The organism is Pectobacterium versatile, assembly GCF_020166435.1.
Classification (GTDB): Bacteria; Pseudomonadota; Gammaproteobacteria; order Enterobacterales; family Enterobacteriaceae; genus Pectobacterium; species Pectobacterium versatile.
Map to the genome: position 1 here is coordinate 57,672 of NZ_JAINZP010000012.1, position 57,671 is coordinate 115,342.

Below are 57,671 nucleotides of genomic sequence, written 5' to 3' on the forward strand. Positions count from 1 at the left end.
TGCGTTCGCCGTTGGCGCTGAGGATGTAAATCGGTACGCGCTGCATTAGCGCTTTCAGGCGTTCGGCCAGAGAGGATTTCCCGCCGCCGACCGGCCCCAACAGATACAGAATCTGTTTCTTCTCTTCTAATCCCTGCGCGGCATGTTTCAGGTAAGAGACAATCTGTTCGATGGCCTCTTCCATACCGTAAAATTCTTCAAAAGCAGGGTAGCGAGCAATCACCCGGTTTGAGAATAGGCGCGACATTCGTGATTCTTGGGCGGTATCCACCATTACAGGCTCACCGATAGCCGTTAACAATCGTTCAGCCGCGTTCGCATAAGCGTTGCGATCCTGCTGACAGATAGTAAGGAATTCCTGCAGAGTGAACTCTTCATCCTTGGCAGCGTCGTAGCGCTGGCGGTAGTGATCAAATATGTTCATAGCGATGCCCGTCCTTCGTCGATTAGCACAGATTAAGAGAGCGTGTGGAATATATGCCTATTAATGTATTGCCCTCCGAAAGAAGAAATCTCCTGAGTCCAGCAACCCTTATGCCAACTTGTAGCGTCAGGGCGTCGTGATTTTATTCATTCCTGCTGGTCAAGGAAGACGTCACCTTCTGTATTAAAGCGTAGTTTGCATCCGTAAAATTTCCTCTAGTCTACAGACGTATTTTTAAGATATTTCAAGGACTCACTTTCAGGAAAATCCGTGTAACATTATACAGAATGGGCGTTCCGCCTTAAGGACACCGCCTATTACCGACGTTAGCGCACGTAAAACCTATCGAATATATAGGTTATTCGTTAATGTTATTTTTATATAACCTGAACGCGAACGTGTGTAATTGGCTTATCATGTTTCATGATATTTATCTGTAATAGGAAATAGAAAACTGTGAAAAAACCTCAACTATGTATGCTGGCCGCACTGGTTTCTGGTGCTGTGCTCCTGCCTTCAGCCTATGCCGCAGAGGTTTCTCTGGGTCTTGGCGCTGCGGGTTCAACGTCTGTGTACCGTGGTGTTGATAATGATGTTAATCCGCTTCCTGTACTGAATTATGAAAGTGAAAATTTTTATTTCCGCGGGCTGGGTGGTGGATACTACCTGTGGAATGACGGCGCAAATCGTTTCTCTTTAACAGCGTATTACCTGCCTTTAGGGTTTAAGCCGGGAGATAGCGACGATCTGCGTATGAAGCAGTTGGACAAACGCCGCGGTACGCTGATGGCGGGTGCGGCTTATCGTCATACTGCCGACTGGGGTGAGATTCGTACTGTGCTGGCAGGGGATACGCTGGATTACAGCAACGGTTTCGCGTGGGATACCGCTTACCTTTACCGCTTCTCAATGGGCGATCTGAGCATCACCCCGGGTATCGGCGCCACCTGGTTCAGTGAAAACATGAACCAGTATTACTACGGCGTTAGCGCACAAGAATCTGCTCGTTCCGGCTTTACCCAATATAGCCCTGGCGATGGCTGGGCTCCGTATCTTGAACTGAGTGCGGGCTATCAGATTAACCAAAGCTGGAGCGCCTGGGCCGTGGGCCGTTACACGCGTCTGTCTGACGAAATGAAAGACAGTCCGATTGTTGATAGTAACCACAGCATCTTAATGAGCGCGGGCGTCAGCTATCGCTTCTGATGTTTTTCATGAGCGCTTTTAATGCTCTTCGTAAGCATGGTGCATCTGCCGTACAATAATGGGGTGATATCACCCCATTTGCACATTTATGGTACGCCGAATGCCATGTTAGGTTTGACGGCAAACCAGTTACGTTGACAGCAAACAGGGAGGAACGCATGACAAAAGCGATTCGTTTTCCAGATGACACCCGCGTACCGGCAATCGGTCAGGGAACGTGGTACATGGGCGAAGATGCCCGCACGAGAGCTCAGGAAGTGACGGCGTTGCAAGCAGGTATCGACCTTGGGTTAACGCTGATTGATACCGCCGAAATGTATGCGGAAGGCAGGGCGGAGGACGTAGTCGGAGACGCAATACGCGGCCGTCGTGATAGCGTTTATCTGGTATCGAAAGTGTACCCGCACAATGCGGGAGGCGAAAAAGCGATACAGGCGTGTGAACGCAGCCTGAAGCGGCTAAAAACCGAGCGTATTGATCTGTATCTGCTGCACTGGCGTGGTGGCATTCCGTTAGTGGATACGATCGCCGCAATGGAGCGATTGCAGCAGGCGGGAAAAATCGGCCAGTGGGGCGTGTCCAATCTCGATCTTGAGGATATGCAGGAGCTGTGGTCGCTAAATGGCGGACAGCACTGCATGACTAATCAGGTGCTTTACCATTTGGCCTCGCGCGGTATTGAATTTGATTTGTTGCCGTGGTGTCAGCAACAGCAGCTTCCCGTGATGGCGTATTGCCCGCTGGCGCAGGCAGGGCGCTTGCGTGAGGGATTATTCTCGCATCCGGTGGTGAACCGCATTGCGCGTGAACATAACATCACGCCTGCTCAACTTTTACTGGCGTGGGTGATTCGCCAGCCGGGCGTGATCGCGATTCCAAAAGCCAGTTCTGTAAAGCATGTGCAGGAAAATGCGAAAGCGCTGGACGTGGTGTTGTCTGAGGACGATCTCGGGCAGTTGGATCAGGCGTTTCCACCGCCGACGCGCAAACAGCATTTGGATGTGGTGTAGCGGAAGATAAAACATTTGCAGAAGAGGTGTATGGCGGTATACCCGTCATACTTCAAGCCGCATGTGCGTTGGCTTCTCTTACTCACCCCAGTCACTTACTTGTGTAAGCTCCTGGGGATTCGTGCGGTTGCCGCCTTCACGCAACTCGAATTATTTAGGGTATATGCAGCGGTGGTTATTTCTTGATGCGGATAACCGTCGCCAAGCGAGCCGGAGCCTTGGCAGATGCGACAAACGGTTGATTAATTCGCGCGGTTTCCACACACACGAACGTTTTATATCCCTCATCTGGCATATCGCTAATCGTACGAGACAGCTCTGCACCGGGGTTCCATGACACCACATCGCTATGGTGCGTATGGTGTACTTCGATAGCGCGTTTCAGTACCGCATCATGTACCACGCTGGTGTCCTGCGGTTGGGTATAAATACGGTCTGTACGGTCGGTAAAGACTAAATCGCCTTGCTGCGTTGCCAGCTTGCCCTGATCCACTTTATCGATGAATGATTCACCCAGACCGGCAATGCGAATATCGCTGATGTCGCCGATGTTGAAATAGGTGTGCAGCGCGCTGGTGATGCTGTAATCGCCATGCGCTTCCAGCTCAATGCCGCACTCTTTACCCAGTTTAAAGCAAGCGATGAGTGTGAATTCATGCGGCCAGCTCTTACGCGTTTCTTCATTGTCTCGCAGCGTGAATGTGAGCTGCACACCGTGCTCATCTTCGCTGTGAGCGGTAAATTCCCACGGCAGCAGACGGGCAAAACCGTGGTTAGGATCGGCGAAAGGGCCAAACCAAGGGAAACAAATCGGTACACCGCCGCGAATCGCAACGTGATGAGTAAAAGGCGTATTGTCGCTCAACCAGAGCACGGGCTCTTCGTTTGTCGGCTGCCAACTGAGCAGATGCGCCCCTTGTAATGCGACCGCTGCGCGCACTTCGGGATGATCAACGACGATGATAGGTAGTTGATCCAGCTGACGCTGGCTGAGGGTTGCGCTAATTTGCTTAGTGACGGGGAGTGAGAAAATTGTGTTATGCATGATAGTGCCTTTTTTTGATTGTTTTTCGTGGTAAAAAGAAATCTGCAATTAACAATAAAAAAGGGCGACATTACGTCGCCCTTTTTTCACAGAATCATCGCTGACGCTTATTTAGAGATGTGAGCGATCAGATCCAGAACTTTGTTTGAGTAACCTGTTTCGTTGTCGTACCAGGAAACCAATTTCACAAAGTTATCGCTCAGTGCGATACCGGCTTTAGCATCGAATACGGAAGTCAGTTTTTCACCGTTGAAATCGGTAGAAACCACTTCGTCTTCGGTGTAGCCCAGAACGCCTTTCAGCTCGCCTTCAGAAGCGGCTTTGATTGCTGCACAAATTTCTTTATAAGACGCTGGTTTTTCCAGACGTGCAGTCAGGTCAACAACAGAAACGTTCGGGGTAGGAACGCGGAACGCCATACCAGTCAGTTTGCCGTTCAGCTCAGGAATCACTTTACCTACGGCTTTAGCAGCACCGGTAGAAGATGGGATGATGTTCTGTGCTGCGCCACGGCCGCCGCGCCAGTCTTTGTGAGACGGGCCATCAACAGTTTTCTGCGTTGCAGTGGTTGCGTGAACAGTGGTCATCAGTGCTTCAACGATACCGAAGTTGTCGTTGATAACTTTTGCCAGCGGTGCCAGGCAGTTAGTGGTACAAGATGCGTTAGAAACGATTTCCTGACCTGCGTAAGTTTTGTGGTTTACGCCCATAACGAACATCGGGGTGTCATCTTTAGATGGACCAGTCAGAACGACTTTCTTTGCACCAGCAGCGATGTGTTTACGTGCAGTCTCGTCAGTCAGGAACAGGCCAGTTGCTTCAGCAACAACGTCCACGTTGACTTCGTTCCACTTCAGGTTTGCAGGATCGCGCTCTGCAGTAACACGAATGGTTTTGCCGTTAACAACCAGGTGGCCATCTTTAACTTCAACGGTGCCGTCGAAACGACCATGAGTTGAGTCGTACTTCAGCATATACGCCATGTACTCAGCATCTAACAGGTCGTTGATTGCAACGATCTCGATGTCAGAACGCTCTTGCGCAGCGCGAAAAACAATACGGCCGATACGGCCAAAACCGTTGATACCTACTTTGATAGTCATATATTCCACCAGCTATTGGTTTGTGAATAAAAGGTTGGTTGTAAAATTACAAAAACCTTGCTGAGCGTCAAGCGGAATCGTGTCAATAGTTGCTGTAAGTCAAACCTATGACCAAACTTTGTGCGAAAACCGCTCGACCCTGTAACTAAGTAACATCTAAGACTGATATGAGGGCGGAATGCATCATATAAAGCCTGTGTTATCTCAATATGTGATGTGCATCACAATTAAATATTCATGCTAATAACATTCCTAATATTAGGCCAGAACGGCCTGTCAGGTTGTTAATTTTTTGTTATAATCAACGATTAATTGAATTGATAACACCCGCTGTGAGACTTCCATGACTAACGACTCTGCTTCGCATACCCCGTCCGACAACACTGAATTGACAGAGATGCAGCGCTATGTCACCCAGCAACGCGGTACGGAGCCTGCGTTTTCAGGCAAATTGTTGCATAACAAGCGCACTGGCGCTTATCACTGCCTCTGCTGCCAGGCTCCGCTGTTTTATTCCGACAGCAAATATGACTCCGGCTGTGGCTGGCCGAGCTTCGATCAGCCCGTTTCCTCAGAGGCGATTCGCTATCTGGAAGATGACTCACACAATATGCGCCGCATCGAGATCCGCTGCGGGCAGTGTGATGCGCATCTGGGGCACGTTTTCCCTGATGGCCCGAAAACCACGGGAGAGCGCTACTGCGTGAATTCCGCCTCGCTGAGTTTTATCGACGACGTTGATGGCGAACGCGTTGACGGGTAATCTGTCCTCGATAGGTGTGGCAGTGACAGGCTGATAATGTTTTAGCTTTAAACGATTCAGCTACGATGAAACGCTACACAAACTGGAATCCAGTAATAATAAATCTGACCTTTCTCGGAGCAGAAACCGGATATGGAACTCAATGATCTGATCGATGCCATGACGCCAGAAATTTACCAACGGTTAGTCACGGCGGTGGAGTTAGGCAAATGGCCAGATGGTGTCGCGTTGACGGCTGAGCAGAAAGAAAATTGCCTGCAAATGGTGATGATGTGGCAGGCTCGTCATAACGAAGAGGCTGAGCACATGACGATTGGCACTGATGGCGAAATCGTGATGAAGAGCAAGCAGGAGTTGAAGCGCGAGTTTAACATCGCTGACGCCATTATTACGTTGAAACCCAACGCGTAACGTGTGAGCAGGCAGCCTCATTGGCTGCCGCTATTTTCAGTTGTCAGTCGCGCTAACGGGCAGAAGACAACGTAGTAAGAAACTGCGTCATATCCGTCAGTATCGCGCCACGTTGCGCCATTTCCCGTAACGCAGATTCGCTGTCATCAGGCGAAAGATTCACGCCACGACAACCATCCACCAGGACTTCGGTGTGATAGCCCAGCGCAATCGCATCCAATACGCTGAACTTGACGCAATAATCTGTTGCCAGCCCCAGAATCGTCAAATGGGTGATGTGATTAGCGTGTAACCACGCATCCAATTCGGTTTTAACCCGGTGCCCATTATCGAAAAAAGCGCTATAGCTATCGATCTCCGGCTGCGTCCCTTTTTGTACGATCCACTGAATGGCCGACTGATTCAGCGCTGGATGAAAATCAGCCCCAGCGGTTCCCTGCACACAGTGAACCGGCCACCAAATCTGCGGCCATCCGTTTAATTCACCGAGTTCTCCGACCTTGGTATTCGCATTAACCGCAAAGCTGCCGTGATTAGCCGGATGCCAATCCTGACTGGCAATCACCGTGACGCCAGCGTCCAGACAAGCCTCAATAGCACGATTGGCAACGTCAATGACGCGGTCGCCTTCGTTAACGGCCAATGCGCCGCCGGGGCAAAAATCATTTTGCAAATCAACTAATAGCAATGCTTTTTTCATTATCTACTCCGTGATTAACTCAATCTTTATCGCTCAATTCCCCATGCAGATTCTGCTGCATCAACTGGCGGATTTCATCGGCGCTTAAGTCTTGCTGGCTCAATAAGTAATGCAGCTTGGTCAAGGCGGCTTCGACGGTCATATCAAAGCCACTGATGACGCCCGCATGCGCCAGCGCATTGCCCGTCGCATAGCCGCCCATGTTCACGCGGCCGGAAATGCACTGCGTCAGGTTGACGACCACAATGCCGCGTGCGGAGGCTTCACGTAACTCGTGCAGCAGACCAGGGCTTTGCGGCGCGTTGCCAACGCCGTAGGAGCGCAGGATGAGCGCTTTTACTGGCTGACGGAGGAAATTGCTGATGACATCGGCAGAAATACCAGGATAAATCGTAATCACCCCGATAGGCTGTGGCGTAATGTGATGCACTTTGAGCGGCGGACAGTTGCTACATTCCACGGTCGGTGCCAGCCGACGAATATGGATACCGGCTTCGAGCAGCGGCGGATAGTTGGGGGAAGCGAAGGCATCAAAGCCGTCCGCGTGAGCTTTGGTGGTGCGGTTGCCGCGCAGCAGTTTATTATTGAAGAAGAGGGCAACTTCATTGATCGGATGATTAGCGGCAACGTACAGCGCGTTCAACAGGTTAGTCTGGCCGTCCGAACGCAATTCTGCTAACGGAATTTGTGACCCTGTCACGATAACTGGCTTGGCAAGGTTTTCCAGCATAAACGAGAGCGCGGATGCGGTAAACGCCATCGTGTCAGTACCATGCAGAATCACGAAACCGTCGTAATCATCGTAGTGGTCTTGAATATCGTCCGCGATGGATTGCCAATCCGCTGGCGTCATGTCAGACGAATCGATTAGCGGGTCATATTCATGAATCGTGAACGATGGCATCTCTTCACGGTGGAATTCTGGCATTTTTGCCAATTGCTGTTGTAAATGACCGGATACTGGTACATAGCCGTTAGCAGAGCGCTGCATACCGATGGTGCCGCCCGTATAGGCGACATAAATGGATTTCTTTCGCATGGTGGTGTGAGTCAGGATTAAAAATCAAGTATAGAGGGAAAAATAGCCCGGTAATATCATCATAAGTAATGACTATTACCGGGCCAGGCCCGTCATACTTCAAGTTGTTTGTGCGTTGGCTTCCTTCACACAACTCGAATTATTTAGGGTACATATAGCGACCAAACGCTACCGGACTTCTCCGCAGGTGAGGCAAAATGCGTACCGGTTCTGCGGGTCGTTCAGGTTATTCATGATGGACGGCTGTGACCGCACCACTTCCGCCAACTGTGCGACCGGTGCTGGCAGCATAGACTGGACGGCAACGGGCAGTAGGGCATAAACGGAAGCGTTCACTTGATTCAGCATTGTGTCGAGCAAACCTGGCTGTTCGGCATACCAGTTCAACTGATATTGCCCCAGTTTTGCCAACTCAGCCGCTTTCTTCACGGCATCATCAAAATCGCCGATCTGATCAACCAAACCATTTTCTTTCGCGTCGCTACCGACCCAGACGTGACCTTGCGCGATTTGATCGATCTGCTCCGGCGTTTTCTTACGTGCCTGCGCCACGATATCGATGAAGTTCTTATAACCGCGTTCGATACTCAGTTGCATCATCTGCGAGAATTCAGGCGGCAGGGATTTCGTGATTGACAGATCGGCGAGCGGAGAAGTGGCAACGCCATCCGTGTGGACGCCAAGGCTTTCCAGCGAATCTTCGAACGTGGTAATCACGCCAAAAATACCGATAGAACCTGTCAGCGTACTGGCGCTGGAGATGATCGCGTTCGCAGGCGTTGAGATCCAGTAGCCGCCCGATGCTGCCATACCGCCCATGGATACCACGATCGGTTTACCCGCCAAACGGAGCGCCATCAATTCTGAGCGAATCAGCTCCGACGCGGTAACGCTACCGCCGGGGCTATTGACGCGTAATACCAGCGCTTTGACTTTAGGATCGAGGCGCGCGGCGCGGATTTGTGCCGCCGTGGTATCACCGCCGACCATTCCCGGCGTTTCCGGACCGTCAATGATTGCGCCATTGGCAAACACAACCGCGATCTGGTTGTTGTTTTGTACCGGTGGTTTGATGGTGTAGTCGTAAATGCTGATGAAATTAAAGTTGTTCTTCAGGTTATTCCAGCCGAATGCCTTAACCAGAGATTGTTCGATCATAGAACGTGATGCCACTTCATCAACCAGCTTGTTGTCCAGTGCATAGCGTGCAGCGTCGCCCTGAACGGCCTGCAAACCCGCAAGAATACCCGCAGCGCCGGGGAAAAGTTGCTGAGGTGTGATCTGGCGATTAGCGGAAACGGTATTTAAATACTGCTGCCACAGGGCGTTGATCCAACGGCCATCGGCATCACGCGCAGCAGGTGACATATCGTCACGCAGATACGGCTCAACGGCTGATTTATAGGTTCCCACTCGGAAGATATTGGTGGTCACTTTCAGCTTGTCCAACATGGACTTGAAATAGAGATTGTTGGTGGCGAAACCGTGCAGATCAACACTGCCTTGTGGCGTCAATGACACCGTATTGGCAAAACTGGCCAAATAGTATTGAGACTGGTTGTAGCTGTCGCCGACCGCATAAATAGGCTTGCCGCTATCGCAAAATTCGCGCAACGCTTTACCGATGTATTGCAGAGACGGCTGGTCGGCACCGGTAAAGTCGCTGAGATCCAGCACCATTCCCGTGATGTTGTCGTCACTCTTTGCCTGACGAATACTGTCGACGATATCGAACAGTGAGTTCTCCTGACGACGATTGTTCGATGCGCCGAAGAATTCGCGTCCTAATTGACGCAGTTTGTTGTTAACGGTGGGTTGATCAACGACCACGCCCGTCAGATCGACCAACAGCGCACCCTTCGTGGCCGCTTCCGGCGTCGTTTTTACCTGTGAGTAGATCCCAACACCCACTAAAATCAGAGCAATAAGGAAAATATTGAGAATAAATTCTCTGATAAAATTAAGCAGACGCCATGTCCACTTAAAAAATCCGCTAAAAATTCGCCACAATGTGCGCATGATATCTCCATGAACGGGTAAACAGCGTGTGCCCTACGTCCTTCAACTCGCCCTCTGGCAAGTGATGAAGCACAAGGAGTGATAGTATCCTAATGAGCGGACAGTAAAAAGTCAGCATTAAATCGCCGCAGAAGCACGCCCTGTCAGGGGTTATCTTGTAACAAAACTTCTACTTGTGCTAACGTGGCGCGCAACGTTGCCGTACAGTCATTTCTACTGTAGAAGTGGCTTGCCGTAGAACTGAATTGTACCGCAGAAATTATATTGCCAGACAGGAGATGTGCGATGGATGCTCTTGAATTGCTATTGAATCGTCGTTCGGCCTCGCGCCTGACCGCGCCAGCACCGACGGGTGACGTATTGAATAACATTATCCACGCCGGTATGCGTGCGCCGGATCATGGTGCGATGCAGCCGTGGCGCTTTTTTATGATCGAAAATGACGGTCTGGATCGTTTTAGTACGCTACTGACCCGTGCCGCGCAGCAGGAAGGGCTGGACGAAGCCGGTATCGATAAAGCGCGTCAGGCACCTTATCGCGCGCCGCTGATTATTACGATTGTCGCCCATTGTGAAGAGAACCCGAAAGTCCCGCTTTGGGAACAGATTGTCTCCGCAGGCTGTGCGGTTCAGGCCATGCAGATGGCGGCATTGGCGCAGGGCTTTAATGGTATCTGGCGTAGCGGCGCCTGGACGCATAATACGCTGGTGCGCGAAGCGTTCAACTGCCGTGAGCAGGATGAAATTGTCGGTTTCCTCTATCTGGGAACACCCGTGCTCAAAGCATCGACAACGGTCACGCCGCTTGATACCGACGCGTTTGTTCACTACTTCTGATCGTCATCTCTTGAATAATATCGATTTCCACCCCGTTTTACAGCGTGCTTTCCCGCGAGTTGCGCGGGAAATGCCCAGTCTGCTTGATGGTGAATAATGCGACTTTTTATTGCCGAAAAGCCCAGCCTTGCGCGGGCGATTGCAGACGTGTTACCCAAACCGCATCGACGCGGCGATGGCTTTATTGCCTGCGGCCAGAATGATGTCGTGACGTGGTGCGTGGGGCACCTGCTGGAGCAGGCTCAGCCAGATGTTTATGATGCGCGCTATGCTCGCTGGTCGCTCACCGATCTACCTATCATTCCCCAGAAATGGCTGTTGCAGCCGCGACCTTCGGTCAGTAAGCAGCTCAACACCATAAAAAAACTCCTGAATGATGCCACCGAAGTGATTCATGCGGGAGACCCCGATCGTGAAGGACAGCTGCTGGTGGATGAGGTGCTGGAATACCTTTCCCTGCCGGAAGAAAAACGCCAGCAGGTACGCCGTTGTCTGGTTAACGATCTTAACCCACAGGCGGTAGAACGTGCCGTTTCTCGTTTACGTGAAAACAGAGAATTTATCCCCCTGTGTGTGTCGGCGCTGGCGCGTTCCCGAGCGGACTGGCTCTACGGTATTAACATGACCCGCGCCTATACGATATTAGGGCGCAATGCGGGCTATGACGGCGTGCTGTCGGTTGGCCGCGTGCAAACGCCAGTGCTGGGGCTGGTGGTGCGACGAGATGAAGAGATAGAAAACTTCATTTCCAAAGATTACTTTGAAGTGAAAGCCCATATCGTAACGCCTGCCGATGAGCGTTTTGTCGCGCTATGGCAGCCCAGCGAATCCTGTGAACCTTATCAGGATGAAGAAGGGCGATTGCTGCATCGATCGTTGGCGGATCATGTCGTCAAGCGTATCGAAGGCCAGCCCGCGTTCGTCACCAGCTATAATGATAAACGAGAATCAGAAACCGCACCGCTGCCTTATTCGCTGTCGACGTTACAGATCGAAGCCGCGAAGCGTTTCGGGCTTAGCGCACAGCAAGTTCTGGACGTGTGCCAGAAGCTCTATGAAACCCATAAGCTGATTACGTACCCGCGTTCTGACTGTCGCTATTTGCCAGAGGAGCATTTTGCCGGGCGTCATGCCGTCTTGAATGCCATATCCGTACATCAGCCAGACCTGTTGCCACAGCCGGTTATGGATGTGGATCTGCGTAACCGCTGCTGGAACGATGGTAAGGTCGATGCTCACCACGCGATTATTCCTACCGCTCGCAGTGCAAGTGCCTCGCTGACGGAGAATGAGCGCAAGGTGTATGGTTTAGTCGCGCGGCAGTACATTATGCAGTTCTGCTCGGACGCCGTGTTTCGCAAGTGTGTCATTGAACTGGATATTGCGGGCGGTAAATTTATTGCCAAAGCGCGATTCCTGGCTGAAGCTGGTTGGCGCACGTTGTTAGGTGGCAAAGAGCGGGACGAAGAAAACGAAGGGACGCCGTTGCCCGTGGTGGCAAAAGGTGATGAGCTATTGTGTGAACGCGGTGAGGTGGTTGAGCGCCAAACACAGCCGCCGCGGCCGTTTACTGATGCCACGCTGTTATCGGCGATGACGGGCATCGCGCGTTTTGTGCAGGATAAAGAACTGAAGAAAATCCTGCGAGCGACCGATGGGTTAGGAACCGAGGCGACGCGCGCGGGTATTATCGAGTTATTGTTTAAACGGACATTTCTGTTTAAGAAAGCCCGCTATATTCACGCGAGTGAAGCGGGGCGGGCGTTGATTCACTCACTGCCTGCGAGTGCGGCGCATCCTGACATGACCGCTCATTGGGAAGCCACGTTGACGCAAATTAGCGAGAAAAAATGTCGCTATCAGGATTTTATGCAACCGCTGACGAACTCCTTGCAGGAGTTGATTCAGCAAGCGAAACAAAACGGTGCGGTGAGGGCGTTCAAAGGGCTTTCTGCACCGCCGTTGAGTGCCTCAAAACGGCGTAAGCCTCAGACTAAAAAAGCGAAGGAGCAGGAGCAATGAAATCGTTAGTGTCTTTGTGTGTCGCCAGTGTGATGCTAGTGCTGCCCGCGCTGGCGCAGGCTAATCGTGGCGGAACAGATATTGTTGTTCCCGTTCCACCGGAAGTGTGGGGGGCCGGGACGGCGGTGCGTGAGCAAAATAACAACTGCCTGCGTTGCTGCGTGTATGAAAACCGGAATTATTCTGAAGGCGCGGTGGTAAAGGTCGAAGGCGTGATTCTGCAATGCGTACGGGACAAGCAAACGTTGGGAACGAATAACCTGATATGGCAGTTGGTTAAGTAATAACGGCGAGTTAAAGAGTATTACGCTTAATACTTTCGCCTATTTTAATCACCGCTGTGGCTTGGATGCACAGCGGTGATGTTATTTTCACCGCGAATTATCTCTGCAACGAAAGTTTCTACAATGAAAACGCCTACAACGAAAACTGCGCCCAGATCGGGGCATGGTCGGACGGTTTTTCCATTCCTCGAATATCGTAATCAATACCGGTAGCGACGCAGCGTTCGGCCAGGAACGTACTGGCAAGAATCAGGTCAATACGCAGGCCACGGTTGTCATCGAACCCGGCGGAACGGTAGTCAAACCACGAAAAACGATCATTGCTCTCTGGGTTAGCGGCACGGAAGGTGTCGATAAGTCCCCAGCCTTGCAAACGCGCCATCCAGTCACGCTCTTCCGGCAGGAAAGAACATTTACCGGTGCGTAGCCAGCGCTTACGGTTCTCTTCGCCGATCCCGATATCCAGATCGGTGGGGCTGATATTAACATCACCCATCACAATCAGCGGTTGTGTCGCGCTATGGTGCTGTTCCAGATAGGTTTGCAAATCCTGATAAAAGCGCGTCTTGGCGGGGAATTTTACCGGATGGTCACGGCTTTCTCCCTGCGGAAAATAGCCGTTAACGACAGTGAGTGTGCCGTGCTCGGTGGCAAAATCTGCCATGATGATCCGGCGCTGTGCATCGTCTTCATCCGTAGGGAAACCGCGACGAACCGCAATGGGCTGCTCTTTACACAGCAGTGCGACGCCGTAGTGACCTTTTTGTCCATGATAATAAACGTGGTAGCCGTACTGGCTGACATCCTCTAACGGAAACATGTCATCGTGGACTTTCGTTTCCTGCAACCCGATCACATCCGGCTGGTGTTGTTCGATAATGGCGGCCAACTGATGAGGGCGCGCCCGCAGGCCATTGATATTAAAAGATACAACTTTCATGTTCGCTGCCATTCGCTAAAAAATGTGCCCAGATGGTAGCAGAAAATGGGGCATGGCGTCACGGCGAGGCTACGCTTTCGAATAGGGTTACGGGGCTTATTGCTGTGGCTTCAGAGACGGCTGGCGCAGATGAGAATCGTTAAAAATAAGATTCACTTATATTCAGTTGAACATGAGGCTTGTCGACCGCTATACTCCGCTCCTCGCAGGAGAGAGGGCGCATACCCGTCATTATTTAGGGTATATATGACGCTCCGCCGAAGGCGCAAACTCCCATAATCGCTCAGGCTACCCTAACTGCGAATTCCATTGAAGCCAACTGGAGAGAGGTTGCCAATGCAACCCACCGAAGGGGCAAGCAGCACTGCTGCGTAAACTCTCAGGTAAAGCGGACAGAGGGAGTGGCACATTTCACAGGATAACTTGTGTGCTGACTTACATCTATCTGATCGCGATTACGGCAGAGGGGATGTCCGGGGCGCTAGCTGCCGGACGTCGTAATATGGATATTTTTGGCGTAGGCATGATTGCCTTCATCACCGCGCTTGGCGGTGGCACCGTTCGCGATATTCTCCTCGGTAATTATCCCATCGGCTGGACGCAGCATCCCGGCTATATCTACCTCACTATTGGTGCGGGTCTTTTCACGATTATCATTGCGCGTTTCATGCACCATTTGCACCGACTCTTTCTGGTGCTGGATGCGATGGGACTGATTGCCTTTACGGTCATTGGTTGCAACGTCGCACTGCAACTGAATTATTCAACGACGGTGGTGGTTATGGCGGGTATCGTAACTGGGATTTTCGGTGGAATATTGCGTGATATTTTCTGTAACCGTACGCCAATGGTGCTGAAAAAAGAGCTGTACGCCAGCGTCTCGCTTTTGGTTGCACTTCTCTATCTTGGGTTAAAATCGCTTAACGTTAATCACGATATTAACCTGCTGGCGTCATTCAGTATCGGTTTGGCCGTGCGTCTGGCTGCCATTCGCTGGTCGTGGCAGCTCCCCGTGTTTTCTTATGTTCCTGGTCGCTGGAAAGGGAAGGCGTAAGACTATTTTTCCCCATTCCATACTATTGCGCTGATTATTGGTGCGAATGGCAGTGGGGAAATAACGCTATGCGTTGCTCAAAACCGTGCCGGTTTTGTCGAACCTTGGTCGAAGGCTCTCACCTTCCCCTAATGGGAATCTGATACTTTGGCGTTGGGATTTAATTCAGAAGTGTTGCTTTGAAATGGTGGTGGGGGAAGGATAATTCGGTGCTGCGCACCTCACCCTGCGGGTCAACGCGGCGCGTTGCTCAAAACCGTGCCGGTTTTGTCGAACCTTAGTCGAAGGTTCTTACCTTCCCCTAATGGGAATCTGATACTTTGGCGTTGGGATTTAATTCAGAAGTGCTGCTTTGAAATGGTGGTGGGGGAAGGATTCGAACCTTCGAAGTCTGTGACGGCAGATTTACAGTCTGCTCCCTTTGGCCGCTCGGGAACCCCACCACTGGCCTTGCTGCAAGAGGCTTTCGCTTCAAGCGGGGCGCATCATATCAAATGACGCGCCCCTGTAAAGCGGTATATATCAAAAATAAATGCGGTTGCCTTTTTTTTATTCCGTTCGACGCATTCTTATACAAAAAAATGTCCGATCAACCAATTACAGAATAATGGTGCGGTTACCGTAGACAAAAACACGCTGTCCCAGCACGCGGTACAGCGCACGACTCAGGACATTTTTCTCAACATCTCGGCCTGCACGCATCATGTCGTCGCCCGAATAAGTATGGTCGACATGAATAACGTCCTGCATGATGATCGGACCTTCATCCAGATTATCGTTGACGTAGTGTGCTGTCGCGCCAATGATTTTTACACCGCGCTCATAAGCCTGATGGTACGGGCGAGCACCGATAAAAGCGGGTAAGAACGAATGGTGAATGTTGATCACCTGATTCGGGTAGTGCTGAACAAAAGCCGGTGTCAGCACTCGCATATATTTCGCTAGCACGACGTAATCGGGTTTGTATTGGTCGATCTGCGCGATCATCTTTTGATCGTGCTCTTCGCGAGTCAGTCCTTCATGACTGACCAGATGGAAAGGAATATCAAACCGCTCAACCAGTGTCTGCAAGGTATCGTGGTTGCCGATGACGGCAGAGATTTCGACATCCAAACCACCGTAGGCGCTTTTCATCAACAGATCGCCCAAACAGTGGGCTTCTTTCGTCACCAGAACGACGATGCGACGACGGCCGGCTGCGGTTAATTCGCGAGAAGATCCTTCGGGAAGCGCGCTATCCAGATCGGCTAATAGCGTGGTGTCGTTGAAAATCCCTTCCAACTCGGTCCGCATGAAAAAACGGCCAGTGCGATGATCGACAAACTCATTGTTTTGCACGATGTTCAGTTCGTGCTTATAACAAATATTCGTAATTTTCGCGATGAGCCCTTTTGCGTCGGGGCAAATGGTTCGTAATACTTTTCTTTGTATATTTTGGGATTGCATGAGCGTGTGGATCCTGTCCAAAAAACTAAAATAACGATCTTATGGTAACGCAGCAATAACGCCGCGTGGGAGACTGGACTGCCTGTGTTCTATTGTCCGCAACACTTTTTGTATTTTTTGCCGGAACCACACGGGCAAGGTTCATTTCTGCCTGTCTGCAAATGAACGCCGTCTATATAGTACCAGCGATCCTGCTGGCGAAGGAAGCGTGAGCGCTCTCGCATCACTTCTGTTCGCTGGTTGTCGCTTTCCGATATATAACGTGCGGCGAATTCCACATAGCCTTCATCGGGCGTTTTTCCGAGAGACGTTGCCAGTATAGTAAGGCCGAGCCACTGTGAATTCTGGCAGCTTTCCGCGAGGGACTCTCGCCATTTCTCGGGCTGAAGATCGGGATGCCAGGTGGCGATAAGGTAATCGACATCGTGTTTGACATAGGCGGTATAGCGCGATCGCATTAAGATAGCGGGCCCAGCCGCTGTTACGGCATGCGTGAGGTAGGGCTGGCAGCATGCGTTATACTGCAATCCACTGCAACAGGGGCAAGATTCTGACACAATGTCTCCTGAAGAAAATTTAAGATAAAAACTGATAGATAATAAACAGATCCCTATGCAGGATGCCGATATGTTACCTAAGAAACTCTGCGTGTAGCAATGTGCGCTAAAATGAAGACAGGTGGATCAATCATGCAACGGAAAAAAATTGGCATAGCCTTGGGATCTGGTGCCGCGAAAGGATGGGCGCATATTGGTGTGTTGAATGCGTTAACAGAACTGGGGATCGAGATTGACGTCGTGGCGGGCTGTTCTATCGGTGCACTGGTTGGCGCAGCGTATGCCACAAACAACTTATCTTCAATGGATCGCTGGGTGAGAGGCTTTGGCTACTGGGACGTCATTCGACTTATGGATCTCTCCTGGCAGCGCGGCAGTTTATTGCGTGGCGATCGCGTCTTTAACAGTGTGAAGCTCTTGTTACATACAACACAGATTGAAGACTGTGATATCAAATATGGCGTGGTGACGACGAACCTTAGCACAGGGCGTGAGCTCTGGTTGACAGAAGGCGATTTACATCAGGCTATGCGGGCATCTTGCAGTATGCCAGGTCTACTATCCCCCGTTAGATTTAATGACTACTGGCTGGTGGATGGTGCCGTAGTTAACCCTGTTCCCGTTTCTCTGGCGCGGGCTATGGGGGCCGACATCGTGATTGCTGTCGATCTCCAACATGACGCCAGCCTTAATCATCAGGATTTGCTGTCGATTAAACCAACGCCGTCAGATATTGATGCGGTGAATGTTCCACAAGATTGGCGTAGCAGGATTCGGGAGCGATTACTGCGCGGACGACGTCAGCCAACAGAAAGTTCGCCGACGGCGATGGAGATAATGAGCACATCGATCCAGATTTTGGAGAACAGGCTGAAGATGACGCGGATGGCGGGCGATCCGCCTGACGTGTTGTTGCAGCCTGATTGTCCCCAGATCGCTACGTTAGATTTTCATCGGGCAAAGGAGGCGATTGGCGCAGGTTACAAGGCGGTGGAAAAAATGCGTGACGAATTGTTGCCGCTTGCGAAAGAAGCGCAATAAAGAGCACGTAGTGCGTCGTTTATCTGGCGCATTAATGCTAAAGCAGATGTGATTATTCGGTGTTTGAAGTAAGGGGGTACTGATGGAACAACCACTGGCGGGTAAGCATATTTTAGTCATTGATGACGAGGCTGTTTTTCGATCTGTGCTCGCTGGTTATCTGACTTCTCTTGGGGCTTCTGTCCAGGAGGCGGTTAATGGATTAGACGCGCTACGTATTCTTGAACATTACCAACCCGATTTAATGATTTGCGATCTTAAGATGCCGACGATGGGAGGAATTGAATTCCTTGAACGCTTGCGCTTGAAGGATAATGACACGCCAATACTTGTTGTTTCTGCAACCAGTCAGATGGCAGATATCGCCAAAGTCTTGCGTCTTGGTGTTCAGGATGTATTGCTTAAGCCGATTCGTGATTATAAACGCTTGCGTGAAGCTGTGATGTCCTGCCTGTATCCTTATGTGTTCACCTCACAACTGAATGAAATGGATCAATTGATGCAGGACATGGATTCTCTTAATCAGTCTCCCGAGGCGGTAACCAAACTGCTTGCTCAGTTGCAGCCGCCAGTACAGCAAACATTGGCTCGTTGCCGCGTTAACTATCGTCAATTGACGGCTGCGGAACAACCGGGATTAGTGCTAGATATTGCCGCGCTCTCGGAGACGGAATTAGCGTTCTATTGCCTTGATGTGACTCAGGGCATTAATAATAATGGGACGCTTGCCGCGTTACTACTTCGAACCTTGTTCAATGGATTACTTCAAGATCATTTGGCCGATCGGCAACATCGTTTGCCGCACCTGCCGACGTTATTAAAGCAAGTAAACCAACTGTTGCGACGGGCGAGCCTGAATGGGAATTTTCCTTTGCTTGTGGGGTATTATCATCGGCAGTTAAAACAGCTCATACTGATTTCAGCAGGGCTAAACGCTACGCTGAATGTTAATGAGCAGCAGATAGCACTGAATAGTGGTGTTCCTTTAGGAGCGCTTGAAGATGCTTATCTCAACCAGCTAAACTATCAGTGCGAAGCATGGCAATGTCAGATATGGGGTGGTGGTGGGCGTTTACGGCTCATGCTGACTACAGAATAGTCTGATAGAACGAGGTGGCGCAGGTTCTGGGGAATACCTCTCGGTTTGGCACTCTTTTTTATTTCCTACTCTTTATAGGCTGTAGGGAGTTATCTTATTTTTATTGAACGCTAACGTTGAGACAAGCATGCCCTTGTTAAAGTCGTTATACTCTTTTGGTTATCTTGATTAGATAAATAAAGTTCATTATTTGAACGGTATATAAGAGGCTGTTTATGTCTATTGTGAATAAAAAAGTAAAAAAAGCGGTCATACCGGTTGCTGGATTAGGGACGCGTATGCTGCCTGCCACCAAAGCCATTCCTAAAGAAATGTTGCCGTTGGTAGATAAGCCACTCATCCAATATGTTGTCAATGAGTGCATTGCCGCAGGGATTAATGAAATTATTCTGGTTACACACTCCTCTAAGAATTCCATCGAAAACCATTTCGATACCAGTTTTGAACTGGAAGCCATCCTAGAAAAGCGTGTTAAACGTCAACTGTTGGAAGAAATTCAATCCATCTGCCCTAAACACGTTACCATTATGCAGGTACGTCAGGGGTTAGCGAAAGGATTGGGCCATGCCGTATTATGCGCGCACCCATTAATCGGGGATGAGCCCGTCGCGGTTATTCTGCCGGATGTGATTATTGATGAATACGAATCCGATCTGAAGAAAGATAACCTGAGCGAAATGTTGCAACGTTTTTCTACCACAGGCCACAGCCAGATTATGGTTGAGCCTGTTGAAAATGTAAGCAGTTACGGCGTGGTTGATTGTAAAGGCGTGGAATTAAAAGCAGGGGATAGTGCACCTATGGTCGGTGTGGTTGAAAAACCGAAAGCTTCCGAAGCACCTTCTAATTTAGCTGTCGTTGGCCGCTATGTACTTTCTGCTGATATTTGGTCTCTGCTGGAGAAAACACCGCCAGGTGCGGGTAATGAAATTCAGTTAACAGATGCTATCGCAATGTTGATGGAAAAAGAAACGGTTGAGGCATATCACCTAAAAGGCATTAGCCATGACTGTGGTAACAAATTAGGCTATATGCAGGCATTCGTGGAATATGGCTTACGTCATGACAGTTTAGGTGAAGAGTTCGCGCAGTGGTTGCAAGAAACGATTGACGCAGAAGAAAAATAACAGCATGTAATAATTGCCCTCTGTTTACAGAAATAGAGGGCAATCTAAAAAATCAACATGTCATTTTTCTTTTTGCAGAACGCTTTATAAAGGCCCCCGATAGTTATCGGGGGGAGTATCCAGTACTTATAAACAAATTATAGCAGGAAATCGTCTAAAGATTTCTCTTGCTCTTCGATTGCTTTCTTGATTACTGCCGGAGTACGACCCTGACCAGTCCAGGTTTTAGCTTCGCCGTTTTCGTCAATATATTGATATTTTGCTGGGCGGGCAGCACGTTTGCTTTTACCTGCAACTTTCACTGAACCTGAAGATTGCAATAATTCGTTAGGATCAATACCATCGGCAATCAGCATATCGCGATATTGTTGCAATTTACGCGCACGTTCTTCAACTTCAGCCTGAACCTGGCTATCTTCTTCGCGGCGTTCATTAACCACGACTTCCAGTTTTTCCAGCATTTCTTCCAAAGTATCCAGGGTACATTCTCTTGCCTGGGCACGCAGAGTACGGATGTTGTTAAGAATCTTTAGTGCTTCGCTCATTGTGATAATCTCAAATTAATATTATTGGTGGCATGTAGTGTGATAATAGAGTGCTACTTTCCTTTCTGCAATAGTCAAATTTGTAAGTTTGTTAAAAAATATCATTTTTAAAACAGATCTCACATCGTATGTTACATAGATATAAATACTTTCCGATTATCAAAAAAATACATTTGGTATGCCGTTTTTCCACCTCAAACGACGGTGAATAGCTTATTGATATCGCACTGTTGTTATAAGGAATGTTTATATCTTTTATCGTCATATGCCGCCAGTGGTAGCCGTGTGGACAAGATATGGTCAAGGAATAGCCCATTGCACAGCGTGAAGACGAATTGTTACAATAAGTTTTTACGACATTAAGATCATATATACTCTAAATAATTCGAGTTTCAGGACAAAACGTTATCGTTTTGAACAGCACGAAGTGTTGGCCCTTTAGGGCGTGGCGTATTTGTTGCCTCGTAACGCGGCAAGAGAAGGCATCCCGATGAGCTTACTTAGGTAAGTGATTCAGGTGGCTAAACGTAGCCAACGCACATGCAACTTGAAGTATGACGAGTATAGCCAGCCTTTTGGAGTAGTTGAATGGCCCAACTTTATTTTTATTATTCTGCAATGAATGCAGGGAAATCGACAGCGCTATTGCAGTCGTCATATAATTACCAGGAACGCGGCATGCATACGCTGGTGTTCACTGCAGAAATAGATAATCGACATGGTGTAGGGATAGTAAGTTCGCGGATCGGCCTTTCCTCTCCAGCATTATTGTTTAATCCGCAGACATCCTTATTTGAACTGCTGGAGAAAGAGCACCGTACTCAGCCTGTAGATTGTGTATTAATTGACGAATGTCAATTTTTAACCCGTGAGCAGGTGAACGAGCTTTCTGATGTCGTGGACCAATTGGATATTCCGGTATTGTGTTACGGGTTGCGTACTGATTTTCGTGGTGATTTGTTTTCCGGAAGTCACTATTTATTAGCGTGGGCAGATAAGCTGATTGAGTTAAAAACGGTCTGTCATTGTGGCCGTAAAGCCAACTGTGTATTGCGGTTAGATGCGAAGGGTAATGCCGTTCACGAAGGGGAGCAAGTCGTTATTGGTGGCAATGAGAGTTATGTTTCCGTGTGTCGTAAGCATTATAAAATTGCGCTGGGATTAACCCGCAAGGAAAGTGTGTAAACCGGTTAAATATCCGGCAAACGGGGCGATTAATAAACGACGTATTGATGCGTGCGCGAGTAATAAAAATGCCCAACCTTAAACGGGTTGGGCATTAAAGTGAACTTGCCTATAAGGTGTTAGCAGCTGACGCGTTAATGTGCGGCTTTTTTGCCCGTTTTAGCGGCCTTTGTGACAGGTTCAACGGTTTCCGCTTTTACTTCTTCAGAGAACTTACGACCATAGTAAGTATCTAGCAGAATCTGTTTCAATTCGGAAATCAGTGGATAGCGTGGGTTAGCGCCAGTACACTGATCGTCGAACGCATCTTCTGACAACTTATCTACTTTGGCCAGAAAATCGGCTTCCTGTACGCCCGCTTCACGAATAGACGTTGGGATCCCCAGCTCAGTCTTCATTTCTTCCAACCAGTTCAGCAATTTCTCGATTTTCTGCGCGGTACGATCGCTTGGAGCAGTCAAACGCAGGTGGTCGGCTATTTCCGCATAACGACGGCGAGCCTGCGGACGGTCATACTGGCTGAACGTCGTCTGTTTGGTTGGGTTGTCGTTGGCGTTATAGCGAATCACGTTAGAGATCAGCAGGGCGTTAGCCAGGCCGTGCGGAATATGGAACTCCGAGCCCAGTTTATGTGCCATTGAGTGACAGACGCCGAGGAAGGCGTTGGCAAACGCGATACCCGCAATGGTTGCGGCATTGTGTACGCGCTCACGGGCCACTGGGTTTTTCGCGCCGTCACGGTAGCTGTCTGGCAAGTTTTCTTTCAGGAGTTTCAGCGCTTGTAACGCCTGTCCATCTGAATATTCGTTTGCCAGCACAGAAACATAGGCTTCTAGTGAGTGGGTTACGGCATCAAGCCCGCCAAACGCACACAGCGATTTCGGCATATTCATTACCAAATTGGCATCAACAATCGCCATATCTGGCGTCAGCGCGTAGTCCGCCAACGGATATTTCTGTCCGGTAGCATCGTCAGTCACTACGGCAAACGGTGTGACTTCGGAACCGGTACCAGATGTGGTAGTAATCGCCACCATTTTGGCTTTGACGCCCATTTTCGGGAACTTGTAGATACGTTTACGGATATCCATAAAGCGCAGTGCCAGCTCTTCGAAGTGCGTCGTAGGATGCTCATACATCACCCACATGATCTTCGCGGCATCCATTGGAGAACCACCGCCCAGCGCAATAATCACATCCGGCTTGAAGGAATGCATTTGTTCTGCACCTTTACGCACGATGCTCAGCGTCGGGTCAGCTTCAACTTCGAAGAACACTTCGGTTTCCAGTCCGTGCTGTTTCAGTACAGATGTCACCTGATCGACATAGCCGTTGTTGAACAGGAAGCGGTCGGTCACGATAAATGCACGTTTTGCACCATCGGAGGCGACTTCTTCAAGGGCGATAGGCAGTGAGCCACGACGGAAATAAATGGATTTAGGAAGTTTATGCCACAACATATTCTCTGCTCGCTTGGCTACCGTTTTCTTGTTGATCAAGTGCTTCGGACCGACGTTTTCGGAGATGGAGTTTCCGCCCCAAGAGCCACAGCCCAGCGTCAGAGACGGAGCGAGTTTGAAGTTGTAGAGATCGCCGATCCCCCCCTGAGAAGCCGGGGTGTTAATCAGGATACGCGCCGTTTTCATCATATTGCCGAAATGATTCACGCGTTCTGGCTGATTGTCCTGATCGGTATACAGGCAGGATGTGTGACCGATGCCACCCATTGCGACCAGTTTTTCCGCTTTAATGACGGCGTCATTGAAGTCTTTCGCACGGTACATCGCCAGCGTTGGAGACAGTTTTTCATGGGCAAACGGTTCGGATTCGTCGACGGCTGTCACTTCACCGATCAGCACTTTGGTGTTTGCAGGGACAGTGATACCCGCCATTTCTGCGATCTTCGGTGCAGGCTGGCCCACAATGTCGGCGTTCAGTGAACCGTTTTTCAGCAGAATACCCTGTACGGCATGCAGTTCTTTGCCTTTCAGCATGTAGCCGCCGTGGGTGGCAAAACGTTCACGCACAGCATCATAGACGCTGTCTACCACGATGACTGACTGTTCTGACGCACAAATTACACCGTTATCGAAGGTTTTCGACATCAGAATAGACGCAACGGCACGCTTGATATCTGCGGTTTCGTCAACGACAACAGGCGTGTTACCGGCACCGACGCCGATCGCCGGTTTACCGGAGCTGTATGCGGCTTTCACCATACCTGGGCCACCAGTAGCCAGAATCAGGTTGATATCGGGGTGGTGCATAAGCTGGTTTGACAGCTCGACGGAAGGCTGATCGATCCAGCCGATGATATCTTTCGGTGCGCCTGCCGCAATGGCTGCTTGCAGAACAATATCGGCAGCTTTATTGGTCGCATTTTTTGCACGCGGATGAGGAGAGAAGATAATCCCGTTACGGGTCTTCAGGCTGATCAACGCTTTAAAAATCGCGGTAGAAGTGGGGTTAGTGGTGGGAACAATACCGCAAATCAGACCAATAGGCTCAGCGATCGTAATGGTACCGAAAGTGTCATCAGTAGAGAGGATGCCGCAGGTTTTTTCGTCCTGATAGGCATTATAAATGTACTCGGAGGCGAAGTGGTTTTTGATGACTTTATCTTCCACGATCCCCATGCCAGATTCGGCAACCGCCATTTTTGCCAGCGGGATACGGGCATCCGATGCAGCGAGTGCGGCAGCGCGGAAGATTTTGTCCACTTGTTCCTGAGTGTAAGTGGAAAATTCCTGCTGTGCTTTTTTCACTCTTTCGACCAATGCGTTAAGTTCAGCAACGTTGGTTACGGCCATAATGCTCTCCTGATAAATGTTAAACTCTTTCAGTCAATTGTTCGCCGGATAGAACAGTATAGATAAACGAGCGGGGTACGTTTCCGTTACTGGGCTATTCTTTCCTGTCTATCACACGTTAATTGACTCAAAGAGCTTGTCAGCCGCCATTGTGGCGCGATTATTGCTTTTTAAAATACTGTAACCGCCGATACCGTAAATTTTTGAAATATTGTTTTGAAATTACATCAAAATTAAGAAGATTTACGCGTTTACAACGGTATGGAATGAGCATACCTATTTGTAGGTGCCTTTTTTGTGATCAATATCGAATTTTCTTTAAGCTGACACCATTCAGCAGGTTGGTGTTGATAACGAGTATCATTAATCAGACAGGGTAAGCGGCTTTTCTACCTAAAAGGGATTGGTAAAGGATGGACTGCGGACGTTGAAGTGAAGCCTTGGTAGAAGAAATCTCGGCGGTGGCTTGTTCGTATAAGGGGCTTCCCCGACCATAGTGGCTGGAAACTATACCTGAAACCACATCAGTGTTCGCAACACTCATGTACCCGAATCACTAACTGAGTAATCTCATCAGTATTTACTCGCTTTTCTTCTTTATACTGCTCAACAATATGACGCTGTCAGTATGTGTTCATAATTCTTATTGAGGAGGAAAATAGTTGAAAATCATACCGATAAAAACATCCTTTGATGACCTTTATATTAGGAAAGGAACATCCAATAGCGAACATCAGATTTTTTGGCAAAAAATTCTTTCTTTTGATGGTTATCCTGAGTATGGAATACGATTATCATCGTCTGTTGACGATTATGTTACATCAAATTATTTTCTTTCCAATGAAGAGAATGAAGCACTTGATTCTTACGTTGCAGACTCCTGGGAGTATATAAATAAATTTCTGGCAGAAAATAACTCCTCTTATCCCATTCACTATCTGGAACGGAAAAATATCTTGACTAACATAGTAAATAAAATGCCGCTGTCAGAGATTGATTTCTACAGGGCCGTTAGAACAGGTGGAAGGTGTTTTTTTGAGCCTCTTATTTACAGGCTGAGGGAAGGGTTGATGGAGGTGGGTACGGTAATGATCAATAAGACATTTCTATCATTCACCAGCAACCCTTACTCTTTAAGAGCTTTTTCTGGTGATACTATTCAGGGGGATGTTGAGAATAACTGCATTGTGTATAAGTTAGCAGGTGGTGTTAAATCAATATCAAAAATATCTCCCGTTGATGAATTCGAAGGGCTAATTCCTCCAGACAGTTTGCTTGAAGTGAAGCATGCAAGAAAATTAAATATTAAAATAAAATCAGGTCAGGTGCGAAACGTATGGTTTATCGAAATGGAGAAGGCTCCGTTATCATCCAGACCTCACTGTGACTTCTACGGAAATCCTGTATGATTGATGATTACATTAGTCATGTTTAATTTTAGATTATTTATTATAAATAAAGGAATGCCATATGTCGATATTGCTGACAATGCGCAACTGGCCTGTCCTAAGTGTGGTAAACCCTGCACTATTCACGACTACCAGCAGCATAAATGGCGACACCTCGATACGAGCCAGTTCACAACTCTGGTTGAGGCAAATGTTCCCCGCATTTTTTGCCCTGAACACGGTAGCCAGACACTGCCTGTACCTTGGGCTGGCCTCGGCAGTCGGCACACGCTGCTATTTGAAGCCTTCGTTCTCTCATGACTGAAAATAAGCACGGTTGATGCCGTCAGAAAACAGCTTAAGCTGAGCTGGAATGCAGTGGACGGTATCATGATGAGGACTGTCCCAGATAAAACAACTGTTATCGGCCCGCCACCTCTGCGTCGGTGAAGTTGCCTTCAAAAAAGGCCATAAGTACGTCACCGTTATTTCTGCCCAGCAGGGCTGTGACGTGAAGCTGACTGATGATCGTGGTGTTGAGAGTCTCGCCAGTTATCTTCGTATCTGTGGCATCGTTGTTATGACGAACATAGCCGAAAGCTGTGGTAGGAATGGATCGCGATGGCCAAAAACGCTGGTATACCGCTCATGACCAGTATCGCTCGTATCATGGCAAAGCGCCTTTACGGTATCCTGAATGCGATGAAAAACTGAGTATCAAACGGCAATGCGGGGTCCCTGAACAGCAAAATACGGTTACTCAGGATCAAGTCACGGGGCTACAGAAATAAGGAATGGTTCAAACTGGACCTGCTGTTTCACCACAGAAAGCTAAACATGGCATTCTGAGTCTCCCACCATGATTGGGGAAGACCCTCGTATAAACTGTGCTTATATCTTAATCGGATTAGTTATTTTACGCGCAGCCTATAGCTGGGAAATCGGGGACTATTGTCATGCAAGACGGATGATATAGTTGTTAAAATAATAACATTATGATCAGATAATGACGCGGACAGGTAAGCATGCGTCATCATTTTTGTGCTGTGAAAATGATGAAACTCACTACGATGTTTTTTTGTTCAAAATTTATAAATTGCTGAAATTTAAAAAAAATCAAAAATAAAAACAAAAAAATACTTATTTATCATTGAGTTGGCTGTCATGTTGTTCTGTTGCAATACTATTTTTATACAGCTGTAGTAAAGAAAATTAAGCAACATCAATGTAAAAATATTGGCGAATGTGTCTGCTTTTGATAGTTTCGGGTTTCTGCCTGTTATTCGTTATTCACCCATAAATTAATTTTATGATTTATTTGGGTAATAGGCGTTCTTTTCTGCTCTATGCGACAGCGATCTTTACGCATAGGGTCCGGTATGGCGTTGTATCAAGACAGGGGCGTTTATAAAGTGAAAATTCGCAAAACAAAACGATGCTTTGTTATCAGTATGATTGCCACAGTAGTGATGGCATCATGCGTGAATGTTCAGGCTGCTACTGTACCTGCTGGTGTTGAGCTGGCGAAAGAACAGGTTCTGGTGAGAAACAATGGCGCTGAGGTGTCATCACTGGATCCTCACAAAATAGAAGGTGTACCGGAATCCAACGTCGCGCGCGATCTATATGAAGGGTTGGTGATTTCTGATCCCGATGGACACCCGATTCCCGGCGTGGCCGAGCGGTGGGAAAGCAGCGATTTTAAAGTCTGGATATTCCATTTACGTAAAGATGCCAAATGGTCCAACGGCGAATCGGTTACCGCGCAGGATTTCGTTTATAGCTGGCAGCGTCTGGCCGATCCGAAAACCGTTTCTCCTTATGCTAGCTATTTGCAATATGGTCATCTGCTGAATATTGATGACATTATCGCCAGCAAGAAATCTCCTGATACGTTGGGCGTAAAAGCACTCGACGACCATACGCTGGAAGTGACATTAAGCGAGCCGATCCCTTACTTTTATAAATTACTGAATCACTCATCCCTGTCTCCGGTAAATAAAGCGGCGGTAGAGAAGTTTGGTGATAAATGGACCCAGCCGGAAAACTGGGTAGGGAATGGCGCCTACCGTCTTAAATCCTGGGTTGTGAATGAGCGGCTTGTGCTGGAGCGTAATACCCAATATTGGGATAACGCCAAGACCGTGATTAATCAGGTCACCTATTTGCCGATTGCTTCTGAAGTGACGGATGTTAACCGTTACCGTGCGGGTGAAATTGATGTCACCAATAATAAATTGCCCATTGAGCTATTTCAGAAGCTAAAAAAAGAAATCCCACAAGAAGTTAACATCAATCCCTACCTCTGCACGTATTATTACGAAATCAATAATCAGAAGCCGCCATTTAACGATGTACGGGTACGTACGGCTCTGCGCATGGGGCTTGATCAAGACATATTGACCAATAAAGTGAAAAATCAGGGCGATATTCCTGCCTATGGTTATATTCCGCCGTTTACGGACGGCTTGAAAGCGCATACGCCAGAGTGGTTTACCTGGTCACAGGCGAAACGTAATGAAGAAGCGAAAAAACTGCTGGCAGAAGCGGGCTATACCGCCGAGAAACCGCTGACGTTTAATTTGCTCTATAACTCATCAGATTTGCATAAAAAGATGGCGATCGCGGCGGCATCGATCTGGAAACAGAATCTGGGCGTCGACGCGAAGTTGGAAAACCAAGAGTGGAAAACTTATCTCAGCACGCGTCATCAAGGCAATTATGACGTTGCGCGTGCCGGATGGTGTGCGGACTATAACGAACCGACATCGTTCCTGAATAGCATGCTGTCAGACAGTAGCAACAACACGGCGCATTATAAGAGCGCGGCGTTCGACAAGCTAATGGAGCAGGCGGTTCAGGCGAAAACGGACGATGAGCGTGCGCAAGTTTATCAGCAGGCAGAATCGCAGTTGGATAAAGATGCGGCGATTGTACCGGTCTATTACTACGCGAACGCCAGGCTGATAAAACCTTATGTCGGCGGTATTACCGGCAAGGATCCGTTGGATAATATACGGGTGAAGGATCTCTATATCATTAAGCATTAATCCACCGCTGTTTACGGTTTGATGCAAATGAAGTGAGCGAACAGCGATTAATTTGGTGTTTAATCTCTGGTTACCCATTCCTGCTATGTAGGAATGGGCCGTGAGTCGAATCGATTAATCGTTTTCTCACAAGGCTCTCATTCAGGAATCGTGCTGGGATAACTAACACGACAACATTACAGGAGAAAATAATGACACACATCACAACTAAAAAAAGAGTAGCGGCCGCTATTATTGCGGCATTGAGTAGCACAATGGCGGTTTCTGCCTTTGCCGCGGCCGTTCCCGTAGGCGTTCAGTTAGCAGAAAAACAGGAATTGGTTCGTAACAACGGTGCTGAAGTTTCCTCTCTTGACCCGCATAAAATCGAAGGCGTGCCGGAATCCAACGTGTCGCGCGATCTGCTGGAAGGGTTGGTTATTTCTGACGTTAACGGCAAAACCAGCCCCGGCGTAGCGGAAAGCTGGGATAACAAAGATTTTAAAGTGTGGACATTCCACCTGCGTAAAGATGCCAAATGGTCCAACGGTGAGCCGGTTACCGCACACGATTTCGTCTATAGCTGGCAGCGTCTGGCCGATCCAAAGACGGCATCACCTTACGCCAGCTACCTGCAATATGGTCATCTGCTGAATATCGATGACATCATCGCTGGCAAGAAATCCCCTGATACGCTGGGCGTAAAAGCGATCGACGATCATACCTTTGAGGTTACGCTGTCCGAAGCGGTGCCTTATTTCTATAAGCTGCCTGTTTACGTTGCGATGTCCCCAATCAATAAAGCCGTTGTTGAAAAATTCGGTGAAAAATGGACGCAGCCACAAAACTGGGTCGGCAATGGTGCTTACAAGCTGAAAAGCTGGGTTGTGAACGAAAAAATGGTGCTGGAGCGTAACCCGCAATATTGGGACAACGCCCATACCGTGATTAACCAAGTGACGTATTTGCCGATCGCGTCTGAAGTGACGGATGTTAACCGCTACCGCAGCGGTGAAATTGACATGACGTACAACAACCTGCCGATCGAACTCTTCCAAAAGCTGAAGAAAGAAATCCCAGATGAAGTGAAGGTTAACCCATACCTGTGTACCTACTACTACGAAGTGAACAACCAGAAGCCGCCGTTTAACGATGTACGAGTCCGTACCGCGCTGCGTCTGGGTCTGAGCCAGGATATTCTGACCAACAAGGTGAAGAATCAGGGCGACATTCCTGCCTATGGCTTTGTTCCTCCGTATATCGATGGCCTGAAAGCGTCAGTACCGGAGTGGTTCACTTGGTCACAGGCGAAACGTAATGAAGAAGCGAAAAAATTGTTGGCAGAAGCGGGCTATACCGCCGACAAACCGCTGACGTTGAACCTGCTGTACAACACCTCCGACCTGCATAAGAAGATGGCGATTGCCGCGGCTTCTATCTGGAAACAGAATATCGGTGTGGACGTTAAGCTGGAAAACCAGGAATGGAAAACCTTCCTCAGCACCCGTCATCAGGGAACCTATGATGTTGCGCGTGCCGGATGGTGTGCGGACTATAACGAACCTTCAACCTTCCTGAACAGCATGCTGTCCGACAGCAGCAGTAACACCTCGCACTATAAGAGCAAAGAGTTTGATGCACTGGTGGCGAAATCCTTACAGGTGAAAACCGATGAGGAGCGCGCTGCGGTTTACCAGCAGGCGGAATCGCAGCTGGATAAAGACGCTGTCACCATACCGGTCTATTACTATGCGAATACCAGACTGGTGAAACCTTATGTTGGTGGATTAACGGGCAAAGATCCGCAGGATAATGTTTACGTGAAAGATCTTTATATCATCAAGCACTAATAATAATGGCTGGCGCACGCAGCTGTGCTGCCAGCCTTTTATAGGTACGAGCAATGTTAAAATTTATTCTTCGCCGCTGTTTAGAGGCGATTCCGACACTATTTATCCTGATCACCATCTCGTTCTTCATGATGCGATTGGCACCCGGCAGTCCTTTTACCGGTGAGCGTAATTTACCGCCGGAAGTGATGGCGAATATTGAAGCCAAATACCATCTGAACGATCCTATCATGACGCAGTACGGTAACTACTTACTGCAATTGGTACAGGGTGATTTCGGCCCTTCTTTTAAATACAAAGACTATTCCGTGAACGATCTGGTCGCGACGTCTTTCCCTGTTTCTGCAAAACTGGGGGCTGCGGCATTCGTTCTGGCGGTTATTTTTGGTGTGAGTGCCGGTGTGATCGCCGCGCTAAATCAGAATACGAAATGGGACTATACCGTGATGGGGTTTGCCATGACGGGGGTGGTGATTCCCAGCTTTGTTGTCGCGCCGTTACTGGTGCTGATTTTCGCCATTACGCTGCGGTGGCTACCCGGCGGTGGGTGGAACGGTGGGGCACCCAAATACATGATTTTACCGATGGTGGCACTGTCCCTGTCTTATATCGCCAGCATCGCGCGTATTACCCGGGGATCGATGATCGAGGTTTTACACTCTAACTTTATTCGCACCGCGCGCGCTAAAGGGCTACCGATGCGCCGCATCGTCCTGCGCCATGCGTTAAAACCTGCGCTGCTGCCCGTGCTTTCCTACATGGGGCCGGCGTTTGTGGGGATTATTACCGGCTCGATGGTTGTTGAAACCATTTTTGGTTTACCCGGCATTGGGCAACTGTTTGTGAACGGTGCACTGAACCGTGACTATTCACTGGTACTGAGTCTGACGATTCTGGTCGGCGGCTTAACCATTTTATTTAATGCGATCATTGACGTGCTCTACGCTGTTATCGATCCGAAAATTCGCTATTAATTGGGGGCGTTATGTTTTGGAATCGAAAAAACGTTGAAGCGTTAGAGAACTTCACCGAGCAGGCTGAGATTGAAGGGCGTAGTTTGTGGCAGGATGCGCGTCTGCGCTTTATCCACAACCGTGCGGCGCTGGCCAGCCTGTTTGTTTTAGCGGTGATTACCGTGTTTGTGATTTTTGCACCGATGCTGTCGGCATTTGACTACGCCGATACCGACTGGGGAATGATGTCGGCCGCGCCGGATATGACATCTGGTCACTACTTTGGTACGGATTCCTCCGGTCGTGATCTGCTGGTCCGTGTTGCTATCGGTGGGCGTGTGTCGCTGATGGTTGGCGTAGCAGCGGCGCTGGTTGCCGTGATCGTCGGCACGCTGTATGGCGCGATGTCGGGTTATCTGGGCGGGAAAGTGGATTCGGTGATGATGCGTCTGCTGGAAATCCTCAACTCATTCCCGTTCATGTTCTTTGTTATTCTGCTGGTGACGTTCTTCGGGCAGAACATGCTGTTGATCTTCGTGGCTATCGGCATGGTGTCCTGGCTGGATATGGCGCGTATCGTGCGCGGCCAGACGCTGAGCCTGAAACGTAAAGAGTTCATTGAAGCGGCGATGGTTTCCGGTGTCTCCACGCGCGGTATCGTGCTGCGCCACGTTGTGCCTAACGTGCTGGGCGTGGTGGTGGTGTATGCCTCTCTGCTGGTGCCAAGCATGATCCTGTTCGAATCCTTCCTGAGCTTCCTGGGGCTGGGAACGCAGGAACCGTTAAGCAGCTGGGGTGCCTTGCTGAATGATGGTGCGAACTCAATGGAAGTGTCGCCGTGGTTACTGTTCTATCCGGCGGCGTTTCTGGTTGTCACGCTGTTTTGTTTTAACTTTATCGGCGATGGCCTGCGTGATGCCCTCGACCCGAAAGATCGCTGAGGAATATCGACATGAGCAAGATTGAATTAACTGGCGCGCACGACGCGCTGCTACATGTTCAGGATCTCCGGGTAACGTTCAAAACGCAGGATGGTGATGTGACGGCGGTTAACGACCTGAACTTCACGCTCAACGCCGGTGAAACGCTGGGGATTGTGGGTGAATCCGGCTCTGGTAAATCACAAACCGCGTTTGCGTTGATGGGACTGCTGGCGCGTAATGGCCGTATTGGCGGATCTGCACGCTTTCGTGGCAAAGAGATTCTCAATTTGCCTGAAAGCCAGCTGAATAAGCTGCGTGCTGAAGAAATCAGTATGATCTTCCAGGACCCGATGACCTCGTTGAACCCGTACATGCGCGTCGGCGAACAGCTGATGGAAGTGCTGATATTGCACAAACGCCTGAGCAAAAGCGAAGCGTTTGAAGAGTCGGTCAAAATGCTGGATGCGGTCAAAATGCCGGAAGCGCGTAAGCGTATGAAGATGTATCCGCATGAGTTTTCCGGCGGGATGCGTCAGCGCGTGATGATCGCGATGGCGCTGCTGTGTCGTCCGAAACTGCTGATTGCCGATGAACCGACAACAGCGCTGGATGTGACGGTTCAGGCGCAGATTATGACGCTGCTGAACGAGCTGAAACGTGAGTTTAATACATCTATCATCATGATCACCCATGACCTGGGCGTGGTGGCTGGTATTTGTGACAAAGTGCTGGTGATGTACGCCGGACGCACCATGGAATACGGCACTGCACGTGACGTCTTTTATCATCCGAGCCACCCGTATTCTGTTGGCCTGCTCAACGCCGTGCCGCGTCTGGATGCGGAAGATGAAGTGCTGGCAACCATTCCGGGTAATCCGCCTAACTTATTACGCTTGCCGAAAGGCTGTCCGTTCCAACCACGCTGCCCGTACTCAATGGATGTCTGCCATAGCGCACCGGCGCTGGAATCTTTTGGTGATGGCCGCTTGCGCGCCTGCTTTAGAGCGATTGAGGAGGTGGTATGAACAACGCGGACGAGAAAAAGGTATTGTTAGAAGTGGACGATCTGAAAGTCCACTTTGACGTCAGAGATGATAAGCAGTGGTTCTGGCAGCCGCCGAAAAAACTGAAAGCCGTTGATGGCGTGACGTTACGTTTATATGAAGGCGAAACGCTGGGCGTGGTGGGCGAGTCTGGCTGCGGCAAGTCTACGCTGGCGCGTGCCATTATCGGTCTGGTAAAAGCGACCGACGGACGCGTCACCTGGCTGGGGAAAGACCTGCTGGGCATGAGCGCCGATGAATGGCGCGCCGCGCGTAGCGATATTCAGATGATATTCCAGGATCCGCTGGCATCGCTGAACCCGCGTATGACGATCGGCGAGATTATTGCTGAGCCGTTAAAGGTTTATCATCCAGAACTGGATCGACAGACGGTAAAAGATCGTGTGAAAGCGATGATGCTGAAGGTTGGGCTGCTGCCGAACCTGATCAACCGCTATCCGCATGAATTCTCTGGCGGACAGTGTCAGCGTATCGGCATCGCGCGCGCGCTGATTCTGGAACCGAAGCTGATTATCTGTGATGAGCCGGTTTCCGCGCTGGACGTATCGATTCAGGCGCAGGTGGTTAACCTGCTGCGTCAGTTGCAGCGTGAAATGCGCTTGTCGCTGATTTTTATCGCCCATGACTTATCGGTTGTGAAGCACATTTCCGATCGCGTGCTGGTGATGTATCTGGGTCATGCGGTAGAACTGGGGACGTACGATCAGGTCTATAAAAACCCGCAGCACCCGTATACCCGCGCGCTGATGTCCGCTGTGCCGACGCCCGATCCCGATCAGGAGCGGAATAAGAAAATACAGCTGCTGGAAGGGGATTTGCCTTCGCCAATCAATCCGCCATCGGGCTGTGTGTTCTGCACGCGTTGCCCGATTGTCGGCCCTGAGTGCTCGAAAACCCGTCCATTGCTGGAAGGGAGCTTTACGCACGCCGTTTCGTGTCTGAAGGTCGATCCGCAGGCGTTGTTACCGGTGGCAGAAGCCGAAGCACAGTAATCTGTTTTATCGGCTACCGATGTAAAAAAGGCGTCTCCTGCGGGAGACGCCTTGCGTTTAGGTAAGAAGAATTATTCTTTCCACAAAATGTGGCAAAGTTTGTGGTCTTTCTCCCGGCAAATCAGCACGCGAGCAAAAATATCCGTGATCTCGTCACCTTCATTCTCAGCCAGCCCAATGACGACTTCGGCAAAAAAGTCAGGGTTCAGATCAAAATCAACGTGCTCGGCCCAGTCTTCAGCGGGATCGAACAACTCTGCGCCACCGCGCTCTTCGAATTGCAGGTTGAACAGCAGAATATCTGCCGGATCGAGGTTATCAGCCGCGAGTTCCAAAAAAATGTCGTAGGCCTGTTCCAATGCTTCGTCTTCGGTCAGGCGATTATTCAAATCCATAACGTAATTCCTGTTAATTCCCAATAGCCTTATTAGAACACGGGAAAACGGAGTATGCCCTAAATAATTCGAGTTGCAGGAAGGCGGCGACGCAGTGAGTCCCCAGGAGCTTACATCAGTAAGTGACTGGGGTGAGTGAGGACAAATTGGCTTAGCCAATTTGAACGCCGCTTACGGCGGCCCTTCAGGGCGAGGCTCAGAAATGAGCCGAGTATTGCCAACGCACATGCAGCTTGAAGTATTACGGGGATATTTATAGCAGGGGGCTGAAAAAGTAGAACAGCCGCTCGACGATGCGTTGCCAGTAAGGACGGTTTTGCCACTGCGTGGCGTTTAACAGGCGTGAACGGGCAATATAGTCTTCCTGTACGCAGGCTAAATCGCTGCCGAATCCTGCATCGTCAATCACCAGTGTGATTTCAAAATTCAGCCACAGGCTGCGCATATCCAGATTCACCGTACCAACCAGGCTGAGTTGTCCATCGACCAGTACGCTTTTAGTGTGCAGCAACCCGTCTTTAAATTGATAAATCTTCACGCCTGCGTCGAGCAGCTCTGTGAAAAACGCACGACTGGCCCAACCGACGAGCACGGAGTCGTTCTTGTGTGGAACAATAATGCTGACATCGACCCCGCGCTGGGCGGCGGTGCAGATGGCATGTAGCAGGTCATCGCTGGGCACGAAATAGGGGGTTGTCATGATCAACTGCTTACGTGCCGAATAGACGGACGTCAGCAGCGCCTGATGAATCATTTCTTCCGGGTAACCGGGGCCGGAAGCAATAACCTGAATGGTATGGCCGCTCTCCTGTTCGAACGGCATAACGTTAACATCCGGCGGCGGCGGAAGCAGGCGCTTGCCCGTCTCCATTTCCCAGTCGCAGCAGTAGATAATCCCCAGCGTAGTTGCCACTGGGCCTTCAATACGTGCCATCAGATCGATCCATTGTCCGACGCCGGCATCTTGTTTGAAGAAACGGGGATCAACCATATTCATGCTGCCGGTATAGGCGATACGGTTGTCGATCAGGATAATTTTACGGTGCTGCCGCAAATCCATGCGGCGGAGGAACGCACGGAATAGATTCACTTTCAGGGCTTCAACCACTTCAATCCCGGCGGTGCGCATCAGCTCGGGATGATGCTGACGGAAAAATTGTACGCTGCCAGCGGAGTCCAACAGAATGCGGCAGTGCACCCCGCGTCGTGCCGCGGCGATAAGGGAAGAGGAGACTTGATCAACCAGGCCGCCGGGTTGCCAGATGTAGAACACCATTTCGATGTTGCTGCGTGCGAGTTCAATATCACGCAATAGCGCTTTAATGGTGTCATCAAACGTGGTCATCAACTGCAACTGATTGCCTTTGACACCGCCAACGCCTTGTCGCCTTTCACACAGCTGAAATAACGCGCTGGCGACTTCACTGTTTTCCGTTGCGAAAATACGGCGATATTCTTTTAATTCGCGTAGCCATTTTGCCGTTGATGGCCACATTTTGCTGGCGCGTTCGGCTCGGCGTTTGCCGAGATGGAGCTCGCCAAACGAAAGATAAGCGACAATACCGACAAGTGGCAGAATATAAATCACCAGCAGCCAGGCCATCGCAGAAGGCACCGCCCGACGTTTCATCAGAATACGCAAGGTCACACCAGCGATCAGCAACCAGTAGCCAAAAACCAGTAACCAACTTATTACGGTATAAAATGTCGACATAAAAGCAGCACAGTTCCCTTCTGCAAAGAATTAACAAAGTGTACGCATAGATTGATAAAAGGGGAAATGCCTTTCCTCTGAATATAGCGTTCATAGCGGTAAAAACCCAGTGGTGCACGACTTTGGACTTGCTGATAAAACACCATACTCTGATACCGGTCTGATAAAATAGGAAGTTAGCCTGATCGCCTTATGATAGATTTTCCTGTTGGTCATGTTGAGGTTTTTTACCACAATACGTTACACATGGTTAGAAATAGGGGGGCTGTTCTTGATTTTTGTTGAAAATTAGATTTATGTAATATCGACTCTTTTTTCGGTAAATTAAATGTAATTTATTTGAATGCTATTAAATTTATTTACCAAGAGAAATATATATTAAGAAATGCGAAATAATATTTTACCTAAAAATGAGGGGGGGGGTAGCGATAAGCCAGCTTAAAAATGTTCGACAAGCTGTAGGTGATGTTAAATTATCGACCCAACCAGTGAAGATGGATTATAACTCATATAGATCTGTGAAAAATTTCAATTCCTGAGTTCGTTTTATAATGATACATCAATCGACATTGAGATAATCAATTTGGTTTCTGATGATGGACATGGGGATATTATATATTTCCTGTTTAATACGACTCAGATTTAGGTAGTCAAAAATCTGAGTTTAAATATTATCCAGATATATCAAAATATTACTCCTGTAAATATAACCTGTCATTCGGATATTGCTCCTGGCTGTAAGAATGATCCCGGAGCAGTTTTCCCATGGAAAGCGCTTTATGATAGTGGGATTGGGGCATAGTTTGAATAAAGTACCAAAGAGAAATATGAATCACAATTTCAGCAGGCAATTCCCTCAAATAGTGAACTTATTTCGAAATTAAAGGAATATGGTTATGATGTTACAAATGCGGACTCAGATAAAGGATTAAAAAATCTGGTTCGAGCATTTCAACTTCATTTTCGACAGAGTGAGTACAGCGGGATTATCGGGACTGAAACAGCCGCTATTGCTGACTTAGAAAATAAAGGCAAACGTGGTACGCTGGTGGTGCAATAGAATGAAATGTTTTCTAAAAAAAAGAAAGGTGATTTGCTTTTTTTATCATTGACGCAAAGCTCATTTCTCTCTACTTTAAATAGACGATTATTTTTCAATATTTTATTGATTTATAAAGATTTTAATCTAATTATAACAAAAATGGCAGCCACAAGTAGCCCGGTTCTTCCTCAATAAAAAAGGCGTTTATCCTCGAAAGTTATACGACAACAAGAGAGAGGAGCCTTGCCCTAATATTGGTCACTTAAGCCCGTTATTAGGGGAAACACAGGGGGAGGTTCCCGTAGGGAGGCCTCACCCCTGTGGTCGCCCCGTATATCTCGATGCTTAAACGATTGGCATTAGGCCTTGCCCTTATATCAAACAGGCATACATTTACGTATGCCGCGCTACATCACTTAAACAGTCGGCAACAGCAGGAGTGAGTCAGGTAATGATTCGGTTAGAAAACGTGAGCGTTGATTTTCCCGCCGGTAAAGATGCACAGTCCAGAGCGGTGAACAACGTCAACCTGACCATTCAACAGGGTGAAGTTTTTGGGATTGTCGGCACCAGCGGCGCGGGAAAGAGTACGCTGCTGCGGACGATCAATTTATTGCAGCGCCCCACCGAAGGGCGTGTATTTCTGGGTGATACGCTGATTAGCGATGCGTCCGGCCGTGAACTGCGTCAGCATCGGCAGCGTATCGGGATGATATTCCAGCATTTTAATCTGATGCATACCCGCAATGTGTATGACAACGTGGCGTTCAGCCTGCGTGCGGCGGGAAAGAGTAAGGAAGAGATTGCAACGCGCGTGCCGGAAATCTTGGTGCTGGTCGGGTTGCAGGATAAAGGAACCTCCTATCCAGCGCAGTTGAGCGGTGGGCAGAAACAGCGTGTGGGTATCGCCCGCGCCATTGCCAACCATCCTGAAGTGCTGCTGTGTGATGAACCGACCTCTGCGCTAGATTTAGAAACGTCGGCGTCTATTCTGGCGCTATTGAAAAGCATCAATGTCCGGTTAGGTATCACGATCGTACTTATTTCCCACGAAATGAGCGTGATTAAAAGTATTTGTCAGCGTATGGCGGTGATGACGGGCGGAAATATTGTGGAAGAAGGCGACGTCTTTACGATCTTCTCTGCGCCGCAGCACGCCTACACCAAACAACTGGTTAGCCATACCAGTCCGGTCGAATTACCTGAACGCTTTAAGCAGAATAATAAAGGCGTCTTGCTGAAAATACTCTTTGCCGATGATTCGGTAGAGCAACCCGTATTATCCGATGTGGCGCAGCAGTTTCAGGTATCGGTTAATATTCTGCACGGCAATATTGAATATATTAACGATCGCGCGCTGGGGCATATTATCGCTCAGATTTCATACCGTGACGATCCGACAGCGGATAACGTAGCCGCGGCTATTGCTTATATTCGACAGAATACCTTTGGAGTGGAGGTCATCAATGATTGAGTTATTCGGTGAATTAATCTTCGCTTTCGGTGAAACCTTCACGATGGTGTGTATTTCAACGCTCTGTGCGGTGGTATTCGGCTTGCCGTTAGGTATCGCGATTTATGTGACCGATCGTCATTTATTCTGGCAGAACCGTTTTGTCTATCTGGTTTCGACCATTCTGGTGAATATCATCCGCTCGATCCCGTTTGTGATTCTGCTGGTGCTGCTGTTGCCATTAACGCAGTTGCTGCTGGGGAACACTATAGGGCCGGTTGCGGCAGCGGTGCCGATGTCGGTTGCGGCGATTGCGTTTTATGCTCGTCTGGTGGATTCCGCGCTACGTGAAGTCGATCCAGGAATTGTGGAAGCGGCTGAAGCTTTTGGCGCTAGCCCGACGCGTATCATTGCGACCGTGCTGTTGCCGGAAGCGTTGGCAGGATTACTACGCGGCCTGACGATTACGCTGGTCAGCCTGATTGGCTACTCGGCGATGGCCGGAATTGTTGGCGGCGGCGGTGTCGGCGATCTGGCGATCCGCTTCGGCTATTACCGCTATGAAACTGAAGTAATGGTGGTGACCGTGATTGCGTTGGTGGTGCTGGTACAGGTCGTGCAAACGCTGGGTGATATGCTATCGCGTCGGGCGAATAAGCGCGAACGCCGCTAAACCACGGCAGAATAGGGTATTCAGGGCAGCAGAGAGATGTCATGAAAATAGACAAAATTGTATTAAGAAAAATGAAAATGGCGCTGAAAACGCCATTTACCACCAGCTTTGCGACGCAGACGGAGAAACACTTCTCCATCGCGGAAGTGCACGCTGGCGGGCAGATTGGTTACGGCGATTGCTCGGCCATTTCGCTGCCGTTTTATAACGAAGAGACCAACGTCACCGCCTGGCACATTATGCGTGACTTCCTGATCCCGATGATTAAGCAGGTTGGGGATATTGAGCATCCTTCACAGGTGCGCGATATTTTCGCCCCGGTAAAGCGTAATAACTGCGCTAAAGCGGCAATCGAAGGCGGTATTTGGGATGCTTACGCGAAGATAAAAGGCGTACCGCTACATCAATTACTGGGCGGCGTGCGGAATAACGTCGAAGCGGGTGTGAGTATTGGTATTCAGGACACGCCCGATCAATTAGTCAGCGTGGTCGATAATTTCCTGAACGAAGGCTACAAACGCATCAAAATAAAGATCAAGCCGGGAAAAGATTACGACTATATTGCGGCACTGCGTCAGACGTTTGGTGATATCACGCTGATGGTGGATGCTAATTCCGCCTATACGCTGGACGATATCGATTTCTTTAAGCGCATCGATAAATTCAATCTGCTGATGATCGAACAACCGCTAGCGCATGACGATATTATCGACCACCGCAAACTTCAGGCGGCGGTGAATACGCCGATCTGTCTGGATGAAAGTATTGCGTCGGTAGAAGATGCGCGTAAAGCGATAGAGCTAGGCAGCGCCAAAATTATCAATATTAAAGTTGCGCGCGTGGGCGGTATTACTGAAACCAAGCTGATTCATGACTACTGTCAGGCCCACAATATTCCGGTGTGGTGTGGCGGTATGCTGGATACGGCGGTCGGCAAAGCGCACAACATTGCGGTGTCTACGTTGCCGAACTTTATCTACGCGCACGATATTCCGCCATCTTCCCGCTACTGGCATGAAGACTTCATGCTGCCGTTTGTCGAATTAGACAAAGACAGCGGTGTTGCGGTGCCAAATAAACCAGGAATCGGCTTCGATATTAACCCTGAACTGTACGAAAAATATTGCTACGGACAGGAAACCTTTTTGTTTTAACTGATTCTTTAATCAGAAATTTTAAATCATATACCCTAAATAATTCGAGTTTCATGAAGGCGGCAAGAGAAGGAATCCCGATGAGCTTACATTGGTAAGTGATTCGGGTGAGTGAACGTAGCCAACGCACATGCAACTTGAAGTATGACGGGTATAAGTGTGAGCAGTAAAACGTTATCCAACACCAGGGAATAACGTTATCAAAATAGAGAAAAATAATGAGCGATGTTGCACCGTGCGTAAGGGTAGGGATTTAGGGAGAAACACGGTGATGAGGTTTCCGCAGGGATGCCTCGCACCGTGGTCGCTCCCGGTATCTCGATCTTAACCGTGGCTACAGACGCCTAACATAACGAGAATGCCGTTAGCAAAACGGCGAATACTGACTAAATCGGACAGACAGGAACGCGACGATGCGATTGAAAAAACTCATTCCACTCATGCTGGTGTTGGGCATCTCTCAGGCTTACGCAGCAGATTCAGGCAAAGAAATCACCATCGGCGTCTCGCCGGGGCCGTATGGCGATATGGTCACGAAAGCGATCAAGCCGGAAATGGTGAAAAAAGGCTACGACGTAAAAGTGCGTGAATTCAGCGACTACATCCAGCCGAATCTGGCGCTGTCGAACAACAGTATCGATGCCAACCTGTTCCAAAATCGCCGCTATCTTGATCGTTTCAGTGCGGATAAAGGACTGAAACTGGCGGAAGTGATCACCGTGCCGACGGCCAGCATGGGCTTTTACTCCAACAAAGTACGCTCGTTGGATGAGTTGAAAGCGGGCGATATCGTGACGCTGCCAAACGATCCGTCAAATCTGGCGCGCTCACTGGATTTCCTGCAAAAATACGGCCTGATCAAGATCAATCCAGATATTACGCCGACCAAAGCCTCGCTGCGTGACATCACAGAAAATCCGAAAGGGCTGGTCTTTAAACCGCTGGAAGCCGCACAGTTACCGCGCGCGCTGGGCGGCGTAACCGGTTCGCTGATTAACGCCAACTTCGCGATTTCCGCTGGTCTGAACCTGTCTGACGCCATTCAACTGGATGTGCTGCCGGAAGATCTGAAAAACATGATCGTTGTACGTGCGGAAGATGCCGATAAACCGTTCGCTCAGGATCTGAAAGCGGCCGTTCAATCCCCAGAATTCGCCGCGTTTTTTGAGGACAAAAACTCCATGTTCCACGCGTTCCAGAAGCCGGAATGGATGAAGAAGTAATTACGGTTTTGTTTGTAACTAAGCCCTTAATCTATGTAAGTAAAGGGAACGTTTCGTGCGTATTGGTATGAGTGCTAGTTTATAACACTGTATCCCGCCCGACATAGGGCAGCTCAAACGCCGCTTGCCCTATGAACCCAGGCTAATGGCTGAAATTATGCCGCTTACGCGGTTCCTTCGGTGTCCATGACCGTATTCCGAGCCGCCAGTGACGCGTTCCAGACGCGGCACTGGCTTTCGCGGCGTCCATGCCGCTCACTCGGCGGTCATCTCCACCTCAGCCTAATTTTTAATGCCAGTGAAAGACAGAGAAGATAAGCACTAAACATCACTTCTGATGTGCATACCCTCTGTGTTCGTCTAGTAACGCATCTCCTTGCTCCCCCAGTTCCCAGAATAGGCCAGTCATGATCGCTAACCCTTCTCGGGCGACGGATTTCAGCAGGTGTTCGTTGACCGCGTGCTGGCCGCATGCCGGATAGGAGTGGGGGATCCACAGCGTCGGCAGGCCGAGGATATCGGCGAAAACGTCATTGGGCAGCGATCCGCCCAAATTCGGTAATAGCGCGGGCTGTTTACCGCTGATTTGCTGCATCAGTGCCAGCGTCCAGTTTACCAGCGGATCTTCTGGGTTAAAACGCGTCGCCGGAGACGTATTAAGTACCTCAACCTCCACCTGTTTAAAGCCGTGCTGGTCGAGGTGTTGACGCACATGTTGCGCCAGATGCTGCCAGTCGGTGCCGACCACGAAACGCAGTTGGCAAATGGCGGTGGCATCAGCGGGAATCGCGTTCACCGGCTTGTGCGGGTTGCCGGTAATGAACGACAGCACTTCCAGCGTGTTCCAGCCAAATAGCCGTTCGGCAGGTGTGAGACCGTCTTCACCCCAGTTTTCATCAATCGCCGGATCGCCCTCGCTGCCTGCGGGGTCGATGGTGCTGAGGATTTCCCGTAGTGCGGGCGTTAACGGCGGTGGCAGCAGGGAATCGATCTTCATCTGTCCTTGTCCATCCACCAGACTCGCCACGGCGTTCGCCAACTGGGTACCCGGATTGCTCAGCAATCCACCCCAGTTACCAGAGTGATATGCCTGCTCGCGTGCCTGAATGCGCAAACGGAAATTGATGCAGCCGCGAGAGCCGAGGAACAGTGTCGGACGCTCTGCGCTGAGGCGCGGCCCGTCGGAGGCGATAAAGAGATCGGCGGCCAGCGCCTGCTTGTGCTGCTGGCACAGATCTGCCAGCCCCGGTGAGCCAATTTCTTCGCCCATCTCGAACAGCAGTTTGCAGTTGAAGCCTAAACGCTGCCCGCGCGCCTGAAATACCTGTTCCAACGCCATCAGGTTAATACTGTGCTGGCCTTTGTTATCGGCGCTGCCGCGCCCGTACCAGCGGTTGCCTTCTTCCACCAATTCCCAGGGCGTAAGCCCGTCGCGCCAGTTTTCTTCATCACCGAAAACCACGTCGCCGTGGCCGTAAGACAGCACGGTCGGCAGGTTGGGATCTTCAATACGTTCGGCCAGCAAAAAAGGGGGATGGCGTTCATCCGACGAGGTAATCAGCCTTACGCTGAATCCCATCGCCTGCAACGCGGGCTGGATCTCGTCAGTCAGATAGCGGTTCAGCGCGGGATGGTTACCGGCTTTTTGGCTCTCGCTAGCGTAGGAAATACGCCGGGCCAACGTTCGTTTAAATTCTCCGCGATCGAAACGTTCACAGGCGATACGAATAAGGTCTGCGTTGGTCATGCCTTTCCTTGCTGGATAATGTGCCGAAGTTACCGATATTTAAAGAAAAAACGAGCTTTGCAACAATAATAAAAATTGCAATTAAGCTTTGCTTTTAATATAAACCTGCGAATCCCCCCGTGATGTCTGAAAGGAACGCCGCCATGCACAGCTCCGAGATTCGTTATTTTCTAGTGGTTGCCACCACCGGTTCGCTCAGCGCCGCCAGTCAGCACCTGTTTGTGGCCGTTTCTGCGATCAGCCGCCAAATCCAGCGGCTGGAAGAACGCATCGGCGTGCCGCTTTTCGAACGTCATGCGCGCGGCATGGTTCTGAATGATGCAGGGCGAATTCTGGAAAATCATGTGCGTAAGAGCATGATGGACATGGATGCCGCCGTGGCGGAGATTCAGGGGCTGAAAGCCAGCCGTCGGGCGCTGCTGCGCATCGGTTGCACGGAAGGGATGGCGTTTGATCTGCTGCCGACGCTATTTGCGCGTTTTCGCCAGCATGACCCAGATACCACCTTTGCGCTGAAAGTCGACTCGGCGATGCAGGTGTCCCAGATGATCCGCAATGGTGAAGTGGATATCGCGCTCCAGTTTGCGCTGGCGCCCGAACAAGGCGTGAATGTGGAACTGGCGCTGCCTGCGCCGCTGATGTTGCTGATGTCTGACGATCACCCACTGGCGCAGCAGTCTATCCAACTGGCGGATCTGCATCCTTTCCCGCTGGCCTTGCCGGAATCCTCTACCACGTTGCGGCAGCTGTTCGACCTCTCATGCCGCATGAACGGCACCTTTCTGGAACCGACTCTGTGCTGCAACAATTTCACCACGCTGTATTACTATGCGATGAGCACGCCGGGGGCGGTCACCGCTTGTAGCTTCTATTCCGTGATGTATAAATGCTTACAGCAACCGATGCGCCTGAAGCCGCTTAACATCAAGCAGCTTGACCAGCGCTCGCTTCAGATTCAAACGCTGGCAGGCAAAGCGCATGCGCAGCAGCAGCAGGCTTTCCTTGATTTCATGATGGCGGAGCTGCGTCAGGGAGAAGCGTATTATCTGAGTCAGATCGCTACCGATACGGTTTGATACGGTTCATTGCTGTTTCTCCGGGTATCTCGATCTTTCCGCGAGCGATTTTACGTCTTTGCTTTACCTTCACTCCATCTCGATAATGTCGCGCTTTTGCTCATCTTCGAGCTGTCGCAGGACGCGATACACCTGCGCGACTGAGTTTTCAACCTGGCGAAATACTGCATCATGCTATCTATGCCACAGTAGGAGAAAGATCAGATCTATTTCTATGTGTGGTCTTTATCCAAATGAAATAATTTCAAAATTAATCAATTTATTGAGTTATTTTCGGTTCTTTTTTCATACTATTGAATTTTCATTTGCTTGCTATCCTTTGCTTGCCATTTTTTATTAAAGGACTCGCCTCAAGGATGTCACAGGGAACGTTTTCATTATTCTGCCTATTGCTTCACCCTCCTCAGCCCATTTGCCCTCTGCCGTGTGAATGTGCGTAATTTTTGTCCAACCTAAGTTTCTGCGCTTTATCCAAATTAGTGTTTACCAAAACGTATCGTGGTGTGAGCAGACTCAGACCACAATCTGGGACATTTCATTTTTCATCAGAGTTGACAGGAGTTAACCGATGGCAGCCGATCCTTATTGCATCCCCTGCGAACATTACGATTGCTGGATAGAGATTGATGTTCGTGATGAACACAACCGTTCGTTTAAGGGGCTAAAAGCGACACTCACCGACGATACCGGCAAGGCCGAAACGGTAACCCTTAAAGACGGGCCGACGTTGGTGCGCGGTTTTGCCGTTGGCCCGATAGCGGTCAAACTGGAGACGCAACCCTGGCTCAAGGCGGCGCAATCCCGTGAGGTCTTGAAGGAAGGGCAAAGTGCCGTGCCTGGCTATGTGGCAGAAAAAGTCGGGCATGAGGAAACCCCACGGGAACATGTTAAGGCCACCACCGGTGACCTGTGCCTGACTGCACCAGAACAACCGTTGCCAGAGGCGCATCAGGAGGGAAAAGCCGGAAACGTTCGCTTATTTACCAAACATTCCTACGTCATCGAGGTAAAAGGCTACCAGATCAACGTGCTGCGCATTGGCGTGTTCTTCGATGGCACGGGAAATAACACCTATAACGCCGAATCCGGCCTTAAAAAAGTAGAGCAATGGCTGGCAGAAACCTGTTCCGATCCGGCACAGCGGGAGAAAGAGCTACGCGGCTGCCAGATGGGACAGCTTCCAGTGAGTGACAGTGCGGCTAACGATAGAACAAACGTCTGGAAACTCTATGAGCAATTTAAAACAGGCAATGAAACCTTAAGTACACGCGCTTATATTAGCGGTATCGGTACACGCAATCCGGTCGCAGGAAAAGACGGCACGGAATACCAAACGGACGATATGCTGACAAAGGCGGTGGATATCGATTTTGGTGGTGAAAATACCTCCATTGTTGGCAAGGTGAATCTGGCGTGCGAACTGGGGATTGTTGCTGCGATCAAACGTGATTTAAGAGAGATATTACCCAATATTGAATGCATTCACCGGATCGTGTTCGATGTGTTTGGCTTCAGCCGCGGGGCGGCGGCGGCACGCCATTTTGTTAACGTCATCGACCAAAAGGCCGATCACCCGCTGGTGCAGGCGGTGGCAAAGACAGAGTCTATCCGCCTTAAAGCCGGGTTTGACTGGGCTAAACGGGACGATGTGCGTATCGCCTTTGTCGGGATTTTTGATACGGTCGCCTCATCGTATCATCCCAGCGTCAACATCCGTTTACGTGACGATTGTGCCGAACGGGTGGTGCATTTGACGGCGTTGGATGAAGTACGAAAGCACTTCCCCTTAACACGCGTCACTCCCACCGCGATTGGCACCAGCATCCCTCCGCACTTTACCGAACTGGCGCTGCCGGGCGCGCACTCCGATCTGGGCGGCGGCTATTACAGCCGCTGGAGCCTGCGTAACCCGAACAGCGACCCGGCGCTGACTGAATGTCTCGAACTGGAGCGCTTTATGAGCGAGGAACCGGCTGCTACGCCAGATACAGAAAGCCGCGCCTATCGTCAGGCCCGCGCCTATGCCGAAGAAAAAATGGCACAGGGCTGGGTAGGACGCCTCCAGCCGCATTTGCAGCGTGCAGCCATTCCACCGGTAGGGGCGATCAGTTTGATCCCCTACTCGTTTATCCGGCGGCACGGTAAGAATGATTCATGGCCGAAAAAAGCCGTCTATGTTGAGGTGGTGATGAGCCGCGTGGTGGAAGGGGAATACTCCCGCGTTCCGTTACATATGATGGTGGAAGCCGGGCGCGCCGTTGGCGTGCCGTTTAAGGCGTGGGATGCTAATGACCCTGTCGTTACTGTGGAGTCACTTGCCGCTAAGCTACCTGCCGTTAATTTGAAGGGGTTGGACCAGCACTGGGCGTTTGCAGCAGTCGAGCAGGGCGTGGTAAAGAACCTGAGTCAGCAACTCTCTGAGGAGGTTTATCGAGCGCTACGCCGCGACTATGTGCATCGCAGTGCCAGCAATCAGGGCATCGCCAGCCCAGCGAATACCAACAAACAGGAAACCACCGTGAGCAAGGAACGGCGGCATATCATCGGCAATCAGGAGGCATGATGTTCAGGTATTTTATTATGGTAGCCACGCTATGCGTTTCGCTGGTGGCTTGTTCAAGCCCGCATTCGATGACCCATGTTAACTGGAGCTATGGTACCGGCAGCAATATCGATGAAATTTGGACGACCAACGTTGAATTTTATCGTGATGGAACATTTATTGGTGGTTATCCAGGAGGCGGTGCGGGACCAAGTTCCAGTGCAAAACGGATTACGGAAAAGCGTTATTACTGGGCTGGAGGTGGAGGTCTGCCTGTAGATAGAATGGAGGTTCCCGATCGGGCGGTGATAGAAATAGTGTCCTTCTACGATCGCAAGCGGTACCGTATCACGGTAAATTTACCCGTAGATCTAACCCAGCAAATGCAACAGCGTTATCAGGTCGGTGGGCGTACAGACCAGCGTAATTGGCTCTATTTTGGTCTTTCCCCCGGTGGCTATTATGAGGTGCTATTGTTTGGAGATTTACTCGGCGTCAGTCCAGATCTCTTGCTTGCCCGCGGCATTGCTGAAGAGGTCACCGATGATTGGAGAGATAAAGTAATACCCTTGGAAAAACAATATGAAAAGCGTTGGGCTGAGTTCGACAAGGAGTACGGCGAACTGTTTAAACAGCACCCTATCCCCTTAGGCATGGACTGGGCACCGATCATGGATGCCTACCGTGCCAAGCAGCCCAAAACGGATCAGCAGCCGATTAAATAACGTGATGTCACTGACGCAACAGACTGGACGAGGGTCTGTTGCGTTGCCTTCTGGCAATCAGGATATCGCCAGACCAGCGAATACCAGCAAACAGGAAACAACCGTGAGCATTCACAGCACGAATTCCGCCTTCATTCCATCTCAATAATGTCGCGTTTTTGCTCGTCTTCGAGCTGTCGCAGGACGCGATACACCTGCGCGACGGCCTGAAGCGTTTCGCGCGGAATGTAATGGCCCTCCGGCGTGGTGCGATACAGTGTACGGGTCAGCCAGATGAAACGAATCACCGGAATGTCCGCTTTTTGCGCCTGCGCGATGAGATCGCGTGCGGCTTGGTTTTCTCCCTTAAACAAAATGCGCGGTAACGGCGTTTTGCCGGGGCGATAGTAGAGCCCCACTGCATAGTGCGTCGGGTTGACCAACAGCATATCAGCGTCTTCTATGTTGGCTTTGGGACGCGGGGCGGCAGGCTCGTTCATCAGTTCGTGCGCCAGCGATTTGCGGTGACCTTTCATATGCGGATCGCCTTCGGAATCCTTGTGTTCGTTGCGTAAATCCTCGTGGCTCATCCGTTGCTGCTTGAGAAAGAAATACTTTTGCAGGCCGAAATCCAGTGCGGACAGCACCAGCAACGCCGTCAGCGTGGTGCGGGCAATGCGCGTGAGCAGGGCTTTCACCCCTTGCCAGAAGCCGTGTAGATCGCCATAGGACAATTCGACCAGCGCTTCCAGCTCCGGCACCACCACTTTATAAAAGACCGTACCAATCACCACCGCCTTCAGAATATTGGTCAGCATCTCCACCAGCTTGCGCATCGAAAACATCTGCTTGAACTGGTTGATGGGGTTCAGACGGTTGAGATCGAGCTTCAGCGCTTCGGGCGCAAACAGCGGACCATACTGGAGCCAGCCGCCCACCACGCGCAGCAGCACGGCAATGGCGGCGGCTAACAGGCAGAGCGTGCCCGCCAGCACAGCAGCATCGTGGAACACCTCTTTCGCCACCTGCGCAAACGGGGCATCCAGCCGTTGCAGCGGCAGTTGTACCAGCGTTTGCAGTTTCCCCATCGTGCTGTCTGCTAATGCCAATACGCATTCCAGTAGGCCGACGCAGATCAGCAGCTTGGGCACATCCTGACTTTGCCCAACTTCTCCTTTACGGCGTGCGTCTTCGAGTTTTTTCTCTGTGGGTTCTTCCGTTTTCTCGCTCATCAGCTCCGCCTTATTCGCTGTTCGATGCCGTAAAAAGCAGCGGGAGCAGGTGCTTGAGATCTGGCAGCCCCTGAAGTTTGTGGTCGCCTAAATATTGCAGCACTGGCAGGTAAACGATGAAAAAGGCCATCCCCACCAGACACTTGGCCGGAATGGACAGGACAAACACCTGAAGCTGCGGGCTATACAGGCTGAGTAGCGCAATGCTGAATTCCAACAGCAGCAGCAGTGCGACCAGCGGCCCGGCGTACACCACCAGATGAGTGAAGGTGTCGGCCAACAGGCTGAGATAGACCTCAAACCCTTGTTCGCCCGGCGCGGGCAGCCAGGACAGCATCGGCCAGATCTGGTAGCTGTCCCAAATCAGCTGCGTCAGCCCTTTCAGGCCGATACCGATAATCAACAGCAGAATCAGCGTCTGTTTCAGCAGATGGCCGAGCGGCGTGGCGTCCGAGCCCAGCGCGGGGTTGAGCTGGCCGCCCATGAGCGCGCCGCGCTGGTTATCAAACAGGGCACCGACGGATTCAAACAGCCAGAATGGCATCGCCAGAATCAGCGCGATGAGAAGCCCGACAATAACCTCTTTCAGCAACAGGCCGGGCAGCATCGGCCAGGACAGCGGCGTCAGCAGAAGCTGCTGCTGCACGATGGGGGCGGGCAGCAGCGTCAGGGAAATCACCACGGCGTTGCGTGTCATGCCTTTCAGCACGTTGAGTGAAAAAACTGGCACCAGAATAAAGCAGGGATACAGCCGGGCGATGCCGAGCGTAATGGCGATGATAAAATCGTAAACGTGCTGAATGGTGGCGATCATGCGGCGTTATACCCCGGTGTGCGCAATCATGTTGAATGCGGTGATAGCTAACTGCATCAGCTCTACGCCAATCCAGCGCCCGCAGAGCGCCAGCGCCAGCCCGACGGAAATCAGTTTGACGGCAAAGGGCAGCGTCTGATCCTGCAACTGCATCACCGCCTGTAACAGCGAAATCAGCACGCCGACGATCACCGCAACCAGCAGAGGCGGCGCAGAGAGCAGCACGACCATCACCATGGCCTGACGGAAAAGTGTGATTATTTCCATCGTGGCCTCACAGGTAGCTGTAGAACAGGCCGTCCAGCAGCCGCGTCCAGCCGTTGACCAGCACGAACAGCAGCAGCTTTAACGGCAGCGAGAGCGTCATTGGCGCGACCATTTGCATCCCCAGCGCCAGCAGCACGTTTGAGACAATGAGGTCGATGACGATAAACGGGATATAGATCAGGAAGCCGATTTTGAACCCGGCCTGTAGCTCCGACAGCACGAAAGCCGGGATCACCAACAGCAGATTCTGCGTGTTTACCTTTTCGGACAGCGATGCAGGCCACATTTGCAGGCTGTTCTCGTGCAGGTGGGTGAGAATATCCGGGTCAACGTTGCGTGACATAAACGTTTGCAGCGGCTCCAGCCCGTAGGTCACGCTGGCCTGAAGCGACGTGATGTCGGTCATATCCAGCGGCTTTTCCTGCACGCGTTTGCTGATGTCCTGAAACACCGGTGCCATGACAAACAGCGTTGCCGCGAGTGCGATACCGTACAGCGCCATGTTGGGCGGCACTTGTTGTACCCCGATGGCGTTGCGGGTAATCAGCAGCACAATCGCAATCTTCAGAAAGCAGGTGCAGACAATCATCATCAGCGGAATCAGGGAAAGGGCGCCCAGAAAGAGCGCAAACATCAACGGATCGAACGCGCCAGAGGTCATGGTGCCAGCTCCGGTTCGGCGGCGTATTCTTCGTCCGCTATCGGCAGTTCGTGCGAGGGTGCGGAAAAGCACTGGGTAATCTGTAGCCCTAGTCGGCCTTCCACATCGACCAGATCGCCGCTCGCCAGGGCGATATCGCCGTGATACAGCCAGGCTTGCCCCGGCACCACGTCGCGCAGCGTCAGCACGCTCCCGCTGGCAAGATGCTGCAATTCCGCCAGCGTCATCGTCAGGCTGCCGCAGCGAATGTGTAAGCTGACCGGCAGCGGCGGTAAGTTTTCAGTGACGTTGTCACTCATTGGCGTGAATTCAAGCGCTGACGCATCTGAGTGGGGAGCGGCTAGCATCGTGTCGGTAGCGGGCATTGAGACAGTCTCCATGTCGGTAACGGTAAAGGTGTAGGGGGCGAGTTCCGTAAGCTGTAGTGTGCCGCGCAGGCGCAGCGCGCCGGATGACAGCGTTCCCTCGCCGGAAGGGGCAAACCACGAGCGGTTGGGTAGAATAAGATCGCCCGTACGCAAACGGCGTAACGCGGACAGCGGCAGCACGGCATCAGCCAGCGTGAGCGGGATGGCGATAGTTATTCCTGCGGGTAGCGTACGGCGTTGGTGGTGCCAGTCGGCACGGGAAAACAGCGCCAGCCAGACGGCGTCAGTGGCCTGCATCCGGCTGCGCACGGTCATGCCGTTCCAGTTCACGCTGAGCCAGGCAGCCTTGTGATTCTGCTCTGTTGAATCCTGTTCTTTCTGCCCACTTTCTTGCTGAGGAAGGCTTAGCGGATAGATTTCCCCGATCAGCATCCGCAGCACGGGGTTAAGCGACTGGTTGTAGAGCGTCCAGTACCATTCCTGTGCCGCGTCATCGTCTTGTGTGAGGGGCAGCAGCGGGCAATCCGACAGCAGGCTGAGCACAGGAAACGGATCGGCCAGTGAGACATGGCCGATATTGCTCCGCCAACGGCTTGCCTGTGTGGTGAACGAGTCCTCTGCCTGCTCGCGTACATTCGCCAGTTGAAGGTGCAGGCGGCCAGCCAGTCCGTCGCGGATAAACGGCAGCGATAGTCCAGTGGCCAGCACCGATCGGATATGCGCGTGCTGCGCGCACAGGGCCGGCAGCGTCAGCGGTCTGATGTGCTGTAGATTCGGATTCATCGCTCATACTCTCTGGCGTCAAAACGCAGATTTATCGGGCAGTCCAGCGCGCTGGAGAGCGAATGACGGCAGGCTTCACGCCGATCTTTTAACTGGTGGTAGCTCTCCCGGCTGAAACGCAGGGAAATATCCCAGCCGCGCGGCACCAGCGTGGCTAACCGCGCATCGATATCGCCCAACTGCGGCAGTTGCAGGCTAAAAGCAAACGGCGGGGCGCAGATGTTGTCCATCGCCTCAATCAGTTCACATTGCAGCGGCTGCCACTGTGGCGGTGTCACATTTTGTGGGCTGTCCGGTGCCTCACTCTGCAACGGCGGTGGGGCGTTGATGGGGCCGCCTGGCGCTAAGGCGAAAGGCGCTTCCTGATAAAACGCGTCCTCAAAGCCGTCTGAAAATGTGAAGGCCTCCCAGAAATCCCTATGGTGTGGATCGTGCTGTGGATCGTCGGCGCTTGAGGATTTGCCGTGCAGCGCGGCCTGCGCGTTCTGCGTCGCCTTGGATTCGGGGGACGCAATCTGTCGGTTATTCATACGTGCTCCTGAGGTAACGTAAGCAGATATTCCAGCTTCTCCACTGCTTTCTGGCATTGGCGAGTAGCGTCTCGGGCGTGATCCACCTGACGCTGCTGGTCGTGGTGTTGCTGCTGTGTGGCCTGCACCTGCTGCGTTTCTGTCGCTATCTCGCTGAGTAAGCGCTGTTCGGCGGCAAGGCGCGTTTTCAGGTTTTCCAGCGTTTGGCATTGCCCCTGGGTTTCTCGGGCAAACTGGTCGCGCTGCGTCTGGCTGGCTTGTTGCAGCGCCTCGACCTGCTGTTGATGATGGCGTTGCTGTTCCGCAATTCGGAGCAACTGATTTTCTTCCTGCCGCTGCTGACGCTCGCTGCGGCTTAAGCGCTGGCGGCGTATCGGCATCAGCAGGTTCAACACGGTCTGTAACTCCGCATCGCGTTCGGTGTTATGGGGCATAGCGGCTGACTCCGGCGAGCTGTTGTTGAATCACGCCATACGGCATCGGTTCACGCATCGACTGACGCAGAAACTGCGTGATTTCTGCCTGAGCGTTGACGGCGGAATCGGTCAACACGTCATGGCCGGGTTGGTATTCGCCGAGACGGATCAGCATCTCGACCTGCTTGTAAGCTGCCATCAGTCGCCGTACGCCGCCCGCGTTGCGAGTGTGATCGGTATCCACGACGTTACTCATGGTACGGCTCAGGCTGGCCAGCACGTCGATAGCCGGATAGTGCCCCTGTTCAGCCAGTCGTCGGGCGAGCACGATGTGCCCGTCGATCAGCGAACGCACTTCGTCGGCGACCGGATCGTTCATGGAGTCCTGCTCGATCAGCACGGAATAGAGCGCGGTGATGGCACCGTCTTCCGTTTGTCCGGCGCGCTCGACCAGACGCGGCAGCAGCGTATAAACTGACGGCGGTAGCCCGCCGCGCCCCTGCGGTTCCCCGAGCGCTAGACCGATTTCACGCTGGGCGCGGGCGAAACGCGTCAGGGAATCAATAATCAGCAGCACCTGACGGCCTTCGGCACGGTAAGCCTCGGCGATGGCGGTGGCGGTGAACGCCGCGCGGGCGCGTTCCATACTGCTGCGGTCGGAGGTGGAACACACCAGCACGGTGCGGCTGCGCAGTTCATCGTCCAGCTCGTGATCGAGAAATTCACGCAATTCGCGACCACGTTCGCCAATCAGCCCGAAAACGATGGCGTCGCACGGCGTATTACGCGCCAGCTCGGCCAGCAGCGTGGTTTTACCGCAGCCCGCACCGGCGAAAATGCCGACGCGCTGCCCCTGACCGATAGTTAGCAGGCCATCGACGGCGCGTAATCCGGTGGGGAGCGGCTGGCTGATGCGCGGTCGGGAGGTCGGCGGCGGGGCATCGCCCAGCACTGGCTGCGTGCGCCCCGTAGCATGACCCGGCTCGACAAACGCGCTCTCGCCGCCGTCTTCCAATGCCCGCCCAAACCCGTCCAGCACGCTGCCCAGCAAACGATCTGACACCTGAATGCAGTGCGGCTGATACAGCGGCGTCACGGCGGCACCCTGAGCGATGCCGTCCAGCGCACCGAGCGCGGAGAGAAAGGTGTTGTCCGGGCTGAACCCTACGACTTCGGCCATCATCTGGCTGTCGTCCTGACGGGCCACCCAGCACAGATCGCCAATACGCGCCTGCGGCAGGCTGCACTCCAGCAAAATGCCGCTGACGGCCATGACGCGGCCTTTTTTCTCCACGGGCGCGTAGTTCGCCAGATGCTGGCGCTGCTGTGCGACCCACTGGTCGAGCAGCGGAAAAGAAGAAGGTTGCGTCTGCATTACCAGTTCACCGTTATCTGTTGTCTGCCGCTGAATTCAATCTGGTGCTCATCAATTCTCACCAGACGCAGGTTGTCTACCTCATCGCCGATGAAAAAGCGCTGACCGTCCGCCGTGACGACGTTGGCGCGCGACCCGCTGGTCACCTGAACGATCTGAAACGGCAGTTGCTCCGTTTTCAGCTGCGTGCGGTTATCCACGGACAGCGCGGTTCTATAACGTTGGTGGAGTTGAGCGAGCATCCGTTCCAGCTTTTTTTGATCGTCCGGCGTGACTTGCCCGGTGAGCGTGAGGCGATCTTGATACGCCGCCACTTTCACGGCCGTGCTCAGTTCTCGCTCCTGTAACATAATGCGCAGCGTGCTTTCCAGCTGTGGCAATGTGCCGAGCGGCTTACGGGTATCCTGCGGCGACGGAGCGGCGGGCATCGCGACGCTCTCCTGTAGCTGCCAACTGCCGACCATCACCAGCAGCAACGCGCCAAGCAGCAGATAGCTGGCTTTAGCCCACAGCGGTAGGCGTGTCGAGGGTGCGGGTGTAGGAAGCGGCGCAGCGGTATGAACGGGTGTGTCGTCGATGGGCATATCCGCTGGGGGAACGTGCTCTTCCGCCGTCGGAGGGGCTTCGTTATCGTCAGGCCAAGGGGTATCGGCCGCCACAATGCAGAGCCAAATCTGCCCCAGCGCAAACGGCGTGCCTAGCGGCAGAGCGTCAATCTGCTCGACGGTATGGCCTTCCGCATTACACAACGCGCCATCCTGTGCGCTGAGTGCCCAGCCGTCAGCGGTCTTCTCCAACTGGCTGTGATACGGCGCAATGCCGGGATCGTAAAGCACGAGATCGGCGTCATCGGCTGCACCGATGCGCCAGGCGTTTCCGCAGAGCGGCAGCGCCGCACCGCGATGTAAACCAGTCAGCACGCGTAATTCAAACATGATGTTTCCTATGCGCTAAAGGGATCGGGGGAGTCGTACAGATCGAGACGTCCAATGACGTTGATCGACAGGGTGGATTCCAGTTCGGTGAAGGACAGCACCGGAACGTGGTGAAATTCGTCCTGCAACAGCGTGCGCAGCGGGCTGCGTAAATCCTGTGCCACCAGTACCAGACTGCGATGCGACGAAAACGGCGGAAACGCCTGCCGCAGCTGGCCGAGTAGCGTGGAGGCGTAGTCCTGCGTCAGGGCGAAGAAAGTTTCGTTCTGCGTCTGGCGCAGCGCATCACGCAGCAGCTCTTCGCTTTCCGGCGTTAGCAGCCAGACGGCAAGGTTGTTTTCGTCGCTGTACTGGTGGCAGATTTGCGATTTGAGTGCCAGACGCACGTAGTCGGTCAGCGCCAGCGTGTCCCGTTCGTGCTGACCGACTTCAATCAGCGCCTCGGCGATGGGGCGCACCGACCGCAGGGGTACGCGTTCGGAAGCCAGTCGTTGCAGCACGCTGGCAAAACGCGAGAGCGGCATGATGCGCTGAAGCTCTTGCGCCAATTCAGGCTGTTCGCTCTCCAGCCAGGCCAGAATGGATTTGGTTTCCTGCAAACCAATAAACTGTGAACCGGTGCGGTGAATGGCCTGTTCCATGCGCGCCAGAATCAGCTCACCCGCCGTCCAGCGCGGCACGTCGTCGGGCTGCTGCGTGATATGTGCCAGAGGCAGCCAGAGCCACTGACTTTCATCCCGTAGCGTGGGGCCGGGCGTGGCGAGGGCGGCATCCGTCGGTTCGACGGCACCGCTGGCAACGGCCAGCCGGTCGGTGACAAACGTGGCTTTAACGTAGGGAATCTCATAGACGCAAAACTGAAATTCATCTTCCGCTAGCCGATCACTGAATTCGATATCAAAGGACGGCAGCGTAAAGCCAAAACGATAGACCAGCTTGTTACGCAGACGGCGGATATTCTGGACCAGCGCCGTTGCCGTTGGCTGCCCTTGCCAGACCGGATGAAACAGCAGCAAATAGGCGCGCGTGGGGTTGAAGCGCCGCAGATCCTGATAGCCGTTCTGTTCAGCGGGCATATTGTCCGCTTCCAACTGGTTGGCATCGAGCTGGCCCTGTTGTTTGATGCGCCAGAGCTGGAACAGACCGCTGCCGAGTGAGGCCAGACTGATGGTGACAAACACCAGCGTCGGCATCCCCGGCAGCAGCGCAAAGCCAAACATGCCGAGGGAGGAGATGATCCACGCTTTGGGCTGGCTGGTGAGCTGTTCGGCAATTTCGCGACCAATATTGGCATCCACTTTTTGCCCGTCGGCTGAGACGCGGGTGATGATCATCCCAGCGGTCAGCGATATCAGCAGGGCCGGAATCTGGGCGATCAGACCGTCGCCGATGGTCAATACCGAGTAGACGTGCATCGCATCGGAGGCGGCCATATTGTGCTGCAACACGCCGATGGCGAAGCCGCCGATCATGTTGATGAACACGATCACCAGCGACGCAATGGCATCGCCTTTAACGAACTTCATCGCGCCGTCCATTGCCCCGAATAGCTGGCTTTCTTTCGCCAGATTTTCCCGCCGCTGCCGTGCCTGATGGGCTTCGATTAATCCGGCACGCAGATCGCTGTCGATGGACATCTGTTTACCGGGCATCGCATCAAGCGTGAAGCGTGCCGCTACTTCAGCCACGCGCTCGGAGCCT

49 protein-coding genes, 1 tRNA gene, 1 other RNA gene, 2 pseudogenes and 1 riboswitch (2 of these 54 cut by a window edge) are annotated in these 57,671 nt (G+C 51.2%); of the genes and pseudogenes, 27 read left to right on the plus strand and 26 right to left on the minus strand.

Features of this window, described 5'->3' with window-relative positions:
* A protein-coding gene (yeaG, locus tag K7X24_RS14555; protein WP_224555507.1) for a protein kinase YeaG crosses the window boundary here: on the minus strand, positions 1-424 show its start. 1,511 nt of this gene lie to the left of the window's left edge; the window shows 424 of its 1,935 coding nt (coding positions 1-424); the start codon lies at positions 422-424; its stop codon lies off the left edge, out of view.
* Positions 425-880: 456 nt separating this feature from the next.
* Here yeaG and K7X24_RS14560 point away from each other — a divergent pair, with 456 nt between their 5' ends.
* Together K7X24_RS14560 and K7X24_RS14565 are read left to right on the plus strand one after the other, a co-directional pair.
* The gene (locus K7X24_RS14560) at positions 881-1,630 is read left to right on the plus strand and encodes a MipA/OmpV family protein (RefSeq protein ID WP_224555509.1); all 750 of its coding nucleotides are present in this window, start codon (positions 881-883) and stop codon (positions 1,628-1,630) included.
* Positions 1,631-1,788: 158 nt separating this feature from the next.
* Entirely contained in the window at positions 1,789-2,640 is an 852-nt protein-coding gene (locus K7X24_RS14565; RefSeq protein ID WP_224555511.1) for an aldo/keto reductase, read from the plus strand.
* 175 nt (positions 2,641-2,815) lie between these two features.
* Here the strand turns inward: K7X24_RS14565 and K7X24_RS14570 are convergent, their stop codons facing one another.
* Together K7X24_RS14570 and gapA are read right to left on the minus strand one after the other, a co-directional pair.
* A complete protein-coding gene (locus K7X24_RS14570; RefSeq protein WP_224555513.1) occupies positions 2,816-3,685 on the minus strand; it encodes a D-hexose-6-phosphate mutarotase in 870 nt (289 codons plus the stop codon).
* 107 nt (positions 3,686-3,792) lie between these two features.
* Entirely contained in the window at positions 3,793-4,788 is a 996-nt protein-coding gene (gapA, locus tag K7X24_RS14575) for a glyceraldehyde-3-phosphate dehydrogenase (protein WP_103860747.1), read from the minus strand.
* 343 nt (positions 4,789-5,131) lie between these two features.
* On the opposite strand from gapA, the gene msrB reads away from it, so the two are divergent.
* Both msrB and K7X24_RS14585 read left to right on the plus strand, forming a co-directional pair.
* A complete protein-coding gene (gene msrB, locus K7X24_RS14580; RefSeq protein ID WP_039505479.1) occupies positions 5,132-5,551 on the plus strand; it encodes a peptide-methionine (R)-S-oxide reductase MsrB in 420 nt (139 codons plus the stop codon).
* A 132-nt stretch (positions 5,552-5,683) separates the two neighbouring features.
* Positions 5,684-5,962, plus strand: coding sequence for a YeaC family protein (locus tag K7X24_RS14585; protein ID WP_103860746.1), 279 nt, complete (start codon positions 5,684-5,686; stop codon positions 5,960-5,962).
* Positions 5,963-6,014: 52 nt separating this feature from the next.
* Here the strand turns inward: K7X24_RS14585 and pncA are convergent, their stop codons facing one another.
* The 3 genes from pncA to sppA all read right to left on the minus strand — a co-directional run bounded on the left by pncA (position 6,015) and on the right by sppA (position 9,720).
* On the minus strand, positions 6,015-6,662 hold the full coding sequence (gene pncA / locus K7X24_RS14590) for a bifunctional nicotinamidase/pyrazinamidase (protein WP_224555515.1): 648 nt from the start codon (positions 6,660-6,662) through the stop codon (positions 6,015-6,017).
* 19 nt (positions 6,663-6,681) lie between these two features.
* Positions 6,682-7,701, minus strand: coding sequence for an asparaginase (gene ansA, locus K7X24_RS14595; RefSeq protein WP_039531489.1), 1,020 nt, complete (start codon positions 7,699-7,701; stop codon positions 6,682-6,684).
* A 168-nt stretch (positions 7,702-7,869) separates the two neighbouring features.
* A complete protein-coding gene (gene sppA, locus K7X24_RS14600; protein WP_224555517.1) occupies positions 7,870-9,720 on the minus strand; it encodes a signal peptide peptidase SppA in 1,851 nt (616 codons plus the stop codon).
* 285 nt (positions 9,721-10,005) lie between these two features.
* On the opposite strand from sppA, the gene K7X24_RS14605 reads away from it, so the two are divergent.
* The 3 genes and pseudogenes from K7X24_RS14605 to K7X24_RS14615 form a co-directional block, all read left to right on the plus strand.
* A complete protein-coding gene (locus K7X24_RS14605; protein ID WP_116362140.1) occupies positions 10,006-10,557 on the plus strand; it encodes an NAD(P)H nitroreductase in 552 nt (183 codons plus the stop codon).
* 96 nt (positions 10,558-10,653) lie between these two features.
* On the plus strand, positions 10,654-12,579 hold the full coding sequence (locus K7X24_RS14610; RefSeq protein WP_224555519.1) for a DNA topoisomerase III: 1,926 nt from the start codon (positions 10,654-10,656) through the stop codon (positions 12,577-12,579).
* A 32-nt stretch (positions 12,580-12,611) separates the two neighbouring features.
* A pseudogene (locus tag K7X24_RS14615) lies at positions 12,612-12,800 on the plus strand (DUF1496 domain-containing protein); the annotation flags it as partial.
* Between the two features lie 196 nt (positions 12,801-12,996).
* On the opposite strand, the gene xthA reads toward K7X24_RS14615, so the two are convergent.
* Positions 12,997-13,803 (minus strand): exodeoxyribonuclease III, encoded by an 807-nt coding sequence (gene xthA / locus K7X24_RS14620; RefSeq protein ID WP_107332904.1) that lies wholly within the window; start codon positions 13,801-13,803, stop codon positions 12,997-12,999.
* Between the two features lie 309 nt (positions 13,804-14,112).
* Positions 14,113-14,209, plus strand: a riboswitch (glycine riboswitch).
* A 21-nt stretch (positions 14,210-14,230) separates the two neighbouring features.
* Between xthA and K7X24_RS14625 the strand changes: the two genes are divergently transcribed.
* Positions 14,231-14,857 carry a trimeric intracellular cation channel family protein gene (locus tag K7X24_RS14625; RefSeq protein WP_039277547.1) on the plus strand — a complete coding sequence of 209 codons (627 nt, stop codon included), beginning with the start codon at positions 14,231-14,233 and terminating at the stop codon, positions 14,855-14,857.
* 185 nt (positions 14,858-15,042) lie between these two features.
* Here K7X24_RS14625 and K7X24_RS14630 read toward each other — a convergent pair.
* From K7X24_RS14630 to K7X24_RS14645, 4 genes are all read right to left on the minus strand, one after another.
* Positions 15,043-15,172: non-coding RNA, RtT sRNA (locus K7X24_RS14630), on the minus strand.
* A 43-nt stretch (positions 15,173-15,215) separates the two neighbouring features.
* Positions 15,216-15,300: transfer RNA gene (locus K7X24_RS14635), tRNA-Tyr, on the minus strand.
* Between the two features lie 154 nt (positions 15,301-15,454).
* A complete protein-coding gene (purU, locus tag K7X24_RS14640; protein WP_010295235.1) occupies positions 15,455-16,303 on the minus strand; it encodes a formyltetrahydrofolate deformylase in 849 nt (282 codons plus the stop codon).
* Positions 16,304-16,392: 89 nt separating this feature from the next.
* A complete protein-coding gene (locus tag K7X24_RS14645) occupies positions 16,393-16,860 on the minus strand; it encodes a YchJ family protein (RefSeq protein WP_224555520.1) in 468 nt (155 codons plus the stop codon).
* A gap of 132 nt (positions 16,861-16,992) precedes the next feature.
* Between K7X24_RS14645 and rssA the strand changes: the two genes are divergently transcribed.
* From rssA to galU, 3 genes are all read left to right on the plus strand, one after another.
* Complete coding sequence (rssA, locus tag K7X24_RS14650; RefSeq protein ID WP_224555521.1) at positions 16,993-17,901, plus strand: patatin-like phospholipase RssA; 909 nt, start codon at positions 16,993-16,995, stop codon at positions 17,899-17,901.
* 82 nt (positions 17,902-17,983) lie between these two features.
* Positions 17,984-19,000: a two-component system response regulator RssB gene (gene rssB / locus K7X24_RS14655; protein WP_224555522.1), complete on the plus strand. Its 1,017-nt coding sequence runs from the start codon at positions 17,984-17,986 to the stop codon at positions 18,998-19,000.
* Positions 19,001-19,215: 215 nt separating this feature from the next.
* Positions 19,216-20,127, plus strand: a complete 912-nt coding sequence (gene galU / locus K7X24_RS14660; RefSeq protein ID WP_224555523.1) for a UTP--glucose-1-phosphate uridylyltransferase GalU — start codon at positions 19,216-19,218, stop codon at positions 20,125-20,127.
* Positions 20,128-20,264: 137 nt separating this feature from the next.
* Here galU and hns read toward each other — a convergent pair whose 3' ends face one another.
* The gene (hns, locus tag K7X24_RS14665; RefSeq protein WP_224555524.1) at positions 20,265-20,672 is read right to left on the minus strand and encodes a histone-like nucleoid-structuring protein H-NS; all 408 of its coding nucleotides are present in this window, start codon (positions 20,670-20,672) and stop codon (positions 20,265-20,267) included.
* A gap of 588 nt (positions 20,673-21,260) precedes the next feature.
* Between hns and K7X24_RS14670 the strand changes: the two genes are divergently transcribed.
* Positions 21,261-21,857, plus strand: a complete 597-nt coding sequence (locus K7X24_RS14670; RefSeq protein ID WP_224555525.1) for a thymidine kinase — start codon at positions 21,261-21,263, stop codon at positions 21,855-21,857.
* A 134-nt stretch (positions 21,858-21,991) separates the two neighbouring features.
* On the opposite strand, the gene adhE is transcribed toward K7X24_RS14670, so the two are convergent.
* Positions 21,992-24,667 carry a bifunctional acetaldehyde-CoA/alcohol dehydrogenase gene (gene adhE, locus K7X24_RS14675; protein ID WP_224555526.1) on the minus strand — a complete coding sequence of 892 codons (2,676 nt, stop codon included), beginning with the start codon at positions 24,665-24,667 and terminating at the stop codon, positions 21,992-21,994.
* Positions 24,668-25,329: 662 nt separating this feature from the next.
* On the opposite strand from adhE, the gene K7X24_RS14680 reads away from it, so the two are divergent.
* From K7X24_RS14680 to oppF, 8 genes and pseudogenes are all read left to right on the plus strand, one after another.
* Entirely contained in the window at positions 25,330-26,076 is a 747-nt protein-coding gene (locus tag K7X24_RS14680) for a hypothetical protein (protein ID WP_224555527.1), read from the plus strand.
* 63 nt (positions 26,077-26,139) lie between these two features.
* Positions 26,140-26,904, plus strand: a pseudogene (locus tag K7X24_RS14685) (transposase); the annotation flags it as partial.
* 530 nt (positions 26,905-27,434) lie between these two features.
* Entirely contained in the window at positions 27,435-29,105 is a 1,671-nt protein-coding gene (gene oppA / locus K7X24_RS14690; RefSeq protein WP_224555529.1) for an oligopeptide ABC transporter substrate-binding protein OppA, read from the plus strand.
* 191 nt (positions 29,106-29,296) lie between these two features.
* Positions 29,297-30,934, plus strand: coding sequence for an oligopeptide ABC transporter substrate-binding protein OppA (gene oppA, locus K7X24_RS14695; protein WP_224555531.1), 1,638 nt, complete (start codon positions 29,297-29,299; stop codon positions 30,932-30,934).
* A 53-nt stretch (positions 30,935-30,987) separates the two neighbouring features.
* Positions 30,988-31,908 (plus strand): oligopeptide ABC transporter permease OppB, encoded by a 921-nt coding sequence (gene oppB, locus K7X24_RS14700; RefSeq protein ID WP_039489534.1) that lies wholly within the window; start codon positions 30,988-30,990, stop codon positions 31,906-31,908.
* An 11-nt stretch (positions 31,909-31,919) separates the two neighbouring features.
* A complete protein-coding gene (gene oppC, locus K7X24_RS14705; RefSeq protein WP_010295218.1) occupies positions 31,920-32,828 on the plus strand; it encodes an oligopeptide ABC transporter permease OppC in 909 nt (302 codons plus the stop codon).
* 11 nt (positions 32,829-32,839) lie between these two features.
* Entirely contained in the window at positions 32,840-33,835 is a 996-nt protein-coding gene (locus K7X24_RS14710; protein WP_224555533.1) for an ABC transporter ATP-binding protein, read from the plus strand.
* Positions 33,832-34,866: a murein tripeptide/oligopeptide ABC transporter ATP binding protein OppF gene (gene oppF / locus K7X24_RS14715; RefSeq protein WP_103182987.1), complete on the plus strand. Its 1,035-nt coding sequence runs from the start codon at positions 33,832-33,834 to the stop codon at positions 34,864-34,866. Before K7X24_RS14710 ends, oppF begins: the two co-directional genes overlap by 4 nt.
* Before the next feature lie 71 nt (positions 34,867-34,937).
* Here the strand turns inward: oppF and K7X24_RS14720 are convergent, their stop codons facing one another.
* Together K7X24_RS14720 and cls are read right to left on the minus strand one after the other, a co-directional pair.
* On the minus strand, positions 34,938-35,261 hold the full coding sequence (locus K7X24_RS14720; protein WP_015840224.1) for an HI1450 family dsDNA-mimic protein: 324 nt from the start codon (positions 35,259-35,261) through the stop codon (positions 34,938-34,940).
* A 253-nt stretch (positions 35,262-35,514) separates the two neighbouring features.
* On the minus strand, positions 35,515-36,975 hold the full coding sequence (gene cls / locus K7X24_RS14725; protein WP_224555535.1) for a cardiolipin synthase: 1,461 nt from the start codon (positions 36,973-36,975) through the stop codon (positions 35,515-35,517).
* 1,493 nt (positions 36,976-38,468) lie between these two features.
* Here cls and K7X24_RS14730 point away from each other — a divergent pair.
* The 4 genes from K7X24_RS14730 to K7X24_RS14745 all read left to right on the plus strand — a co-directional run bounded on the left by K7X24_RS14730 (position 38,469) and on the right by K7X24_RS14745 (position 42,520).
* Entirely contained in the window at positions 38,469-39,491 is a 1,023-nt protein-coding gene (locus tag K7X24_RS14730; protein ID WP_224555537.1) for a methionine ABC transporter ATP-binding protein, read from the plus strand.
* The gene (locus K7X24_RS14735; protein ID WP_224555539.1) at positions 39,484-40,143 is read left to right on the plus strand and encodes a methionine ABC transporter permease; all 660 of its coding nucleotides are present in this window, start codon (positions 39,484-39,486) and stop codon (positions 40,141-40,143) included. Before K7X24_RS14730 ends, K7X24_RS14735 begins: the two co-directional genes overlap by 8 nt.
* Positions 40,144-40,184: 41 nt before the next feature.
* Entirely contained in the window at positions 40,185-41,297 is a 1,113-nt protein-coding gene (gene menC / locus K7X24_RS14740) for an o-succinylbenzoate synthase (RefSeq protein ID WP_224555541.1), read from the plus strand.
* A 413-nt stretch (positions 41,298-41,710) separates the two neighbouring features.
* Positions 41,711-42,520, plus strand: a complete 810-nt coding sequence (locus K7X24_RS14745; RefSeq protein ID WP_039489317.1) for a MetQ/NlpA family ABC transporter substrate-binding protein — start codon at positions 41,711-41,713, stop codon at positions 42,518-42,520.
* 328 nt (positions 42,521-42,848) lie between these two features.
* Here K7X24_RS14745 and K7X24_RS14750 read toward each other — a convergent pair whose 3' ends face one another.
* Positions 42,849-44,267 carry a M20 family metallopeptidase gene (locus K7X24_RS14750; protein WP_224555543.1) on the minus strand — a complete coding sequence of 473 codons (1,419 nt, stop codon included), beginning with the start codon at positions 44,265-44,267 and terminating at the stop codon, positions 42,849-42,851.
* A gap of 143 nt (positions 44,268-44,410) precedes the next feature.
* Between K7X24_RS14750 and K7X24_RS14755 the strand changes: the two genes are divergently transcribed.
* The 3 genes from K7X24_RS14755 to K7X24_RS14765 all read left to right on the plus strand — a co-directional run bounded on the left by K7X24_RS14755 (position 44,411) and on the right by K7X24_RS14765 (position 48,610).
* The gene (locus tag K7X24_RS14755; protein WP_224555545.1) at positions 44,411-45,343 is read left to right on the plus strand and encodes a LysR family transcriptional regulator; all 933 of its coding nucleotides are present in this window, start codon (positions 44,411-44,413) and stop codon (positions 45,341-45,343) included.
* A 568-nt stretch (positions 45,344-45,911) separates the two neighbouring features.
* Positions 45,912-47,906, plus strand: coding sequence for a T6SS phospholipase effector Tle1-like catalytic domain-containing protein (locus K7X24_RS14760; RefSeq protein WP_224555546.1), 1,995 nt, complete (start codon positions 45,912-45,914; stop codon positions 47,904-47,906).
* Positions 47,907-47,923: 17 nt separating this feature from the next.
* Positions 47,924-48,610 carry a DUF2931 family protein gene (locus tag K7X24_RS14765; protein WP_224555548.1) on the plus strand — a complete coding sequence of 229 codons (687 nt, stop codon included), beginning with the start codon at positions 47,924-47,926 and terminating at the stop codon, positions 48,608-48,610.
* A gap of 131 nt (positions 48,611-48,741) precedes the next feature.
* Here the strand turns inward: K7X24_RS14765 and sctU are convergent, their stop codons facing one another.
* The 10 genes in view from sctU to sctV are tightly spaced (at most 10 nt apart) and all read right to left on the minus strand, a layout consistent with a single transcriptional unit that may run on beyond the window.
* Positions 48,742-49,821, minus strand: a complete 1,080-nt coding sequence (gene sctU, locus K7X24_RS14770; RefSeq protein WP_039471862.1) for a type III secretion system export apparatus subunit SctU — start codon at positions 49,819-49,821, stop codon at positions 48,742-48,744.
* Between the two features lie 10 nt (positions 49,822-49,831).
* A complete protein-coding gene (gene sctT, locus K7X24_RS14775) occupies positions 49,832-50,635 on the minus strand; it encodes a type III secretion system export apparatus subunit SctT (RefSeq protein ID WP_224555550.1) in 804 nt (267 codons plus the stop codon).
* 6 nt (positions 50,636-50,641) lie between these two features.
* Positions 50,642-50,902: a type III secretion system export apparatus subunit SctS gene (gene sctS, locus K7X24_RS14780; protein WP_010302163.1), complete on the minus strand. Its 261-nt coding sequence runs from the start codon at positions 50,900-50,902 to the stop codon at positions 50,642-50,644.
* A 7-nt stretch (positions 50,903-50,909) separates the two neighbouring features.
* Positions 50,910-51,563, minus strand: a complete 654-nt coding sequence (sctR, locus tag K7X24_RS14785) for a type III secretion system export apparatus subunit SctR (protein WP_010681683.1) — start codon at positions 51,561-51,563, stop codon at positions 50,910-50,912.
* Positions 51,560-52,714 carry a type III secretion system cytoplasmic ring protein SctQ gene (sctQ, locus tag K7X24_RS14790; protein WP_224555552.1) on the minus strand — a complete coding sequence of 385 codons (1,155 nt, stop codon included), beginning with the start codon at positions 52,712-52,714 and terminating at the stop codon, positions 51,560-51,562. The genes sctR and sctQ overlap by 4 nt, the downstream gene beginning before the upstream one ends.
* On the minus strand, positions 52,711-53,244 hold the full coding sequence (locus K7X24_RS14795) for a type III secretion system HrpP C-terminal domain-containing protein (RefSeq protein ID WP_224555553.1): 534 nt from the start codon (positions 53,242-53,244) through the stop codon (positions 52,711-52,713). Before K7X24_RS14795 ends, sctQ begins: the two co-directional genes overlap by 4 nt.
* Positions 53,241-53,678 (minus strand): type III secretion protein, encoded by a 438-nt coding sequence (locus K7X24_RS14800; RefSeq protein ID WP_224555554.1) that lies wholly within the window; start codon positions 53,676-53,678, stop codon positions 53,241-53,243. Before K7X24_RS14800 ends, K7X24_RS14795 begins: the two co-directional genes overlap by 4 nt.
* On the minus strand, positions 53,668-55,035 hold the full coding sequence (gene sctN / locus K7X24_RS14805) for a type III secretion system ATPase SctN (protein WP_039505707.1): 1,368 nt from the start codon (positions 55,033-55,035) through the stop codon (positions 53,668-53,670). The genes K7X24_RS14800 and sctN overlap by 11 nt, the downstream gene beginning before the upstream one ends.
* A complete protein-coding gene (locus K7X24_RS14810) occupies positions 55,035-55,970 on the minus strand; it encodes an FHA domain-containing protein (RefSeq protein ID WP_103159840.1) in 936 nt (311 codons plus the stop codon). The genes sctN and K7X24_RS14810 overlap by 1 nt, the downstream gene beginning before the upstream one ends.
* Before the next feature lie 8 nt (positions 55,971-55,978).
* Positions 55,979-57,671 carry the 3' portion of a type III secretion system export apparatus subunit SctV gene (gene sctV, locus K7X24_RS14815; RefSeq protein ID WP_125232765.1) on the minus strand. 410 nt of this gene lie beyond the right edge of the window, so the window shows 1,693 of its 2,103 coding nt (coding positions 411-2,103); its start codon lies off the right edge, out of view; it ends in the stop codon at positions 55,979-55,981.

What these genes read in the sequence shown, in the direction of transcription:
- K7X24_RS14565 (WP_224555511.1), top strand. Translation starts at nt 1,789, where the DNA reads ATGACAAAAGCGATTCGTTTTCCAGATGACACCCGCGTACCGGCAATC.
- K7X24_RS14570 (WP_224555513.1), bottom strand. Translation starts at nt 3,685, where the DNA reads ATGCATAACACAATTTTCTCACTCCCCGTCACTAAGCAAATTAGCGCA.
- gapA (WP_103860747.1), bottom strand. Translation starts at nt 4,788, where the DNA reads ATGACTATCAAAGTAGGTATCAACGGTTTTGGCCGTATCGGCCGTATT.
- msrB (WP_039505479.1), top strand. Translation starts at nt 5,132, where the DNA reads ATGACTAACGACTCTGCTTCGCATACCCCGTCCGACAACACTGAATTG.
- K7X24_RS14585 (WP_103860746.1), top strand. Translation starts at nt 5,684, where the DNA reads ATGGAACTCAATGATCTGATCGATGCCATGACGCCAGAAATTTACCAA.
- pncA (WP_224555515.1), bottom strand. Translation starts at nt 6,662, where the DNA reads ATGAAAAAAGCATTGCTATTAGTTGATTTGCAAAATGATTTTTGCCCC.
- ansA (WP_039531489.1), bottom strand. Translation starts at nt 7,701, where the DNA reads ATGCGAAAGAAATCCATTTATGTCGCCTATACGGGCGGCACCATCGGT.
- sppA (WP_224555517.1), bottom strand. Translation starts at nt 9,720, where the DNA reads ATGCGCACATTGTGGCGAATTTTTAGCGGATTTTTTAAGTGGACATGG.
- K7X24_RS14605 (WP_116362140.1), top strand. Translation starts at nt 10,006, where the DNA reads ATGGATGCTCTTGAATTGCTATTGAATCGTCGTTCGGCCTCGCGCCTG.
- K7X24_RS14610 (WP_224555519.1), top strand. Translation starts at nt 10,654, where the DNA reads ATGCGACTTTTTATTGCCGAAAAGCCCAGCCTTGCGCGGGCGATTGCA.
- xthA (WP_107332904.1), bottom strand. Translation starts at nt 13,803, where the DNA reads ATGAAAGTTGTATCTTTTAATATCAATGGCCTGCGGGCGCGCCCTCAT.
- purU (WP_010295235.1), bottom strand. Translation starts at nt 16,303, where the DNA reads ATGCAATCCCAAAATATACAAAGAAAAGTATTACGAACCATTTGCCCC.
- rssA (WP_224555521.1), top strand. Translation starts at nt 16,993, where the DNA reads ATGCAACGGAAAAAAATTGGCATAGCCTTGGGATCTGGTGCCGCGAAA.
- rssB (WP_224555522.1), top strand. Translation starts at nt 17,984, where the DNA reads ATGGAACAACCACTGGCGGGTAAGCATATTTTAGTCATTGATGACGAG.
- galU (WP_224555523.1), top strand. Translation starts at nt 19,216, where the DNA reads ATGTCTATTGTGAATAAAAAAGTAAAAAAAGCGGTCATACCGGTTGCT.
- hns (WP_224555524.1), bottom strand. Translation starts at nt 20,672, where the DNA reads ATGAGCGAAGCACTAAAGATTCTTAACAACATCCGTACTCTGCGTGCC.
- K7X24_RS14670 (WP_224555525.1), top strand. Translation starts at nt 21,261, where the DNA reads ATGGCCCAACTTTATTTTTATTATTCTGCAATGAATGCAGGGAAATCG.
- adhE (WP_224555526.1), bottom strand. Translation starts at nt 24,667, where the DNA reads ATGGCCGTAACCAACGTTGCTGAACTTAACGCATTGGTCGAAAGAGTG.
- oppA (WP_224555529.1), top strand. Translation starts at nt 27,435, where the DNA reads ATGGCGTTGTATCAAGACAGGGGCGTTTATAAAGTGAAAATTCGCAAA.
- oppA (WP_224555531.1), top strand. Translation starts at nt 29,297, where the DNA reads ATGACACACATCACAACTAAAAAAAGAGTAGCGGCCGCTATTATTGCG.
- oppB (WP_039489534.1), top strand. Translation starts at nt 30,988, where the DNA reads ATGTTAAAATTTATTCTTCGCCGCTGTTTAGAGGCGATTCCGACACTA.
- oppC (WP_010295218.1), top strand. Translation starts at nt 31,920, where the DNA reads ATGTTTTGGAATCGAAAAAACGTTGAAGCGTTAGAGAACTTCACCGAG.
- K7X24_RS14710 (WP_224555533.1), top strand. Translation starts at nt 32,840, where the DNA reads ATGAGCAAGATTGAATTAACTGGCGCGCACGACGCGCTGCTACATGTT.
- oppF (WP_103182987.1), top strand. Translation starts at nt 33,832, where the DNA reads ATGAACAACGCGGACGAGAAAAAGGTATTGTTAGAAGTGGACGATCTG.
- K7X24_RS14720 (WP_015840224.1), bottom strand. Translation starts at nt 35,261, where the DNA reads ATGGATTTGAATAATCGCCTGACCGAAGACGAAGCATTGGAACAGGCC.
- cls (WP_224555535.1), bottom strand. Translation starts at nt 36,975, where the DNA reads ATGTCGACATTTTATACCGTAATAAGTTGGTTACTGGTTTTTGGCTAC.
- K7X24_RS14730 (WP_224555537.1), top strand. Translation starts at nt 38,469, where the DNA reads ATGATTCGGTTAGAAAACGTGAGCGTTGATTTTCCCGCCGGTAAAGAT.
- K7X24_RS14735 (WP_224555539.1), top strand. Translation starts at nt 39,484, where the DNA reads ATGATTGAGTTATTCGGTGAATTAATCTTCGCTTTCGGTGAAACCTTC.
- menC (WP_224555541.1), top strand. Translation starts at nt 40,185, where the DNA reads ATGAAAATAGACAAAATTGTATTAAGAAAAATGAAAATGGCGCTGAAA.
- K7X24_RS14745 (WP_039489317.1), top strand. Translation starts at nt 41,711, where the DNA reads ATGCGATTGAAAAAACTCATTCCACTCATGCTGGTGTTGGGCATCTCT.
- K7X24_RS14750 (WP_224555543.1), bottom strand. Translation starts at nt 44,267, where the DNA reads ATGACCAACGCAGACCTTATTCGTATCGCCTGTGAACGTTTCGATCGC.
- K7X24_RS14755 (WP_224555545.1), top strand. Translation starts at nt 44,411, where the DNA reads ATGCACAGCTCCGAGATTCGTTATTTTCTAGTGGTTGCCACCACCGGT.
- K7X24_RS14760 (WP_224555546.1), top strand. Translation starts at nt 45,912, where the DNA reads ATGGCAGCCGATCCTTATTGCATCCCCTGCGAACATTACGATTGCTGG.
- K7X24_RS14765 (WP_224555548.1), top strand. Translation starts at nt 47,924, where the DNA reads ATGGTAGCCACGCTATGCGTTTCGCTGGTGGCTTGTTCAAGCCCGCAT.
- sctU (WP_039471862.1), bottom strand. Translation starts at nt 49,821, where the DNA reads ATGAGCGAGAAAACGGAAGAACCCACAGAGAAAAAACTCGAAGACGCA.
- sctT (WP_224555550.1), bottom strand. Translation starts at nt 50,635, where the DNA reads ATGATCGCCACCATTCAGCACGTTTACGATTTTATCATCGCCATTACG.
- sctS (WP_010302163.1), bottom strand. Translation starts at nt 50,902, where the DNA reads ATGGAAATAATCACACTTTTCCGTCAGGCCATGGTGATGGTCGTGCTG.
- sctR (WP_010681683.1), bottom strand. Translation starts at nt 51,563, where the DNA reads ATGACCTCTGGCGCGTTCGATCCGTTGATGTTTGCGCTCTTTCTGGGC.
- sctQ (WP_224555552.1), bottom strand. Translation starts at nt 52,714, where the DNA reads ATGAATCCGAATCTACAGCACATCAGACCGCTGACGCTGCCGGCCCTG.
- K7X24_RS14795 (WP_224555553.1), bottom strand. Translation starts at nt 53,244, where the DNA reads ATGAATAACCGACAGATTGCGTCCCCCGAATCCAAGGCGACGCAGAAC.
- K7X24_RS14800 (WP_224555554.1), bottom strand. Translation starts at nt 53,678, where the DNA reads ATGCCCCATAACACCGAACGCGATGCGGAGTTACAGACCGTGTTGAAC.
- sctN (WP_039505707.1), bottom strand. Translation starts at nt 55,035, where the DNA reads ATGCAGACGCAACCTTCTTCTTTTCCGCTGCTCGACCAGTGGGTCGCA.
- K7X24_RS14810 (WP_103159840.1), bottom strand. Translation starts at nt 55,970, where the DNA reads ATGTTTGAATTACGCGTGCTGACTGGTTTACATCGCGGTGCGGCGCTG.